The sequence below is a fragment of the Nonomuraea sp. CX421 genome (assembly GCF_059358955.1).
In genome coordinates, this window is record NZ_JCADBK010000005.1 from 334,889 (window position 1) to 389,743 (window position 54,855).

A 54,855-nucleotide genomic window follows, 5' to 3' on the forward strand; every position below is an offset into this window, starting at 1 on the left:
ACCGCCTACGCACTGTTACCAGTGCTCGCAGGAGCATGGCTGCTGCGCCGACGAGACGCGTAAAGCCCGAACCGAAATCGGTCAGGCCGGCCCATGTCCAGGGCCGCCGCGTACAGTCGGCCTGAGACCGGGCCACCGCGTACAACCAGCCCAAAATCAGGGCCGCGACGTACAGTCGGCCAGGTCGCCGAGGGCACGGAGATTTCTCGACGGATCGAGATGATCCACCGGTCGGTACGGCAGGCGGAGAGGCCTGCCGTACCGGATGAAGCCTCAGACCTCGAGCACCACAGGGATGATCATCGGCCGACGGCGGTAGGTGTCACTCACCCAGCGCCCGACCGTGCGGCGGACCGCCCGCCGGATCTCCTGCGTGTCCATCACGCCGTCCGCGGCCTTCTCCTCGAGAGCCTTCTGGATCTGCGGTATGAATTGCTCGAACTGGGCCGGATCGATGCCGGAGCCACGCGCGTGGATCTCGGGCCCGCCCATGAGCTTGCCGGTGTTCGAGTCGACCACGACGACTACCGAGATGAAGCCCTCGTCGCCGAGGATCCGGCGGTCCTTCAGGGAGGTGTCGGTGATCTCACCGACCGAGGAGCCGTCGACGTACACGTATCCGGCGTGGACGGCGCCGACGATCCTTGCCCGGCCGTCGACCAGGTCCACCACGACGCCGTCTTCGGCGATCACGATGTGGTCGTCGGGCACCCCGGTGAGCGCGGCGAGTTTGGCGTGGGCCCGGAGGTGCCGCCATTCGCCGTGCACGGGCATGAAGTTGGACGGGCGGGTCAGATTGAGCACGTAAAGCAGCTCGCCCGCAGCCGCGTGCCCGGAGACGTGCACCTTGGCGTTGCCCTTGTGCACGACACGGGCGCCCCAGCGGGTGAGCCCGTTGATCACCTTGTTGACCGCGGTCTCGTTGCCCGGCACCAGTGACGAGGCCAGCAGCACGGTGTCGCCCTGGGCAACGCGGATGGGATGGTCGCGGTTGGCCATCCTGGACAGTGCCGCCATCGGCTCGCCCTGGGACCCGGTGCAGACGAGCACCACGTCCTCCGGCGGCCACTCCTCGATGTCACGGGAGTCGACGATCAGCTCCGGCGGCACCTTGAGGTAGCCGAGGTCACGGGCCACACCCATGTTGCGCACCATCGAGCGGCCGACCAGGGCGACCTTGCGGCCGTGCTTGGCAGCGGCGTCCATCACCTGCTGGATGCGGTGCACGTGTGAGGCGAAGCTGGCCACGATGACCCGCTGCTCGGAGGTGCGGATCACCTCGTCGATGACCGGGCCGATCTCACGCTCGCTGGTGACGAATCCCGGCACTTCGGCATTGGTCGAGTCGGACATCAGCAGGTCGACGCCCTCGGTGCCGAGCCTGGCGAACCCGCCCAGGTCGGTGAGGCGGCCGTCGCTCGGCAACTGGTCCATCCGGAAGTCGCCGGTGTGCAGCACGATGCCGGCCGGCGTTCGGATCGCCACCGCCAGCGCGTCGGGAATCGAGTGGTTGACCGCGAGGAACTCACAGTCGAACGGCCCGAACCTGTGCCGCTCTCCCTCGACCACTTCGGTCTTGGTCGGCTGGATGCGGTGTTCGGTGAGCTTGGCCTCGATGAGGGCAAGCGTCAGCTTGGACCCGATGAGCGGGATGTCGCGCCGCTCGCGCAGAAGGTAAGGGACTGCCCCGATGTGGTCCTCGTGGGCGTGCGTGAGCACCAGGGCCTCGACGTCGTCGAGCCGATCCCTGATGTATTCGAAGTCGGGCAGGATCAGGTCGATGCCCGGCTGGTCGGGCTCGGGGAACAGCACCCCGCAGTCGACGATCAGCAGTCGGCCGCCGTATTCGAAGACGGCCATGTTTCTGCCGATCTCGCCCAGTCCACCCAGCGCGACGATGCGCAGGCCGCCGTCAGGCAGGGCCGGTGGGGGGCCGAGATCAGGATGTGGATGGCTCATGCCGGGCCCCTGTGGTCAAATCGTGTTCTCAAAACTTCTGGTTCCTCCCCGTTTCTATGCGTCTGTCAACTTCACTCCGCCGGCTACCAGGCAGACCCGTAGCTCGGCGATTTGCTTCTCCGTCGCGGCGACCAGCGGCGGCCGCACCGGCCCCACGGGCACTCCCACCATGCCCAGCGCGGCCTTGGCCATGATCGCGCCACCGGCGCTCATCATGATCCCATCGACCACGGGCGCCAGTTGCCGGTGCACAGCCAGGGCCTGCGCCACGTCGCCGTTGCGGTAGAGGTCGATCATGTGGGCCAGCTGACCTCCGACGACGTGCCCGACGACGCTGACGAAGCCGGCCGCGCCCACGGACAGCCAGGGCAGGTTGAGCAGGTCGTCACCTGAGTAGAAGGCGAGATCGGTCGCGGTCATCACCTGGGTGCCGGCGAACAGGTCGCCCTTGGCGTCCTTCACGGCCACAATGCGCTCGTGCTGCGCCAGCCGAATCAGGGTCTCGGACGCGATCGGAACGCCACTGCGCCCCGGAATGTCATAGAGCATCACCGGCAGCTCCGTGGCGTCGGCCACTGCGGTGAAGTGCCGATAGAGCCCCTCCTGCGGGGGCTTGTTGTAGTAAGGCGTCACCACGAGCAGGCCATGCGCACCGGCACGGGCCGCGGCCCTGGCCAGCTCGACACTGTGATGGGTGTCGTTGGTGCCCACCCCGGCCACCACCGTGGCGCGGTCTCCGACCGCCTCGACCACGGCACGCAGAATGCGCTCTTTCTCGCCATCGGAGGTAGTGGGCGACTCTCCGGTCGTCCCGCTCACGATCAGGCCATCGTTGCGCTGCTCGTCCACCAGATAGACGGCGAGGCGGCGTACGGCCTCGTAGTCGACGGCACCGTCCGCGGTGAACGGCGTGACCATAGCGGTCAGCATGCGTCCGAAGGGTGCGTCCGTGGTTCCAGTTGGCGATGCCATAGTGCGAACGCTACCTGGATTCCCGAACCCGGTGGACGCCGCCACCCCGCTTCGCCAGCGCGGGAGCCCCTTTCGCCGTATTTTGACGGCCTTCGGGGGATGGCCACGTAATGGAAGAGGCCGCCGATATGTGCTCGGGGGTACACACATCGACGACCTCTACCGAACAATCGGCCCCTCTTACATCGGCGTTACAGGGTTCGGCCGATAATTTTCCACTGCCGCAAAGTTGGGGCTCCAAGGGTCATCGATGACGGTCGGTTACCTGCCGAATACGGCAACATGGGGCAACGCCTCACCCGAACCCCCAGGGATGGACTAGTGGCCACCTCAGATCCGGTCTACCTGCGTGTCGTCGAGGACATCCGGCGACAGATCAACGACGGCACCCTTCTCCCCGGCGCGCCCATCCCCTCGCGGGCGCAGCTCACCCGTAAATACCAGGTCGGCGAGACCGCCGCCCGCCACGCCTTGCGCGTTCTGGCGGCCGAGGGCCTCATCATCGGCCGCGTGGGATCAGGCCATTACGTCAGACAGCACCCAGACCCGACACCTTTGCACCGATGGCGGTTCCTCGACCATTCTGCCCCGTTCGCGGCCGATCTGCAGGCGCAGGGCAGACGGGTGACCTGGGACTGGCACAGCGAACCCGCCGAGGCGGGCCCCGACCTCGCCCGGCGACTCCGGCTCGACCCCTCGAGCACGGTGACCAGGACTCACTACGTCTTCCGCGGCGAGGGCAAACCCCTCCAGCTCGCCACCTCGTACGAACCGCTGGAGTTCGCCGCCCATGCCGAGGAGGAGCGCCGGAGCCTGGTCGCCCGGTTGTACACCCATGGCATCAAGGTCACCGAGATCGTCGAGAGCGTGCGCACCCGGGTCCCCCGCCCCGACGAGATCGACGCGCTCGACCTGCCGGCGGGAGTGCACGTTCTGCACGTCGAGCGCACCCACTGGGCGGGCGACCGGCCGGTGGAGACGAGCGACATCGTGATCCCGGGCGACCGCTTCCGGGTCATGTACAGCATGCCCTTGTCAGCTTCCCGGCCGTGAACGACCGAGCTCGCAGCTCCTCGCCGTGCATGGGGCGCACGGTTCGGGCCGCGTCGGCAGCGTGACTCACCGCCCCTCCGCGCGAGGCGATGTTACGGGCCGCATTGACATCGGCGTGCTCAGCGAAGCCGCACGACGTACAGCGAAAGGTTTCCTGTGCTCACCTGCTGGGTCGGCTGGGGCCGACAGACCCATGTTCTTCAGCTCACCGTAGGTGCAGCCGCAGATCGTCATTACGGAACACCTTCGTCTCCCGCGTGATGCGGGAGACCAGGTTCGCGGCGTCATCGCACAGGCGCAGCGTGTCCGCGAGCGCCGCCTCCCGCGCGGGCTCGGGAAACAGCCGGGCCCTCACAACGAATTCACGCTGTGAAGCTCGCCGCGGATCTTTACCCAACGTGCGGCGCCGTAGGCGATTCCTCCCGGGCCCGAAGACCCGGGGTTCCTCGCATCACGTCACTGAAGCAGAGGCGCCGTCACGCGACGAGGCCGCCGAGGTTGTCGGTGCGCGTTGATACAACCGTGGTGGAGGTTGCCGATGCGAGTGAAGGACCTGCCCACCCGGGAGCGGCCACGCGAGCGGCTCATGACGAACGGGGCGACGGCTCTCGCCGACCGTGAGTTGCTCGCCGTGCTGCTCGGCTCGGGGTTTCGCGGGTCGAGCGCGATGGACCTGGCCGCCCAGGTGATCGAGCACTGCGGCGATCTCGACGGCCTGTCCCGCTCGGAGCCCCACCGACTGCTCGCCGTCCCCGGCGTCGGTCCCGCCAAAGCCGCACGCGTGGCGGCGGCCTTCCATCTCGTACGGCGAGCGCAGGCGGAGCCCGAGCGCGACAGGGTCGCCAGCACCTCCGACCTGGCCACGATCGCGGCTCCCCTGCTGCGAGGCCACTCGCGCGAACGCCTGGTCGTGGTGGTCTGCGACACGCGCGGCGCGGTGCTCAGGCGCACGGTGCTCACCGAGGGTGGGGCAGATCACACGACGGTGCCGGTCCGCGAGATCATCACCGCGGTGCTCACCTCGGGCGGCGCGGCGTTCGGCCTCGCCCACAACCACCCCAGCGGCTCTCTCGACCCGAGCGACGACGACCTGACCGCCACGATGCGCGTCGCGGAGGCGGCCGACACGGTGGGCCTGCGCTTCCTCGATCACCTGATCGTGACCGACATGTCCTGGCGACGCATCCCAACCTGGTCCGATGCCCTCACCGGCGACCAAAAACCATGATCCCGTCGATAGCGCCGAACGATCGGCTCATCTGTCGACGCCGTGCCATCCTGTTCCCGCGGGGCGGCCGTCACTGGAGGTCGCGGTTCGCACTGCCGCACGGACGTGGTCTCGCTGCCTCGAGGCCGGGGCCACGTCCTCGATATCGACTCGCCCGCCTGGGCATGGCGCGGATCCTCTCGGACGGATGGCTCCCCCGCCGGCTACATGCGGCTTGCAGGACGCACGCGGCGCGGCGGGGGACGACTCCATCGTGATCGTCGCGACCAAACGATCCGACAGAGCGACCACCCCTTCTCCGGCCCTGGGGAGCACTGTCAGGGCCCGCGAAGGACACTCCGGCCGCCTCTGCGGCAGTGAGGCGGCCGGAGTCCATGGCACCCCGCAGACGTCAGGGAGCGTGAGTGATGCGTCTGCGAGGTGCGTTCCGGCGTGCCCAGATGGCACACCGGAGCGGTCGTCCCTCGCGGGCACGCCGAAATCCGTTTCGCTCTCGCCCGAAAGGATTCCGTACGGCCCGCGAGGGACTCTCCAGCGGGTCCGTGCGACCGGATGACCCGCTGGAGGGTCGGGCTCCTCACGAAGACTCGCGAGGACGTCGGGCCCGGCAGGTGCGGTGCTGTGGGATGACACCTGCCGGGGAAACGGACAAGCTCGGGCAGTCGCCTGTCCTGGTGAACGAACCGCGGCGCGGACGGCGGTTCGCTGATCGTGGCTTCGCGAGCACCCTCCATCCTCGTCGGCGAAGCCACGCCGGCCCGGCCCCGTCTCGGCGGATGACTGTTGGGCCGGGAGCCTTCAAAAGATCATTGGCGAGCGGGTGCCGAGCTCTCACCGCGCTCTCCCTTCCAGCAGCCGCCGCCACAGGATGTCCGCCTCTGCGGCGATCGCCCACGGAGACTCCTCCACCACCATCCGCCCGCCCTTCCTGCTCGTCCTCCGGATGAACCTCAGCCCGCCCGCCTGGCACAGCTCGTAGAAAACGGCCTGGCAGTCACACGTGTGGTCCCGCACCCTCACCCGAGCACTCCTCGGCCGCTCAGGCTCCCAATCGACGAGCGTCGGAACACCGACGGGCTCTGCCAGATGACGGCTATGAAACTCCTCCCGCTCCGAGCACACCTGGACACTATAGCTCTGGCGTATCTATAGGTCTAGTCCGTATCCATACACTCTAGTGAGCGTCTGCTTTGAGCGGTCATGTACGCTTTCGTCTATAATCCGAGCGTGCTTGACCGTGACGGGCCCATACCTATCTACAAGCAGGTCGCTGATCTGATCCGCGAGCAGATCGAACGCGGTGACCTCAGAGCGGGCGACCCCGTGCCGAGCGAGGCCAAGCTTGAGAGGGACTACGAGATCGCGCGCACCACCGCCAGACGCGTGGCTCGCGAGCTACGAGAGCAGGGCATGGCCTACACCATCCAAGGTGAGGGCACATTCGTCGGGCAGCCTGGCGCGCCACGTGCCCCTCGGAAAGTCCCGATGTACCAGAAGATCGCTGAGGAGATCGCCGAGCGAATCCAGCGCGGCGAGATCGCGCCGAACAGAGCGATCCCCGGCGAGAAGGTCATGATGCGGGAGTACGGCGTCGCCAAGGTCACGGCGCGACAGGCGGTGGCCCACCTCAGAGAAGAGGGCTGGGTGTTCACCGTCCCCTACCGGGGCACCTACGTGACCACGCCAGACAAGTGGCCCACCGGCAAGGGTTCCTAACACTCCCCCCATGTCTGGGCACCCGTATACCCTGGGCTCATGCTCGACCCCGAGGACGACACCCACCTCTATCGCCAGATCAGCGAGATCATCCGCTCCCGAATCGTCCAAGAGCTCTCGCCTGGCGATCCCGTGGCGAGTGAGGCGCAGATCCAGCAGGAGGTCGGCGTGGCCCGCACCACCGCGCGCAGGGCGATCCGCGTGCTACGCGACGAAGGGCTTATCCACACCGTTCAGGGCGAGGGGACCTTTGTGGGCGCTCTCGACCAAGTGCCGCGAACCTCCCGAAAAGTTCCGCTACCAGCACATCGCGGGCGACGTGAGCGAGCAGATCAAGGCCGGAGAGTTCCGTCCTCGCCGTCCCATCCCCGGGGAGGCAGCGATGGTGCAGCATTACGACGTCGCACGCGAGACGGTGCGACGCGCGCTGGCACTGCTACGAGAGCAAGGATGGATCTACACCGTGCCGCAGCGAGGCAGTTATGTCTCACCAGAGGAGCGCTGGCCTACGGACTGACCAGGCGATACCAGAGGCAGACGACCGTGGACGAGTCGTCGACCTGACAGCCCTCGGCCACCCAGAAGCGCCGGTGCACCTCGCGCCAGTGCTCGATCGAGCGATACCCCTCGCCCTCCGCCAGCGCGAACTCCCAGGGCACCTCGGCGAACGGCACCAGCCGGATGCCGACGACCTCTACCACGGCCACGCGGGCCCCCGAGTCGTCCACCACCGCCAGCCGCTCGCCGATGTGCTCCAGCGCCTCGTTCTCCGCGTGATAGTCGAGCTCCAGCAGCCCCGCCGTGGCCTGCTTGGCACCTGACAGGGTCAGGTCGGTGAGCTCCCTGCGCAGCTCACCTGGAGTGCCCAGCTCCATCACGCGGAGTCCGGCCATACGTCCCCACATGACGCGGATCGTACGTCAGAAGACCGGGATGATCTCCTCCGGATCGATGAAGTCGACCGGCACCCCTTCGAGGTCCAGCTCGGGGATCGCCGGGAAGTCGATGCCCCATCGCTCGACGATCGCGCGGACGTGCGCCATGGCGACCCGCCAGTTCTCCGCCTGCTCGTCGTACGACAGCACCCCCAGCCCGGCGTCGCGGGCGTGGTCCATGAGGACGCGGTGGTTGGCCAGGAAGTACGGCGGGAGCTCCCAGAAGCCCTCCGGCGGCTCCCAGAGGATCATCGACAGGAACACGAACCCGGCGCGGAGCTGGCGGGTGATGAGCGAGCGGGTGTCGTCGGTGAGGCCGGGCCACTCGTTCTCCAGGATGGTCATGCAGATCTGCAGGTGCCGGGACTCGTCGCGGCCGATGCGCTGGAACATCTCGTCGAACACCGGGTGGCGCGTGCCCGACGCCATCCCCCTGAACAGGGTGGACGCCGCCATCTCGCCCATCATGAAGCTGGTGAAGAGCACCGGCAGCGAGTACTTGCCCACGGCGGCGGTGTAGCCGGTCCAGTAGCGGCCGCCGTTGTGGTAAAGCCAGCCGATATTGTTGTGCGCCGCCTTCTCCAACTCGTCGGACGGGGTCCAGTCGAGGGGGCCGCCGGGCCAGAGCTTCGCGATGGTGCGCTGACAGCATTCCTCGTGGTTCATCTCGTCACGCGTGATGGAGAAGAAGCACTTCCTGACCGGGTCCTCCTCGTGTTTCTCGAACGCCTGGATGGTGGCACGGGCGAACACCGCCGGCCCCGAGGCGTCGAAGTTGGCCAGGACGGAGAACCAGTACATGATCCCGAGCCGCTGCTCGCGGGTGAAGTCGCCGGGATCGAGCGCGTCCCAGGGCAGGTCGGCCGGGTTCCAGAGTGTTCGCTTGGACTTCTCGTAGATCGCCGCGAGCTTGGCCGTCTCGACTCGCCACTCCATCGGGTAAATGTTCGGCTGGGGGATCTGCGGTGCGGGCCAGAAGCCCTCTTCCGGGATCGTGAGGTCAGCCATGTGACACCTCCACCCCCCATCCTGCGTGTCGGCGTCACGGCTTTCAAGTACGCGCGCGCTGGGTCGCGGCGACGCACACGAGGACGGCCACCGCCGCGGCCAGCGTCGCCGCCCCGAACCTCTCCCCCATCAGGAACCAGGCCCACACCAGGGTGAGCAGCGGCTGGACGAGCTGGGTCTGCCCGGCCCGGGCGATGCCCCCTCTGGCGAGTCCGGCGTACCAGGGAAAGAAGCCGAGGAACATCGAGACGAGCCCCACGTACGCGAACCCGGCCAGCGCCTCGGCCGACGGCTGGACGGGAGTGGTCAGGGCGAGCACGACGCCGCTGGGAACGGTGACCGGGAGGGACAGGACGAGGGCACGGGAGATGACCTGCCAGCCGGGGGTGTCGCGGGACAGCTTGCCGCCTTCCGTGTAGCCGACGGCGGCCGACAGCAGGGCGCCGACGAGGAGGAGGTCGGCCCAGGCGGCGGTTCCCTGGTCGCGGGTGAAGGTGAAGGCCGTGATCGCGAGGGCGCCGGCCGTACAGGCGATCCAGAACAGCGGCCGAGGACGCTCGCCGGCGCTCAGGACGGCGTAGGCGGCGGTGGCGGCGGGCAGCAGGCCGATGACGACAGCGGAGTGGGCGGTGGTGGCACCGAGGTCGAACGCGAGGCCGCTGAACACCGGGAAGCCGAAGACCACGCCGAGGGAGATCAGCGCGTAGGAGCGCCACTCGCGGCGCGGCGGCAGGAGAGGGACGTTCGCGGCTTTCAGGCAGATCAGGGCGACCACGCCGGCGACGGCGGCCCGGCCGAGGGCGACCAGCCAGGGGTCGAAGCCGCGCATGGCGTAAACCGTGGCCGGAAAGGAGCCGGAGAAGGCCAGCACGCCCAGGAGGGCCAGCGCGGTGCCCTGCCGGGCGGTCCTGCGCGAGGACCGGGCGGACGCGGATGGGACCGCTATCTCCCCAGCAACGATAGCGCTATTCTGTTCTCTCATGAACAACGATAGCAGTATCGCTCAGATCGCCGCGATGCTGCGCGAGGAGGTCTCCCGGCTGCGTCCGGGAGACCGGCTGCCGTCCAGCCGGGAGATCATGCGGCGGCACAACGTGAGCCCCGTGACGGTGTCCAGGGCCATCGGCCGGCTGGCCGCCGAGGGCAGGGTGGTGACCCGGCCCGGCAGCGGCGCCTTCGCGACGCACCGGCCGGAGCGGCCCGCCGACACCGCCGACTTCTCCTGGCAGACCGTCGCCCTGGGCGACCGCGTGGTCGACGACTCGGCCATCGCGGGGTTGCTCGACCGGCCGCCCGAGGGCGTGGTGCCGCTGACCGGCGGCTACCCCCATGCGGGGCTGCGGCCGGACAAACAGCTCGCCGCCGCCGCGGCGCGGGCCGTGCGCAGGCCCGACGCGTGGGCGATGCCCCCGCTGACGGGCCTGACGGAGCTGCGCAGGTGGTTCGCGGCGCAGGCCGGAGGCGACGTGACCGTGGCCGACGCGCTGATCGTCAGCGGTGGGCAGGCCGGGCTCACCCACGCCTTCCGGGCGCTGGCGGCGCCGGGCACGCAGGTGCTGGTGGAGACACCGACCTATCCGGGAGCGCAGTCCTCGGCGCGGGCTGCCGGGCTGCGCACGACGGCCGTGCCCATGGACACAGAGGGCGTGCGGCCCGACCTGCTCGCCGAGGCCTTCGCCGTGACGGGCGCGCGGGTCTTCTACTCCCAGCCCACCCTGCACAACCCGACGGGCACCACGATGCCGCGTGAGCGCCGCGAGCAGGTGCTCCAGGTGGCCCGGGCGGCGGGCGCGTTCGTGATCGAGGATGACTTCGCCCGGTTCCTGACCGAGCAGGCGCCTCCGCCGATGGTCTCGATGGACCCCGACGGCACCGTCGTGCACATCTCCTCGCTCACCAAGGTGCTCTCACCGAGCATGCGGGTGGCGGCCGTGATCGCGCGCGGTCCGGCCGCGCACCGGCTGCGGGCCGGCCAGCTGGTGGAGTCGTTCTTCGTGGCCCGGCCGCTGCAGGAGACGGCGCTGGAGTTCGTCGGCTCGCCCGCGTGGCGGCGGCATCTGGCGACGATGCACGCCGAGATCGCCACCCGTCGCGACGCGCTCGCCGCCGAGCTGGCCGCGCGGCTCCCGTCCGCCGAGCTGCACCTGCTGCCGAGGGGCGGCATGCACCTGTGGGTACGCCTGCCGCCGGAGACCGACGAACGGGCGCTGGTCGAGGCCGCGCAGCGCAACGGCGTGCTGGTCAGCCCCGGCAGGATCTACTACCCGTCGGAGCCGCCCGGCCCGCGCATCCGGGTCACCCACATCGCCGCCGCGCACCTGGCGGAGCTGGCCGAAGGCGTGCGACGGCTGGCTCAGGCGCTGGCCGACACCTCGTAAGCGGCCGGCTCAGGCGCTGGCGAACACCTCGTAGTGGTCGACTGTCAGCTCGCGGTCGACCAGGTACGCCTCGTCCTCCGGATAGAAGACTGCCTTGCCGGGGTCCTCCCCGGCGAAGGCCCTGACCGCGTCCCACGACTCCCAGAGCGAGATCAGGAAGAACTCCGCCCGGTCGCCGGCGTCACGCCTGGTGAACTGGACGCCCTTGTTGCCGGGAGTGGCGGTGTAGCCGGGGAATCCGGTGCTCATCAGGTAGGACTCGTAGGCTTCGGCATCGGCCGCGTGGGTCCAGCCACGCCAGGTGCGAACGATCATAGGGACCATCATGCTGCAACCTGCTATTGCCGTACAGTGGTGACATGCTGGCGCCTGCGGAGCTCGTGCGTGACTTTCTCAACACCGTCGATCTCGAAGCAGGCACGGAGGAGCTGACGTCTCCCGCGGAGCTGGCGGTCTGGCTTCGCGAGCACCACCTCATCGGGCCGCTCGACCGGGCGGGCGACGACGATCTGGCCACCGCGGTCGCGCTCCGCGAGGGACTGCGGGCCGTGCTCAGGCGGGAGCCGGCCGAGCTCCCGCTGCTGCCGCTCAGGGTGTCGGTCGGTGAGCGGCCGGAGCTCGTCGCGGTGGAGGGCGGTGTCGCGGGCGGTCTGGCCCGCATCTCCGCCGCGGTCACCGACGGGTCCTGGGAGCGGCTGAAGGTGTGTGCCGAGCACGGCTGCCAGTGGGCGTTCGTCGACGTGTCGAAGAATCGATCTCGTTCGTGGTGTTCTATGCGGGTCTGCGGTAACCGCACCAAAACACGCGCTTACCGGGCTAGGAAGCAGGGTTCGCGTCGTCCCCAAGGTTCAAACACCGATACGGTGTAACTCGTGCCTTGTGGCATGACGGCAGGCGAAGGAGCGGGCCGAGATGGCAGACGTAGGCGTCCGGGCGGCCCGGCGCGAGGATGTGCTCCAGGTGGCGAATGTTCAGATTCGTGCCTGGCGCTACGGCTATCGGGATTTCCTTCCCGAGGGTCCACTTGAGCAGATGACCGGTCCCGCGGCCGAGAAGATGTGGCTGCGCCAGTGGGACGAGGCGATCGTCGCTCCACCCACGTCCAGGCATCGGGTGCTGGTCGCGGTGGAGACCATCCTCGACACCGAGGGCTTCCCCGCGCTCGGGGCGGGCGGCAGCGCCGCCCTCGCCACTCCGCGCGGCGGCGAGCGCGTGGTCGGCCTGGCCTCCCACGCTCCCGCCGAGGATCCCGACCTCGATCCGACCGTGGTGGCCGAGATGCTGACGCTGCTGGTCGACCCCGACTTCGTACGCCGCGGCCACGGCAGCCGGCTGCTCAACGCGACCGTCGACCACCTGCGTGACGACGGCTACCGGCAGATCGTCACCTGGGTGTTCGCCGACAACTACGCGGTGCTGGGTTTCCTGGAGTCGGCGGGCTGGGGCGAGGACATGGCCGAGCGCGTGCTCGACATGGGCCGCCCGATCCGCATGGTCAGGCTCACCACCGACATCAGCTAGAGGACATCCCGACATGGCAACCACCGGCCAGTGGGTCGCCGGCGCGCGCCCCCGCACGCTGCCCAACGCCGTCGTGCCCGTCATGGTCGGCACCGGCGTGGCCATCGGAGAGCAGGGCTTCGTCTGGTGGCGGGCACTCCTCGCGCTGCTCGTCGCGCTGCTGCTGCAGATCGGCGTCAACTACGCCAACGACTACAGCGACGGCATCCGCGGCACCGACGACCAGCGCGTGGGCCCGATGCGACTGGTCGGCTCGCGGGCCGCCACGCCGCGCCAGGTGCTGACCGCCGCACTCGGCTGCTTCGCCGCCGCGGCCGTGCTCGGGCTGGTCCTGGTGGTCGTCACCCGTGGCTGGTGGATCCTGCTGGTGGGCGCCGCCGCGATCGCCGCCGCCTGGTTCTACACCGGCGGCAGCAGCCCCTACGGCTACCGCGCCCTGGGTGAGGCGTCGGTCTTCGTGTTCTTCGGCGTGGTGCCCGTGGTCGGCACCGCGTACGTCCAGACCGAGCAGCTATCCTGGACCGCGCTGGTGGCGTCGATCCCGGTCGGGCTGCTGTCGTGCTCGATGCTCGTGGTCAACAACCTGCGCGACGTGAGCACCGACAGACCGGCCGGCAAGCGGACCCTGGCTGTGGTGCTGGGCGCCCCCCGCACCCGCACCCTCTACGCGGCCTGCCTGATCGTGCCGTTGGCGATCGCGCTGGGGATGATCCCGGTCGCGCCGCTCGCCGCGCTCGCCGTGCTGGCGGCCCCCCTGGCAGTCCCTCCCGTCCGGGCCGTGCTGCGCGGCGCCGAGGGGCCCGTCCTGATCGGCGCGCTCCAGCAGACCGGCCGGCTCCAGATGGTGTACGGCCTGCTCTTCGCGATCGGCCTGGCCATCGCCCTGTAGGCCCCCGTCAACCGCGCATCACCACGCGGGGCGCCACCTCGATGCCCAGCTCACGTTCGTACTCGACCAGGGCCCGCAGCTCCGGGCCCCACGCGGCCTCGGGCAGCGCGGTGAAGCCGTGGCGTTCGTACCAGGGGGCGTTCCACGGCACGTCCCGGAAGGTGGTCAGCGTCACCGCCGGCGCGCCGGCGGCCAGCGCGTGCTCCCGCACCGCTGTGATCAGCCTCCCGCCGATGCCCTGCCGCATGCACGAGGGATGTACGGCCAGCTGTTCCAGATGGAGGTTGCCGTCGACCCAGCCCACCAGCGCGAACCCGGCGGGCGGCTCCCCCTCGACCAGCACCGAGCCGGGATCGGCCACCTCCTCGATCTGGGTGGTCCCCGGCGGGAACTCGATGCCCACCTGCTGGAAGAGCCCGTCGGCGGCCAGCTCGACGGAGATCAGACCGGACAGTTCGCTGGATTCGGCCCACCGCACCATGGCGACACGGTCTCATGTCCGGGCGGATCCGGTCACTGTATTAATGTGAAGATCGTGGCTCGGCTGTGCGGAGCCGAGACCCCCTCCCCACTTCGTGCCCACCGCCTGCCACCAGGCCGTGGGCACGTCGTGTTCAGAGGTCGAGCAGAGGCTCCAGGCCGAGGGTGAGGCCGGGCAGCTCGTGTACCCGCCGGATGCCGAGCAGCACGCCGGGGGTGAACGCCGCGCGGCTCATCGTGTCGTGCCTGATCGTGAGGGTCTCGCCGTCACCGCCGAGCAGCACCTCCTGGTGCGCGATGAGGCCCGACAGGCGTACGGCGTGCACGTGCACCCCGTCGACGTCGGCGCCGCGCGCTCCGTCGAGCTCGGTGCTGGTGGCGTCGGGCATGGCGCCCAGCCCGGCCTTGGCCCGCGCCTCGGCGACCAGCTCCGCGGTGCGGCGGGCGGTGCCGGACGGGGCGTCGGCCTTGTTGGGGTGGTGCAGCTCGATGATCTCAACCGACTCGAAGTGCCGGGCCGCCTGCTGCGCGAAGTGCATCATGAGCACGGCCGCGATGCCGAAGTTGGGGGCGATCAGGGCGCTGGTGCCGGGCGAGGCGGCCAGCCAGCCGCGCACGGTGTCGAGCCGCTCAGCGTCGAACCCGGTGGTGCCGACCACCGGCCGGATGCCGTGCTCGATGGCCCACCGCAGGTTGTCCATGACCACGTCGGGATGGGTGAAGTCGACCACCACCTCGGCCCCTTCGAGGCCCTCGATGGCGTCGTCCTTGTCGAGCGCGGCCACCAGCTCCATGTCGGGAGCCGCCTCGACCGCCTTGCACACCTCGACGCCCACACGGCCCCGGGCACCGAGCACGCCTACCTTGATCACAGGGTCAACCCTATACGGCCACCCGGACGCGGGCCCACCCGAGGGCCCGCGTGCGGGCGTACGTCAGCGGATGGCGTCGGAGAAGTCCCGGTCGCCATAAGGGCCGATCACGGCCAGCGTGAGCGGCCGGCTCAGGATGTCTCCGGCCACCTCGGCGATCTCGTCCGGGGTGACGCCCTCGATGCGCCCGAGCACCTCGTCGATGGACATCAGCTCGTCGTAGACCAGCTCGTTCTTGCCGATCCGCGACATGCGCGAGCCGGTGTCCTCCAGGCCGAGGACGAGCCCGCCGCGCATCTGGCCCTTGCCGCGCATGATCTCGTCGGCGCTCAGCCCGTCGGCCACCACCCTGGCCACCTCGTCACGGCAGATCTTGAGCACGTCGTCGATCTTCGACGGCAGACAGCCGACGTAGATGCCGAACTGCCCGGTGTCGGCGTAGCCCGAGGTGTAGCTGTAGGCGGAGTAGGCCAGACCGCGCTTCTCGCGGATCTCCTGGAAGAGCCTGGACGACATGCCGCCGCCGAGCGCCGCGTTGAGCACGCCGAGCGCGAAGCGGCGGTCGTCGGTGCGGGCCAGGCCGGTCGTGCCGAGCACCAGGTTGGCCTGCTCGGTCGGCCGGTCGAGGACCATGGCTCGGGACCGGGTCTCGGCGCCCGGGCCGCTCGTGCGTGGCGGATCGAACTCCGGCGGACCGTCAAGGGCGCCCGCCCGCTCGTAGGCGCGGGTGACGAGCTCGACGACCTCCTCATGGCGGATGTTGCCCGCCACCGAGACGACCGTACGGCGTGGCTCGTAGTGACGCCGGTAGTACTCGGCGATCCGGTCGCGGTCGAGAGAGTTGATCGATTCGACCGTGCCCAGGATGGGCCGCCCGATCGGCGAGTCGCCGTAGAGGGCCGCCGCGAACTGCTCGTGCACCACGTCGGACGGGTCGTCGTCGTGCATGGCGATCTCTTCGAGGATCACCCCGCGCTCGGACTCGACGTCGTCGGGGGTCACCAGCGAGCTGGTCACCACGTCGGCGAGGACGTCGACCGCGACCGGCAGGTCCTCGTCGAGCACCCGCGCGTAGTAGCAGGTGTATTCCTTGGCGGTGAACGCGTTGATCTCGCCGCCGATGCCCTCGATGGACGCCGAGATCTCCATGGCGTCACGCGTGGGCGTGCCCTTGAACAGCAGGTGTTCGAGGAAGTGGGTGGCTCCCGTGTGCTCGGGGGCCTCGTCACGCGAGCCGATGCCGACCCACATGCCGACCGCGACGCTTCGCACGGTCGGCATGGTCTCGGTCACCACGCGCAGCCCACCGGGGAGGACGGTGCGCCTGACCACCCCGGCCCCATCGCGGCCGGGGTGCAACGTCACGGTGATCACGAGTTGCGGTCGTCGCCGTCGTTACGGGGAGCGCGAACGCGGGTGCGGGTGCGGCGGGGCCGCTCCTCACGAGGCTTGTCGTCGGCCTGCGCGGCCTCGCCCTCGTCGGCGCCGGACTCGCCCTTGGCCTCCTTCTCGGCGGCCTCCTTCTCGATGACCTCGACCGGCACGAGCGAGAGCTTGCCCCGCTGGTCGATCTCGGCGATCTCGACCTGGATCTTCTCGCCGACGCTCATCACGTCCTCGACGTTCTCGATGCGCTTGCCGCCGTGCAGCTTGCGGATCTGGGAGACGTGCAGCAGGCCGTCCTTGCCGGGCATCAGCGAGACGAACGCGCCGAACGCCGCGATCTTGACGACCGTGCCCAGGTAGCGCTCGCCGACCTCCGGCATGTGCGGGTTGGCGATGCCGTTGATCGCGGACCGCGCGGCCTCGGCCGACGGGCCGTCGGTGGCGCCGATGTAGATCGTGCCGTCGTCCTCGATGGTGATCTCGGCGCCCGTGTCGTCCTGGATCTGGTTGATCATCTTGCCCTTCGGGCCGATGACTTCGCCGATCTTGTCGACCGGAACCTTGATCGTGATGATCCGCGGCGCGGTCGGGTTCATCTCCGCCGGAGAGTCGATCGCCTCCTGCATCACGTCGAGGATCGCCAGGCGGGCGCCCTTGGCCTGCTTCAGCGCGCTCGCCAGCACCGAGGCGGGAATGCCGTCGAGCTTGGTGTCGAGCTGGAGCGCGGTGATGACGTCCTTGGTGCCGGCGACCTTGAAGTCCATGTCGCCCATGGCGTCCTCGGCGCCGAGGATGTCGGTCAGCGTGACGTAGTTGTCGCCGTCGCCGATCAGGCCCATCGCGATGCCCGCGACCATGGCCCGCAGCGGCACACCGGCGTCGAGCAGCGCCATCGTGGAGGCGCAGACCGAGCCCATCGAGGTCGAGCCGTTGGAGCCGAGGGCCTCGGAGACCTGCCGGATCGCGTAGGGGAACTCCTCACGCGAGGGCAGGACCGGGATCAGCGCCCGCTCGGCGAGCGCGCCGTGGCCGATCTCGCGGCGCTTGGGCGAGCCCACCCGGCCGGTCTCACCCGTGGAATAGGGCGGGAAGTTGTAGTTGTGCATGTAGCGCTTCGTGCGCTCGGGGTTGAGCGTGTCGACGTTCTGCTCCATGCGCAGCATGTTGAGCGTCGTGATGCCCATGATCTGGGTCTCGCCACGCTCGAACAGCGCCGAGCCGTGCACCCGCGGGACCACGTGGACCTCGGCGGACAGCGCGCGGATGTCCTTGGTGCCGCGGCCGTCGATGCGCAGGCCCTCCTTGACGACCCGCTCGCGCATGAGGTTCTTCATCACTGAGCGGAACGCGGCGGAGACCTCCTTCTCGCGGCCCTCGAACTCGGGCAGCAGCTTCTCCGCGGCCAGCGCCTTGACCTTGTCGAGCTCGGCCTCGCGCTCCTGCTTGGCGCCAATGGTCAGGGCGGCGGCCAGCTCGGTCTTCACCGCGGCCTCGACCGCGTTGTAGACGTCGTCCTGGTAGTCGAGGAACACGGGGTACTCGGCCGTCTCCTTGGCCGCCACCTGCGCGATGCGGGCCTGCGCCTCGCACAGCACCTTGATGAACGGCTTGGCGGCCTCAAGACCCTGCGCGACGGTCTCCTCGGTGGGCGCGACGGCGCCGTCGGCGACCAGCTTGAGCGTGTCCTTGGTGGACTCGGCCTCGACCATCATGATCGCGACGTCGCCGTCACCGAGCACCCGCCCGGCCACGACCATGTCGAACGTCGCGCGGGCCAGCTCGGTGTGGGTCGGGAAGCCCACCCACTGGCCGTCGATCAGCGCGACGCGTACGCCACCGATCGGACCGGAGAACGGCAGCCCGGCCAGCTGGGTCGACAGCGAGGCGGCGTTGATCGCGACCACGTCGTAGAGGTGGTCGGGGTTGAGCGCCATCACGGTGGCGACGACCTGCACCTCGTTGCGCAGGCCCTTGACGAACGACGGGCGCAGCGGCCGGTCGATCAGCCGGCAGGTGAGGATGGCGTCCTCGGACGGACGGCCCTCACGCCGGAAGAACGAGCCGGGGATGCGGCCCGCCGCGTACATGCGCTCCTCGACGTCGACCGTCAGCGGGAAGAAGTCGAGGTTCTCCTTGGGCGACTTGGACGCGGTCGTCGCGGACAGCACCATCGTGTCGCCGTCAAGGTAGGCGACGGCGGAACCCGCCGCCTGACGGGCGAGACGGCCGGTCTCGAATCGGATCGTTCGCGTGCCGAACGTGCCGTTGTCTATGACGGCTTCGGCGGTGTGGACACCCTCCACGGGGGACCTCCTTGGTCGGTCGGTCTCCCGCGCCCTTCTTCTCACCGGCACCCTCGTTAGGTGCAGCGCCGGTCTTCGATCGAAGCGCCCGGTCCTGATGACCGGAAGCCACTACCGAGGACCGGCCCGCATGCGTCGCGGGTCGCATGGTGCTTGTGCGGACGCGGGGGCTGTAAGTGTCTCGGATCTTCAGTTGTACGCCAGGCGCGCGGTGGCATGCCTCCCGACGCGCCGGGCTGATAGCCGAAGGGAGCGACGCGGACGCCGCTCCCTCCTCATGCTATCGGCGCAGGCCGAGCCGCTCGATGAGCGAACGGTAGCGCGCGATGTCGACCTTCTGCAGGTACTTCAGCAGGCGGCGCCGGCGCCCGACGAGCAGGAGCAGACCACGACGGCTGTGGTGGTCGTGCTTGTGCGTCTTCAGGTGCTCGGTGAGCTCGCTGATGCGCTTGCTGAGGAGCGCGATCTGCACCTCGGGCGAACCGGTGTCGCCGTCGGCCGTCGCATACTCGGCGATGATGGACTTCTTGGCAGCGGTGTCGAGGGACACGGCTCTCCTTCAAATATACGGACACGCGCGGATGAACATGAATTGCGAACGACCGTGCGTGCCTACAGTCGCCGCAGCGAAGCCCTTCGGGCAGCGCTCTACGCCGCCGTCACAGAGCCGACATGCAAGGTTACCACTCCGAGTCGGGTGCTCGCGTATCGTCACGCGCCACGGACTCGGCGGTCAGGCGGCGGGTCTCGGCGACGTCGGCGTGGATCTGGGTGACGAGCGCCTCGATGGAGTCGAACCTGGTGTTGCCGCGCAGCCTCGCGGCGAAGTCGACCGCCACGTGCACGCCGTACAGCTCCAGGTCGTCGCGGTCGAGCGCGTACGCCTCGACGGTGCGCGGCACGCCCTCGAACGTCGGGTTGGTGCCGACCGAGATGGCCGCGGGCCAGCGCTCTCCCTCGTAGAGGGTGGGCAGGTTGGCGACCGGCACGCATTCGAGCCACCCCGCGTAGACCCCGTCGGCGGGGATGGCGCTGTGCGGCGGGGTCTCGACGTTGGCGGTGGGGAAGCCGAGCTGGCGGCCACGCTGGTAACCGCGCACCACCACGCCCTCCACCCGATGCGGACGGCCCAGCCCGGCGGCGGCGCCCTCGACGTCGCCCGCCGCGAGCCGCTCGCGGATCCGGCTGCTGGAGATCGCGTCGAGCAACGGGACGGCCTCGACGGTGAAGTCGTACTTGTCGCCCAGCGCGCGCAGGGCCTCGACGTCGCCGGCCGCCCGGTGGCCGAACGTGAAGTCCTCCCCCACCACGACGACGGCCGCGCGCAGGCGGTCGGCCAGCACGGTCCGCACGAACTCACCGGGGCTCATCCGCGACAGCTCCAGCGTGAACTCCAGCACGCAGACGTCGTCCACCCCCAGCCCGGCCAGCAGCTCGGTGCGGCGACCGGGCGTGCTGAGGCGGGGCGGCTGCATGCCGGGCCGCACCACCTCGTCGGGATGCGGCTCGAACGTGACGGCCACGCCGCGCAGCCCCTTCTCCTGGGCGATGCCCACGGCCCGCTCGACCACCCGCCGGTGCCCCCGGTGGACCCCGTCGAACATGCCGATCGCGACGACGGCCCTCTCCGAATCCAGCACTCCCGGCCCCATTCGCTCGTGGCAGATCAATCCCCACCAGCCTGCCATGCTGGTCGGTCTTCGTTCCAATCGAGGGCGGTACGATCGGTCGCACCATGCCTCGATACGCCCTTCTGATCCTGCCTGCCTTCAACCGGGTCTACGGCGCCAGCGCCGTCCGGCTGACCCGCGCCGAGCTGACCGTCTTCGGCGGCGCGCTGGAAGGCGAGCTGTCGGGGATCGAGGAGACCATCCTCGGTGGCGTACCTTATGTCACCTTCGAGGGGTCCTTGACCTCGCACGACCTCGACCTGCTGGCCAACCTGTCGTCGGTCTACGCGATCTTCGGCATGGAGGGCGACCTGCTGCGGCCGCTCACGATGCGGCCGCTCGACCGGCTGAGCAGCGACCTGATCACAATCCAGAAATACGCCGGCAAGACCAACGAGCACTTCACCAAGCTCCTGCTCAACGTCACCGTGCTGGCCTCCGGCTTCCCCCTCGACGGCAAGCTGTCGATCCTCGACCCGATGTGCGGCCGCGGCACCACGCTCAACCAGGCCCTCATGTACGGATACGACGCCTACGGTGTCGACGTCGACGGCAAGGACTTCGAGGCCTACTCCGGCTTCCTCAAGACCTGGCTGAAGAACAAACGGCTCAAGCACACCGCCGAGACCGTGCCCGTACGTCGTGAGCGGGCACTGGCCGGGCGGCGGCTCAACATCTCCTTCGGGCTGACGAAGGAGGCGTTCAAGGCGGGCGACGTGCAGCGCGTCTCGGTGGTCAACGCCGACACCCTGCGCGGGCGGGAGTTCTTCAAGCCACGTTCGTTCGACGTGATCGTCACCGACGCGCCCTATGGCGTACAGCATGGCAGCAAGAGCGGCGGCGGCGGGCTCTCGCGCAGCCCGCTCGAGCTGATCAGGCAGGCCGTGCCGGTCTGGGCCGAGCTGTTGCGGCCCGGCGGCGCGCTCGGCATCTCGTGGAACACCTACGGCGGCAGCCGCGACGACCTCGCCGAGATCCTCACGTCGGCCGGGCTCGACGTGGCCGGGCATCCCGACTTCGAGCACTGGGTGGACCAGGCGATCGTCCGTGACATCCTGGTGGCCCGCAAGCGGTGACCCGTCAGGTCACGAAGACCGCCAGCGGCTTGGCCAGCCGGCCCTGCTCCTCGACCAGCGCGAGCAGCTCCCCGTCCGGGCCGAACACGCCGATCGGCTCCTTGCCGAGCCCCGCGGCCGGCAGCCGGCCCCCATGCCGGACGATCACGGCCTCCTCGACCGTCACGTCGCGCCGTGTGAACGCCGCCGCGACGGCCTCGCCGATGGGCAGGATCGCGCACTCGGCGGCCAACTCGTCGAGGGTGCGCGCCAGGGACAGGTCGTAGGGGCCGACCCGGGTGCGGCGCAGCGCCGTCAGGTGACCGCCGACGCCCAGCCCGGCGCCCAGATCGCGGGCCAGCGACCGGATGTAGGTGCCGCTGGAGCAGGTGACGACCGCGTCGACGTCGACGACGTCGCCGTCCGTCCGGATGTCGAGCACCTCGAAGCCGCGCACGGTGACCGGACGGGCGGCCAGCTCGACGTCCTCACCCGCGCGGGCCCGCTTGTAGGCCCGCTCGCCGTTGACCTTGATCGCGCTGACCTGCGGGGGGATCTGCATGATCTCGCCGGTGAGCGCGGCGACGCCCTTGTGGATCTCGGCCGGCGTCACGCGCGCCGCCGATGCCGTCACGGTGACCTCACCCTCGGCGTCGTCGGTGTTGGTGGTCACGCCCAGCCGCATCGTGGCGGAGTAGACCTTCTCCGTCAGCGCCAGGTGACCGAGCAGGCGGGTCGCCTTCTCCACGCCGATCACCAGCACACCTGTGGCCATCGGGTCGAGCGTGCCCGCGTGGCCCACCCGCCGGGTGCCCGCGAGACGCCGGATGCGGGCCACCACATCGTGGGAGGTCCAGCCGGCCGGCTTGTCAACGATGATCAGACCGCTCTCGGCCATCAGACCTTCCCCAGCAGACGGCGGAATGCGCCGATGGTGTCGTCAACGCTCTCGTGCGAGGTGAACCCGGCCGCGTTGCGGTGACCGCCGCCACCCATCGCCGCGCAGAGCGCGCCCACATCGGCCGTGCCCTTGGACCGGGTCGAGACCTGCCAGGCGCCCTCGTCGTCCTCTTTCAGCACCACGGCCACCTCGGCCTCGTCGGTGCGCCGTACGATGTCGATGATGCCTTCGACCTCGGAGTAGGGCAGGCCGTAGGCCGCTCGGTCGACCCGGGTGACGTAGGTCCAGACCAGCCCGTCACAGAGCTCCACCCGGTCGAGCGCGGCGGCGAGCACCTTGAGATAGCCGAACGGCGAGCGGTCCCACAGCTCGCGGGCGATCTCGTCGGTGCGCAGACCGGTGGCGACCAGCCGGGCGGCCATCTCGTGGGCCGCGGGCGTGGTCGAGGAGTGCCTGAACGATCCGGTGTCGGTCACCAGCCCGGCGTACAGGCAGGTGGCGATGTCGCGGTCAAGCGTGCCCCCGAGCCGGTGGATGAGCTGCTCGGCGAGCATGGCCGTCGCCGCGGCGCCGGGATCGACGAGGCCGACCGTGCCGAAACCGGTGTTGGACCGATGATGGTCGACCACGATGACCTCGCGGGCGGCGGCGACGCTCGGCCCGATCAGGCCCAGCCGCTCGGCCGACGGGGAATCGAACGTCATCATCAGCTCGGGCGCGGCCGGATAGTCCTCCGGCGGGACCAGCATGTCCTGGCCCGGGAGGAACCGCAGCAGGCGCGGCACCGCGAAGTGCCGGTCGCCGAAGGACCCGACCACCCGCTTGCCCATCGACCTCAACGCGAAGCCGGTGGCCAGCATCGAGCCGAGCGCGTCACCGTCAGGTGACACGTGACAGGCCAGCGCGATCTCGTCGGCTCCCGCGATCAGGTCGAGCGCCCGCTCCCAGGTGGCCTCGGAGATCGGTGACACCGCGGCCCCCAGGCGGGGCGGGCGCTCAACGCGGTCGCGCACGTCCGGCGTCACGGTGCCGGATGTCCCGCCTGGTCGGCCTCGTCCTCGTCGGGCTTCCGGTCGAAGTCGGCCTCGTCCTCGTCGGGCTTCTTGTAGGGGTCGGCCTCGCCGGCGTAGGCGGCGCCCTCCGCCTTGCGGGCCACCTCCGCGTCCCGCGCCCTGGCCACGCTGATCAGATCGTGGAGCTGGCGGGCGCTGTCGGGCAGCGGGTCGTGAGTGAACGTCAGTGTCGGAGTGAAACGCACGCCGGTCTGCCTGCCCACCTCAGATCGGATGATGCCCTTGGCGCTTTCCAGAGCGGCGGCGCTGTCGGCGCGCTCGGCATCGGAGCCGAACACCGTGTAGAACACCGTGGCCTCACGCAGGTCTGCGGTGATGCGGGTGTCGGTGACGGTCACGAACCCCAGGCGAGGGTCCTTGATCCGGCGCTCCAGCATCTCGGCCACGATCTGCTGGATGCGATCGGCAAGCTTACGCGCTCGTGCTGCATCCACCATGTTCGCTCCCCCTCACGCACGACCGTGGTCGTGCCGTCGTTCAGTCATCGTCGTTGTAGAGCCGCTGCCTGGCGGACAGCAGCTCGATCTCAGGATGGAACGCCACCACCCGCTCGCAGGCGTCCAGCACCTCCTTGCAGTTACCCGCTGAGGCGGAGACCACCGCGATGCCGACCTCCGCTCTGCGATGCAGGTCGAGGTGGCCGGTTTCGGCTACGGCGACGGCGGGAAAGCGCCGGTGCAATTCGGCGACCAGAGGCCGCACGACCGAGCGCTTCTGCTTCAGCGAATGCACGTCGCCGAGCAGGATGTCCAGGGTTAGCGCACCCACATACATCGTTGGCAACCACCGCTTGTCCTGGTGTGTGAAGCGCACGCCGAGCCTGCTGCGGTGGTGACCAGACTCTGACGTACGAGAGGCGCCCGGCGGATGGTCCGCCGGGCGCCCGGCCGCACGGTTATGCGCGCGGCTTCTCCCGCATCTCGAACGTCTCGATCACGTCGTCGATCCGGAGATCGTTGTAACCGAGCCCGATGCCGCACTCGAAGCCCTCACGGACCTCGGTCGCGTCATCCTTGAAGCGCCGCAGCGAGGAGACCGTCAGGTTGTCGGCGACGACGACGCCGTCGCGGATCACCCTGGCCTTGCTGTTGCGGACGATCACACCGGAGCGGACCAGCGTACCGGCGACGTTGCCGATCTTCGGCACCTTGAAGACCTCGCGGACCTCCGCCGTGCCCATCTGGACCTCTTCGAACTCGGGCTTGAGCATGCCCTTGAGGGCCGCCTCGATCTCCTCGATCGCCTGGTAGATGACCGAGTAGTAGCGGATGTCGACACCCTCGCGCTCGGCCAGGTCGCGCGCCCGAGGCTCGGGGCGGACGTTGAAGCCGATGATGACCGCGTTGTCGTCGGCGACCGCCAGGTTGACGTCGTACTCGGTGATGGCGCCGACGGCGCGGTGCAGCACCCGAAGGTTGACCTCGTCGCCCACGTCAATCTTGAGCAGGGCGTCTTCCAGGGCTTCCACCGAGCCGGACACGTCACCCTTGATGATGAGCTTGAGCTCGTCGACGCGACCCTTCTCGAGGTCGCTGAACAGCTCCTCGAGGGTGCGGCGACGGCTCGACTTCGCCATGTCGGCGCTGCGCTTGCGCGCCGCGCGCTGCTGGGCGATCTGCCGGGCCATCCGGTCGTCGGTGACGACGATGAAGTTGTCACCGGCGCCGGGCACGGCCGTCAGGCCCATCACCTGAACGGGACGGGACGGCGTGGCCTCATCGACCGGCTCGCCGTTGTCGTCGAGCATCGCCCGGACGCGGCCGAAGGCCTCGCCACAGACGATGGAGTCGCCGACGCGGAGCGTGCCGCGCTGGACCAGGACGGTCGCGACGGGGCCGCGGCCCTTGTCGAGGTGGGCCTCGATCGCGATGCCCTGGGCGTCCATCGTCGGGTTGGCCCGCAGGTCAAGCTCGGCGTCGGCGGTCAGCACGATGGCCTCGAGGAGGTTCTCGATGCCGGTGCCGTTCTTGGCCGAGATGTCGACGAACAGCGTCGAGCCGCCGTACTCCTCGGCCACCAGGCCGTACTCGGTGAGCTGGGCCCTGACCTTGTTGGGGTCGGCGCCCTCCTTGTCGACCTTGTTGACCGCGACCACGATCGGCACGTCAGCCGCCTGGGCGTGGTTGAGGGCCTCGATCGTCTGAGGCTTCACGCCGTCGTCGGCCGCGACCACCAGCACGGCGATGTCGGTCGCCTTGGCACCACGGGCACGCATGGCGGTGAACGCCTCGTGACCCGGGGTGTCGATGAAGGTGACCTTGCGCTCTTCGCCCTCGTGCTCGGTGGCGACCTGGTAGGCGCCGATGTGCTGGGTGATGCCACCCGCCTCGCGCGCCGCCACGTTGGTCTTGCGGATGGCGTCGAGCAGCTTGGTCTTACCGTGGTCGACGTGACCCATGACGGTCACGACCGGCGGCCTCGCGGCCAGGTCGGCCTCGTCGCCCTCGTCCTCGCCGAACTCGATGTCGAAGGCCTCGAGAAGCTCGCGGTCCTCCTCCTCCGGGCTGACCACCTGGATGTTGTAGTCGAGCTCGGCGCCGAGCAGCTGCAGCGTCTCCTCGTTGACCGACTGCGTGGCGGTCACCATCTCGCCGAGGTGCAGCATGATCTGCACCAGCGCGGCGGGGTTGGCGCCGATCCGGTCGGCGAAGTCGGCCAGCGACGCACCGCGCGGAAGACGGATGGTCGCGCCGTTGCCACGGGCGACCTGCACACCGCCGATCGCCGGAGCCGACATGTTGTCGAACTCCTGGCGCCTCTGACGCTTGGACTTGCGGCCACGCGCGGGACGACCGCCGGGACGCCCGAAGGCACCCGCGGTGCCGCCGCCACGACCACGGCCACCGCCACCCGGACGACCGGCGAAACCGCCGCCGCCACCGGGACCACCGGTGCTCGTGCCGGGACGACCCGCACCGCCACCGGGACGACCGGCGAAACCGCCGCCGCCACCGGGACGACCGCCGCCACCACCCGGACGGCCACCGCCGCCACCACCACCGGGACGGCCACCGCCGCCACCGCCGCCAGGACGGCCACCGCCGCCACCGCCGGGACCGGAAGGCCGGCCCTGCGGCATCATCATCGGGTTGGGACGCGGACCACCGGGACGGGGACCACCCGCGCCGGGACCGGGACGCGGTCCGGCGGCGCCGGGCGGACCCGGACGCGGACCGGCCGTGCCCGGCCTGCCCTCGCCGCCGCCACGACCCTGCGGCGGGCGCGGGATGGCGCCGTCACGCGGCGGGCCGTCACGACGCTCGCGCTGGCCGGGGCCGCCGCCATCGCGACCGGCGCCGGGACGCGGCGGACGGGACTGGCCCATGCCGCTGGCGTTGGACGAGAAGGGGTTGTTGCCCGGACGCGGGCCACGGGGACCCGGCTTGGGACCGGGACCCGGACGGGGGCCACCACCGGTGGACGCACCCGGACGCGCGCCGCCGGAGGCACCGCCACCGGACGCCCCTGGACGGGCCGCGGGGCCGGGCTTGGGACCCGGACGAGCCGCGGGACCCGGACGCGGGCCGGGCGCGGGACGCGCGCCGCCGTCGGAACGCGGAGCGCTCTCGGGACGCGCGCCGCTGTCGAAACGGGCCTGCGGAGCCCCGGACGTGTCGCCACGAGCGGCCTCGGGCTGCTGCGCCGGGGGCTGCTGCTGGGGCATGGGGACCGGCGGGCGAGGCGTGCCGCTCGTCGCCGGGCCGGGACGCGGACCGGGCTTGGGACCCGGACGCGGAACCGTGGGGGTCGGCGCCTCGGCGGCGCCGTTGGCGGCCTGGCTGCTCGCCGGCCGTGGTGCAGCCTTCGGCGGCTGCGGTCTGGACGGCGAACCGCCGCCCCTTGAGGGCCCACCCTTGGATGCGCCCAGTGCTTCGGTGAGCCTGCGGACCACCGGCGCCTCGATGGTGGAGGACGCCGAACGGACGAACTCTCCCATCTCCTGGAGCTTGGCCATGACGACCTTGCTCTCTACGCCGAACTCCTTAGCGAGCTCGTATACCCGGACCTTCGCCACTGCACTCCCTTACTGGCCCGGGAGGCTGGCTGTGCCGTCCGGACCGTCGCTACCTTGACGTCTTCATCGCCGCGTGCTCATCAGGCGCTCATAGCAATCTGACTCCGCCCATCAACTCGGCGTCCTACATGACATTTCGTATTTCTCCTCTTCCAGGTGCGCCCGCACGCGCGAGACGTCAAGCGGCCCCGGCACGCGGAATGCGCGCGGAAACGCCCGGCGACGCTCGGCAAGCTCCAGACAACTCATGGTCGGATGCAGCGATGCACCCCGGCCAGGAAGCCGTCCTCGCAGGTCAGGGACCAGATGATCCTCGACCAGCACCAGGCGGAGCAGCTCGGACTTTGCCGTGCGGCCCCTGCAGCCCACACAGGTGCGCTGTGGAGCCGCGTGGCCACCATATTCCAGCTTACCGTGTTGACGCATCTACGGAACCGGCGGCATCCTCGGCCTGGGTGTCAGGGCGGATGTCAATCCGCCATCCGGTGAGCCTGGCCGCGAGCCGGGCATTCTGCCCTTCCTTGCCGATGGCCAGCGAAAGCTGGTAGTCGGGCACGGTCACCCTCGCCACCCGTCCGTCGAGGTCGAGGACCTCAACGTGGGAAACACGCGCGGGAGACAGGGCATTCCCGACGAACTCGCCCGGATCCTCGGACCAGTCGATGATGTCGATCTTCTCGCCGTGCAACTCGGTCATCACGTTGCGCACCCGGGAGCCCATCGGGCCGATGCAGGCGCCCTTGGCGTTGACGCCCTGCTTGCGGGACCTCACCGCGATCTTGGTACGGTGACCGGCCTCGCGGGCCACCGCGGCGATCTCCACGGTGCCGTCGGCGATCTCGGGCACCTCAAGGGCGAACAGCTTCTTCACCAGGCCGGGGTGGGTGCGCGACAGGGTGACCGAGGGACCCTTGTGGCCCTTCTTGACCTGCACCACGTAGACGCGGATGCGCTCGCCGTGCACGTAGTCCTCGCCGGGCACCTGCTCGTTGTGCGGCAGCACGGCCTCGATCTTGCCGAGGTCGACCAGCACCACGCGCGGGTCCTTGCCCTGCTGGATCACGCCGGAGACCAGCTCGCCCTCGCGGCTGGCGAACTCACCGAAGTTGATCTCGTCCTCGGCGTCGCGCAGCTGCTGCAGGATCACCTGCTTGGCGGTGGTCGCCGCGATCCGGCTGAAATTGCTGGGTGTGTCGTCGTACTCCCGGACGATCTCGCCGTCGTCGTCGAGCTCGGCCGCCCAGATCGTCACGTGCCCGCTGCCCCTGTCGAGCTCGGCCCGTGCCTTGGGCGCGGCACCGTCGGTGCGGAAGTAGGCGATCAGCAACGCGTCCTCGATCGCCTTGACGACCAGGTCGAAGGAGATGTCCTTCTCCCGCTCCAGGCTGCGCAGGACGCTCATGTCGATGTCCACGAGGCTTCCCCCTTAGCCTTCGTCGCCGTCGACGTCGGTGTCGTCGTCGATCCGGCGGAACTCCACCTGCACCCGTCCGCGGGTCAGGTCCTGATAGTCGAGCCGGCGATCGGCGCCGCCGATCTCGAGGTCTACGCCGCTCCCGTCGGCCGAGCGCACCCGGCCCTCCAGCACGGTGCCGTCTCTCAGCTCGGCCTTCACCAGCCGCTTGGCCGCGCGCCGCCAGTGGCGCGGCTCGGTCAGCGGGCGGTCGACGCCCGGCGAGGAGACCTCGAGCGTGTAGGCCGCGTCGCCCATCGCGTCGTCCTCGTCGAGGGCGGTGGAGACGGCCTGGCTCACGTCGGCGACGTCGTCGAGGCTCACCCCTCCGTCGCGATCGACGATCACGCGCAGCAGCCGGCGCTTGCCGGCCTGGGTGACCGTGACGTCCTCCAAGTCGAGGCCCTCCGCGCTGACGACGGGCTCGAGGAGCTTCATCAGGTGGTCGCGGGGTGATGCGCTGCCCATATCGACCTCCCCTATTGTCAAGTCTCAGCCGGGCGGACCTCGCCACTGGCTCTCCGCCGTGCGGGCGCTCAGCCAGCGACGACAGTTGACACCCTATCTGTACGAGGGCACGGATAGAGCGCCACTCGACGCGCGGGGAACGGCAAGCCCGGCCTGACAGCGAGCGGGGGCACGAGCCCTTACGATGCTAGCTGCGGTCCGTAGTCCTGGAGGTCCCTGCCCGTGCGCCCTTCTCTCTCCCGGCGAGCCGTGCTGGCGGGCGCAGCGGCCGCGGCGGCGCTGGCCGGATGCAGCACCACGACCGGCGCCCCGCCCACCTCACCGCCGCCGGAGCCTCCGGAGCGAGTGCTGGCCCGGAAGCTGATCGCCGAGAAGGAGGCGACCATCGCCCTCTACTCCACGCTGATCGCGGACGGCGGCGCCAGGCTGACCCCGTTCAGAGATCGTCACCAGGCCCACCTGGCCGAGCTGCGCAGGCGCTTCCCCGGTGTCCCCGCCGCCTCGGCCACTCCCTCGGCCACTCCCTCCGCCGCCCCTTCGGCCACGGCCGCTCCCAAGGTGACGCTGTCGCGGCTGCGGACCCTCGAACGCAGGGCGGCCGCCCTGCGCACCCGGCAGCTGACCGGGGTGCCGCCGGCCATGGCCCAGCTGGTGGCCAGCATCGGCGCCTGCGAGGCGGCCCACGCCGTCGCCCTGCCGAGGTCGCTGTGAGCGACGATCTCGACAAGCTGCGCAAGGCGCTGGCGGCCGAGCACGCGGCCGTCTTCGCCTACGGTCTGATCGGTGCCCGCACGTCGGGGTCGCTGCGGGCGCTGGCCACCCAGGCGTTCGACGCCCACCGGGCCCGCCGCGACCAGCTCCGCGCGCTCATCACGGGCCGGGGCGGGCAGCCGGTGGAGCCGGAGGCGTCCTACGCCCTGCCCGCGGTGCCCACGGGAGCGGCGGCCGCCGGACGGCTCGCGGCGCACGTGGAGGCGGGCATGACGGCCGCCTACCTGGAGCTGGCGGCCGGTGAGGACGCCGCCTTGCGGAAGTACGCGGCGCTGGCCATGCAGGAGTCGGTCACCCGGTCCTACTCGTTCCGGCCCACGATCGCCGCCTTTCCCGGTCTGCCCGAGGCGACCCCGCAGCCGTCCGGCACGACGCCGGGCGGCTGACCCGGGCCGGGGCGCCGGGCGGCTGACCCGGGCTGCGGCCCGCCAGGGCAGGGCCGGACATCGGACGGCCAGCCGGGGCCCGCCGACAGTGGACCCACCCGGCCGGGGCCGCGTGGGCGTCAGGACCGGGTGGCGGCGAGGACGAGGTCGGCGGCCTCGGCGAGCGGGATCTCCGACTTGTCGCCGGTGACCCGGTCGCGCAGCTCGACCACGCCCTGGGACAGGCCGCGGCCCACGACCACGATGGTCGGCAGCCCGAGCAGCTCGGCGTCCTTGAACTTGACCCCGGGCGACACCGCGGGCCGGTCGTCCACCAGCACGCGCAGGCCCCGGGACTCAAGCTCCGCGCCCAGCTCCAGCGCCGCCTCCACCTGGTGCTCCTTGCCGGTGCCGACGATGTGCACGTCGGCGGGGGCCACCTCGCGGGGCCACACCAGGCCGAGCGAGTCGTGCAGCTGCTCGGCGATGACGGCCACGGCTCGGGAGACGCCGATGCCGTAGGAGCCCATCGTGACGCGGATCGGCTTGCCGTCGGGGCCGAGGGCGTCGAGGCCGGCCGCGTCGGCGTACTTGCGGCCGAGCTGGAAGATGTGGCCGATCTCGATGCCGCGGTCGATGGACAGCGGCGACGCGCAGCGGGGGCAGGAGTCGCCCGCGCGCACCTCGGCGGCCTCGATCGTGCCGTCGGGAACAAAGTCGCGCCCCGCGACCACGTGGGCGGCGTGCTTGCCCGGCTGGTTGGCGCCGGTCACCCAGGAGCTGCCCGTGACCACGCGCGGGTCGACGAGGTAGCGGATGCCCAGGTCGCGCAGCACCTGCGGGCCGATGTAGCCGCGCACCAGGCCGGGGTGCCGGGCGAAGTCCTCGGCCTCGAAGATCGCGGGCTCCCCGGGGGCCAGTGCGGCCTCCAGACGCTTGAAGTCGACCTCGCGGTCGCCGGGGACGCCGATGACCAGGGTCTCGACCTTGTCGGAGCCAGGCGTGGAGATCTTGACGACGACGTTCTTCAGGGTGTCGGCGGCGGTGATGGACAGGCCGTGGTGCTCGTTGACGAACGAGACCAGCGTCTCGATGGTCGGCGTGTCAGGGGTGTCGAGGACCCGCTGCTCCTCCAAACCGTCGAGGGACACGGCGGCGGGGGGCGTCGTGGTGACGGCCTCGGCGTTGGCCGCGTAGCCGCACGAGCGGCAGGCGACGAAGGTGTCCTCACCCGTGGGGGTCGGCGCGAGGAACTCCTCGGAGGCCGAGCCGCCCATCGCGCCGGACGTGGCGAACACGATCTTGTAGTTGATGCCCAGCCGCTCGAAGGTCTTGATGTAGGTCTCGCGGTGCTGCTCGTAGGAGCGCTTGAGACCGTCGTCGTCGAGGTCGAAGGAGTAGGAGTCCTTCATGAGGAACTCCCGGCCGCGCAGGATGCCTGCGCGGGGCCTCGCCTCGTCGCGGTATTTGGTCTGGATCTGGTAGAGCGTGACCGGATAGTCCTTGTACGAGGAGTATTCGCTCTTGACCATGTCGGTGAAGAGCTCCTCGTGCGTGGGCCCGAGGAGGTAGTCGGCGCCCTTGCGGTCACGCAGCCGGAAGAGCGTGTCACCGTATTCGGTCCAGCGGCCGGTGGCCTCGTAGTATTCGCGGGGCAGCAGGGCGGGGAAGAGCACCTCCTGGCCGCCCATCCGGTCCATCTCCTCACGGACGACGCGGGCCACGTTCTCCAGCACCATCTTGCCCAGGGGCAGCCACGAGTAGATGCCGGGGGCCACCCGGCGGACATAGCCGGCGCGGACGAGGAGCTTGTGGCTCGGCACTTCCGCGTCTGCCGGGTCGTCCCGCAGGGTGCGAAGAAACAGCGACGACATGCGCAGCAACACGGCTACTCCTTGGTCGAGCCTGGATGTGAAGGACTACAGGCTATCGACTCGGGGCGGCAGGCCGCTCCGGTTAAACGAGGGGCGGAAACCAGCCCGACAGCGGACCGGCGAGCACGAAGGCGGCCAGGCCGGCCAGGGTGGTGGTGACGGCGAGCGCGCACACGCGTCCTCGGGCGCTCCTTCGCACGACGATCACCAGGATGACGGCCAAGGAGCCGATCACCAGGGCCGGGACGGGCCAGAACTCCCGCACCTCGCCGATGAAGCCCGGCGTGGCCCGGTCGACCACGTCGGTGAGCAGCACCGCTCCCACAAGGCCGGCGGCGAGGTCGCCCCAGCGGTCGCGCCTGCGCGTCAGGTAGGCGAGCAGCCCCAGACCGACCAGCAGAACGAGCGTCCAGTTGAGCCCGGCAGGGCTGTCACCGACCACGTCGAAGCCGAGATCACCTCGGAACACGCTCCCGCCCATGGCCGCGACCAGCATGGACACGGCGGCGAGGAAGGTGGTCAGCAGCGCCCAGCCGAACCCGGACGCGGTCGCCCCCACGACCAGGGTCAGCGCGAAATAGGCATAGGGATGGTAGATCTGTTCCACCCATCCAGGCCCCCTGCCGGACATGAGCATGCCGATCAGGCCGACGACCAGCCCTCCGAGGAAGGCCGCCAGCACATGACGCTCGATGCCGCGCTGCCGCCGGTCGAACTCGGCGAAGTCGGCATAGTCGATCGCGGTGTCGTTCATCTCCATTCCCTGGTCATCCCTGCCCCGGAAATGTCTTGGGACGACCACCCAAAGACTATGCAACCCTACAAAAAAGGCAAATTTCGGTTAACCCTTTTTGACCAAGCTATTGCTTGTTCAGCAGAGGAGTCCCGTCCTCGCCTGGAGCCTGGGCGGCTAACCGCCGAGGAGCTCCTCCCACGGGTGACGGGTGTTGGTGGCGCGGGTGGTGTCGAGCGCCTCGGCCAGCCTCCAGAACCCCGGCCGGGCTCGTACGCTCACCCTGCCCATCGGGTCGATGGCCCGCAGCACGAAGCGGACGCCCATCACGTGCAGGACGGCCGAGGAGGCTCCGCCGGGGGCGTCGGCCGTGACGAGGCCGGCCATCCGCTCGTCGAGCAGCGCCGCCACCTCGGAGGCGTAAGGGCCGTCGCGCCACTCGAGGTGCCAGCTCCGCTCGGAGCCTCGCCACCAGGTCAGGTCGCGGCAGGACTCGATGAACTCGGCCTCGGCGGCGAGCGCGGCCATCACCCGCCCGAACGCTTCGTACCTGCGGGAGCTCGTGGGCGAGAGGTCGTCGTCCCGGGCGCCCGGGAGGGGACCATCCTTCGGCCGCCGTAGCGCGTGCTTTCGCCTCACGAACACCCACTTTGATCGCGAGCGCGCCCTTCCCGCAAGAGTTTGGTCCCGCCAGTCTCGACGACCGGCCGCCCACCCGCCAACGGCGGACTCGACGGGCGGATCCTCCGCGCCGGGCCTCGGCATGCCGATTCAGCAGGTCCTGATATGTCATAAGAAAGGTCAAGTCAGGGTATGGATTCGTCGCTCGGGGCGTCCGGGGATACATCGAACACGCCGGCCCGTTACATCTGGTGTAACGCGGGCTCTCTGTTGCAGAATCGCCGGCTAAGGAGGCGACGTGACGTTGCGCGTGGCGGTCATCGGATCCGGCCCTGCCGGGATCTACACGGCCGAGGCACTGGTCAAGCAGTCCGCCGGGGCGGTCGAGGTCGACGTGATCGAGCGGCTACCCACCCCGTACGGGCTGGTCAGATATGGTGTCGCGCCCGATCACACGTCGATCAAGTCGATCGCCAACTACCTGCGCCGCGTCCTGGAGCTGCCCGAGGTCAGATTTCTCGGCGGGCTCACCCTCGGCGACGACGTCACGGTGGACGACCTGCTCGGCGCCTACGACGCCGTCGTCTACGCCACCGGCGCGATGGTCGACCGCAAGCTCGGCATCCCGGGCGAGGACCTTCCGGGCAGCGTGGCGGCCACCGACTTCGTCAACTGGTACTGCGGCCACCCCGACGTCGACTCCTCCAGGTTCGTCCTCGACAGCTCCGAGGTCGCGGTCATCGGTGTGGGCAACGTGGCCGTGGACGTGGTGCGGATCCTGGCCAAGACGGCCGCCGAGCTGAGCGCCACCGACGTGCCGCACGAGGTGCTCGAACGGCTGGAGGACAGCCAGGTCAAGGCCATCCACATGATCGGCCGCCGGGGCCCCGAGCACGCCAAGTTCACCCTGAAGGAGCTGCGCGAGCTCGGTGAGCTGGCCAACGCCGACGTGTGCGTGCGGCCCGACGAGGCCGTGGTTCTCGGCGGCGACTTCCCCCGGCAGATCCGCGGCAACATCGACGTCCTGCGCTCCTGGGCGGCCCGCGAGCCGGCCGGCCGGCCGCGCCGCCTCGACGTGCGCTTCTGGATGCGGCCCGTCGAGATCCTCGGCACCGACCGGGTGGAGGGCCTCCGGCTCGAACGCACCCGGCTGTCACCCGAGGGCCGCGTGGTGGGCACCGGCGAGTTCGAGACGCTCCCGGTCGGCATGGTGCTGCGCTCGGTCGGCTACCAGAGCGTCCCGCTGCCGGGCGTGCCGTTCTCGGCCGAGACGATGACGGTGCCCCACGAGGCGGGCCGGGTGCGCGAGCGCGAGTACGTCGCGGGCTGGCTCAAGCGGGGCCCCACCGGCGTGATCGGCACCAACAAGTCCGACGCGGCCGAGACCGTCCGCACCCTCCTGTCCGACCTGGCCGGTCGTGAGCCGGCGCGGACCACCGACATCGACACGCTGCTGGCTGAGCGCGGGCTGCGGCCGGTCAGCTACGAGGAGTGGCTGGCCATCGAGGCGGCCGAGGCCGAGCTGGCCAGGTCGCTGGGCCGGGGCGAGCGGGTCAAGCTGGCCGGCCTGGAGGCCATGCTGCGCGCCTACCGACCTGGGGAGTGATCCGCTTCCCGGCTAGGGTGCGGGACATGCGTGTCACCCTGGAAGACGTCCCCATCGCCGGGTTCGAGGAGACCTACCGGGTCCAGCGGGCCCGCTATCCGGGCGCCGGCCCCGACCGCCAGCCGGTGCACACCGTCTACGTGCCCGCCGACCGGTTCTCCGCCACCACGGTCGCCGACTGGGGCGGGCAGGCGCTGGCCCTGGTCTGCGAGCATCTGGCGGGTCCCGCCGAGCTGGCCGAGGTGTTCGGGGTGCCCGGCGACCTGGCGGCCGCCGTACACGAGCGGGTGCTGCGCAAACTCGGCCGCGAGCCGGTCGAGGACCTGCGGATCGACTTCGAGGACGGCTACGGCGTACGTCCCGGGCAGGAGGACGGCGACGCGGAGCGGGCGGCGGTCGCGGTGGCCGAGCTCTGGGCGGCGGGGACGTTGCCGCGCCGGTGGGGCCCGCGGGTCAAGTCGTTCGCCGACGGCGACCCGGCGCGGTCGGTGCGGACCCTCGACGGGTTCGTCACCACGGTGGCCGAGCGGGCGGGCGAGCTGCCTCCCGGGTTCACGGTGACGTTCCCCAAGGTGCTGATGGAGGGCTATCTCCGGCAGTTCGCGGGCGTCCTGGAGCGGCTGGAAGCCGCGCTGGGGGTGCGACTGCGGTTCGAGATGCAGGTGGAGGCGCCGCAGACGCTGGGGTTCCTGAGCGCGGAGCTGGCCGAGTCGCTCGGCGGCAGGCTGGCCGCGGCGCACTTCGGCGTGTTCGACTACACGGCGGCGATCGGCCTGCCGCCGCACGAGCAGCGGCTCGACCACCCGGCCTGTGACCACGCGCGGCACGTGATGCGTGTGGCGTTCGCGGACACCGGGGTCGAGCTGTCCGACGGGTCGCTGGCCGCCTCCCCCGCCTCCGGCGCGGCCGGCGACGTGCGGGCGCTGTGGCGCCGGCACGCCGAGCTCGTCAGGCACTCACTGGCGCACGGGTTCCATCAGGGGTGGGACATGCATCCCTCGCATCTGGTGAGCCGGTTCGCCACGGTCTACGCGTTCCATCTGGCGCGCTACGACTCCTACCGCGAGCGAGTGCGCGCCTGGGAGGAGCGGCGCGACGCCGGAGGAGGGGTCATGGACGAGCCCGCCACCGTCAGGACGATGGCCGCCGCCCTGCGGCGTGCCGACGCCGCCCTGGACGAGCCTCCGGCCAGGTGACGTCCGGTCCCGGGGGCGAGCGTCCGGCCGCGCGACGCTCAGTCGCGCTCGACCAGGTCGCGCCAGCGTCGGACGAGGCGCCACTCGACCGGGTCGGACCAGCCGGCCCGCACCGCGGAGCCGACGTGGAAGGCCCGGATGCCGAAGTCCAGCAGGGTCGGCACGTGCGCGGCCCGGAGCCCGCCGCCGGCCAGGATGATCGAGCCGTCGCCCGCGTCGGCGCGCCCTCTGAGCACGGACATGCCCTCGCCGACCCCGGTGGGTGAGCCCGAGGTGAGGACGGTCGCGAGGTTCGGGAGCAGGCGCACGGCGCGCCAGGACGCCTGGATGTCGGCCGCGTGATCGACGGCCCGGTGGAAGGTCCACGGCAGGGGCGACACGGCGTGGATGAGCGCCTCGGTGGCCGCCAGGTCGACGGCGCCCGCGCCGTCGAGGAAGCCGAAGACGAACCCGGCCGCGCCCGCCTGGGCGAGCGCCTTGGCGTCGCGGCTCAGCCGGCCGATCACGTCGGCGCCGGCCGTGAAGGAAGCGTCACAGCGGAGCATCACCATCTGGGGAAGCGGGCACTCCGCGGCGATCGCGGCGACCGTCTCCGGCGCGGGGGTGAGCCCGTCGGCGGCCATGTCGGCGACGACCTCCAGGCGGTCGGCGCCGCCCTGTTCGGCGGCCACGGCGTCGCGCACGTCGAGCGCGATCACCTCAAGGAGGGATCCGGTCATGCAGCAGAGGTTATAGGGTGCTCTGCACCATTTTGCATGAATGACGGCAGAAGATCCCGTCTCCACCTGGCGCCCGGTTCACCTCGGACGCGAGGGATGCCCGAAAGGTCAGACCGCGATCAGCTCAGGAACCGTGAGGTCACGGAAGGCCATGACGCCCACGTCCTCCGCGCGCCGCTGGAAGAGCGCGCCGGAGCTGCGGTGCGGGAGGTCGACCGTGCGCACGTGCCGGAAGCCGCGGCTGCGGTAGTAGTGCTGCAGCCCGGGGTTCGCCTTGGCGCAGTCGAGCCGCAGCCAGGGCCGCCCGGTCGCGTAGGCCCACGTCCCGGCCCAGTCGAGCAGCGCGTCACCGAGCCCGCTGCCGGACCACTGCCGCGCCACGGCCAGCTTGTGTACGTACAGAGCGGCGCCCGGGTCATCCGCCTGGGTCCAGAACTCGGGGTCGGCGTGCTCGTCGACGGCGATCGTCGCGACGGGCGGCGCGTCCTCGTCGGGGTCGAGGTAGCGGAGCTCGTCGTCCAGCAGGTACAGCACTCGTTCCTCGATCAGGGGCTCGATCCGCGCCGCGCTGAACCCGCCGCGCGGCCACTGCCGCACCCCCCGCGCGTGAAGCCACTCGGCGGTGTCGGCCAGCAGTCTCAGCACGCCCTTGAGGTCGGCCGGCTCGGCCTGGCGCAGGGCGAGCGGGTGCAGGAGGAGGGTGTTCGAGAGCATGATCCATCCCTTCGTCGCATGGTGCGATCAATTGATGACACAGAGTGACGGTCGTGTAGCGCACTGGATAGGCTTGGGTGACGGAAGGCAATATGAACGGATAAAACGGGTTTCAGGGGAGCGCGCACAACTCCCCTAGCCCTGCGAGGCCGGATTACTCGCGGCGGGCGGCCGGCGGGATCACCCCCAACCGAGCTCGATCAGCGGCGGTCGAGCTCGTACCTGATCAAGTGCTTGTCCGCGGGGAGCACCGACACCGCGACACGCACCGGCAAATCATCCCTGTCGTAGCCAACTCGGACATACACCACAACTGGGGTACCGAGTTCCAATTGAAGCCTCTCTGCTTCCTCTTGGTTGGGCATACGCGCTGAAATGTCGTCAATTACTCGCATTTGCTCGTGCCCGAGCTCCTCGAGCACCCGGTTCGCGCCGCGCGCGATGTCGCCTGGCCTGGCGATTTCCGAGTTGGCGACCAACTCGCGGGGAAAGTAGGAATCATTGGTGTTGTACGGCTGCCCGTCCACGAAGCGCAGGCGCCGGCGCACCACCGCGAGCTCACCGTCGGCCAGCTCCAGCCGGCTGGCGATCTCCTCGACGGGGGTGACGGTCAGCACCTCGATGAGCTGAGTCGGCTCCCGGCCCTCCTGCGAGACGGCGAAGGCGAAGGCCTCGCGTACCTCTCCCGTCGGCTGGGGCTCCAGCTCGCGTTGCGGATACATGAGCAGCGGACGGCGGTCACGGACCACTGTGCCGCGCCGTGGAGTGCGCGTCACGAGCCCCTCATTGACGAGCTCGCCCAGCGCCAGCCGGACGGTGTTGCGGCTCACCCCGTGGTCTTCCATGAGCTGCGCCTCGGTCGGCAACTGCGCTCCGGGACCGAGGACACCGGAGTAGATGGCTTTACGGAGTTCCGAAGCCACCTGCTGATACAGCACCGACCTTGCCACTTTCACCCCTTTTGTTCCAACAATTTAGACGATCTGGTTCTAGCAGGCCACAACCTCTTGACCGAACGGCTCCGACAGCCGCATCATCCATTCGTTGGTACAAATCCATCGAAAAGCCGGTGAGGAGGTGGAGGCCGTGCTGCCGGTCCGCGCGGGTATGCCATACCTGCCCTGGCATGACCCACACGATGCAACACGTTTACTGCGTTACGCGTCGCATCGCCAGGGGTTCAGCCACACCCACCAGAGCGAAGGTCATGGCACGTCCGTGCACTCCGCGCCGACCGAGCCGACCGTGTGGTGCGAAGACGGTCCGTTCGAGTCTCCTCACCCCCTCACCGACTCCGTGCGCGAACCAACGACCCAGGACTCCATCCCTCGCCGGAGTCCTGGAGTCACCGCGCATGGGGCAGGAAGCGCGCCCTGGCGGGTCCCCCACGCCCGCCAGGGCGCGCGATCCTTTCTCAGGCCCGGCCCGGCGGCCGGTCGGCCGGGCTTGAGCGCCCTCTTCCCGCCGGCGAGGTGGTCTCGGTGCCGGCGCGACACCCCCTGACCTGGTCGCCGAAAGGGTAGGCGGGGGCCGTCGGGCGGCTTACCGTCCAGGTATGCACACACGCTCCAGGTATCTGCTCGACGTGCTGATGACGGAGTTCGGCGATTCGATCAAGCGCGATCCCGCGGCTTTCCGGCGGAAATTCCGGAAGATGGCGGCCTCGCCGTTCGCGTTCTACCGGGGCAGCGCCTGCCTGTTCTACGCCGACCTGACCGACGCGTTCACGGACCGGTCCTACCTCGACCCGGCGACCAGCAGGGTGTGGATCCACGGCGATCTGCACGCGGAGAACTTCGGCACCTACATGAACGCCTCCGGTGTCCTGGTGTTCAACGTCAACGACTTCGACGAGGCGTACGTCGGGCCCTACACCTGGGACCTCAAGCGGTTCGCGGCGAGCGTGGCGCTGCTGGGGTACGCCAAGGCGCTGTCGGACGACGTGATCGGTGCGCTCGTGGCCGGGTTCGGCACCGCGTACCTGGCCGAGCTGACCGGGATCGCGCACGGCGGGGACGACGCGATCGGGTCGCTCACCATCGACACCACCAGCGGCGTGCTGCACCGGGTGCTGCAGACCGCCCGGCTGAGCACCCGGGTGGCGATGCTGGACGTGGAGACCGTGATCGACGCCTACGACCGGCGCTTCGCGATCATGGAGGGGCGTGAGCCCGTCGATCGGGCGACCCGCTCGGCCGTGCTGACGGCGTTCGACGACTACCTGACGACGCTGCCGGGGCAGGCCAACCCGGTCGAGCACGTCATCAAGGACGTGGCGCTGCGCAAGGGGGTGGGCATCGGGTCGGCCGGGCTGCCCTCGTACAACCTGCTGCTGGAGGGACGCTCGCAGGCGCTGGAGAACGACGTGATCCTCTACATGAAGCAGGCGCAGGTGCCGGCGGTGGCGCGGCACATCACGGACGAGAAGGTGTCTGGATATTTCCGGCATCAGGGGCATCGCACCGCCGAGTCCCAGCGGGCGTTGCAGGCCTACGCCGACCCGTGGCTCGGCTACACGATGCTCAACGGCGTCGGCCAGCTCGTGGCCGAGGTCTCGCCCTACTCCGCCGACCTCGACTGGGACGACGTCAACGAGCCCGACGAGCTCCAGTCGATCATGCGCGATCTCGGTCGGGCGGTGGCGCGCATGCACGCGGTGGCCGACGACGAATCGAGCCACGACCTGGTGGACTTCTCGACCGAGGAGTCGATCGTGGCGGTGGTGCGAGACGACAAGCCCGGCTTTATCGCGATGCTGGTGGATTTCGCGCATCGGTACGGGGCACAGGCCCGGGAAGACCATCGGACGTTCGTCGACCTGTTCCGCAACGGCCGCCTCCCCGGAGTGTGACGGCCGGCGCGTTCCGGCGTGGGAGGAGCCATCGTGAGGCATCTGGTCGGGTTACTCCTGGGCACGGAGCAGGACTGGCCGGCGGCGTTCGAGACCGTGTTGCGACGGCTCGGGCCGGTCAAGGGCGTGGGCGAGTTCGACGTGGAGCGCATCACGATCGAGCCGTTCGACCTGCGTGACTCCCCGCGTCACGATCTGGTGATCGACCGGCTGGCCTACTGGTACTACCACCCGCGCGAGTGGCTCAAGAAGATCGCCATGATGGACGACGTCTACCTGCTGAACAGCCCGTTCACCTTCCAGTCGATGGAGAAGCACGCCGCCTACTGCGCGATGATACGGCTCGGGCTCAAGGTCCCCGACACGGTGCTGGTGCCGTACAAAAATCCGCCCGACAACACGCGGTACGCCTACACGGCGGCCCGCTACAACCGCCCGTTCGACCTCGACGAGGTCGCCGACCGGATCGGCTACCCCCTCTTCATGAAGCCGTACGACGGCGGGGCGTGGCGGGGTGTGTCGCTGGTGCGGGACCGGGCCGAGCTGCACCGGGCCTACGACCAGAGCGGCGAGATGCTCATGCATCTGCAGAAGGCCGTCGAGGGGTACGACGTGTTCGCCCGGTCCCTGTCGATCGGGGCGGAGACGATGGTGATGAGGTTCCGGCCGGACGAGCCGATGCACGCCAGGTACGCGGTGGACCACGAGTTCCTGTCACCCGCCCTGGGCGAGGAGGTGGTCACCATCGGCCGGCTGGTGAACGCGTTCTTCCGGTGGGAGTTCAACTCGTGCGAGACGCTGGTCAAGGGCGCCGACGTGCACCCGATCGACTACGCCAACGCCTGCCCGGACGTGGCGCTGACCAGTCTGCACTACTACTTCCCGTGGGCGATCAAGGCGTTGGTGCGGTGGAGCGTGTTCTGCGTGGGCACCGGGCGCAGGCCCCGGCTCGATCTGGACACCCGCGAGTACTTCGCGGTGACCGGCTCGTACGAGGAGCGGCTCGCGGCCTACCGGCGGCTGGCCGACGCCTACTTCGAGACCGACCGCTACCACGACTTCTGCGAGAGCCGGCTGCGGCACCTCGACGAGATCGTGCTGGACTGGGTGGCCGGGCCCGACTTCGACCGGCTCCTGGTCGACACCGTGACGGCCACCTATCCCGCCGCCGAGCGGGATAGGTTCGTGGCGCACTTCCGCGGGCTGCTGGGTCTGTGGGTGAAGGATTCCGGCTAGCGACCGACCAGTCGGTATGGCATGCTCCAGAACATGACTCTGTTCTCGGTGGAAGGCAAGACCGTCGTCGTCACCGGTGGATCCCGGGGCATCGGACGCATGATCGCGGCCGGGTTCGTCGAGGCCGGCGCGACCGTCTACATCTCCGCGCGCAAGACGCCCGAGGTCGAGAAGACCGCCGCCGAGCTCGGCTGCGTCGGCGTGCCCGCCGACCTGTCCACGCCCGAGGGCGTGGCAGCGCTCGTCGCGGCGGTGGACGGCCCCCTGCACGTGCTGGTCAACAACGCGGGCGCCACCTGGGGCGCGCCGCTGGAGGAATATCCCGAGCACGCCTTCGACAAGCTCTGGAACATCAACGTCAAGGGCGTCTTCTACCTCACCCAGAAGTTCCTGCCGCAGCTGCGGGCCGCCGCGAGCGCGGACGACCCGGCGCGGGTGGTCAACGTGGGGTCCATCGACGGCATCAGGGTGCCGTCGATGGAGAACTACGCCTACTCGGCCGCCAAGTCGGGCGTGCACATGCTGACCCGGCATCTGGCCAGGCAGCTCGCGCCGGAGCACATCACGGTCAACGCGATCGCGCCCGGGCCGTTCCCGTCGAAGATGATGGCCTTCGCGCTGGACGACCCGGCGACCCGCGACCTCGTCTCGTCGAGCGTGCCCCTCGGCCGCATCGGCCGCCCCGACGACATGGCCGGGGCGGCGATCTTCCTCTCCTCGCGGGCCGGGGCCTACCTCACCGGCACGATCATCCCGGTGGACGGCGGCATCTCCTGCTGACGAACGTGGCCGACGCTCAGATCAGCTCGCGCAGCGCCCTCGCGAGGTTGGCCGGGGCGCTGGGCTCGTAGCGCAGGAACAGGTAGGGCTCGGTCAGCTCCACCTCGATCACCACGGGGCTGCCGTCGGGAAGCCGGACCAGGTCGATCCGCGCGTACAGAAGGGCTTGGGGGATGGCGGCAAGCACCTTCTCGGCGAGCTCGACCTGGTCCGGTGCTGGGGTGCGCGGCTCCGCCCTGACGTGGTCCGCGCCTGATCTCCCCGGTGACAGCATCGGAGTGCGCCGGACCGCGTGACTGAACCGGCGGTTGAAGTAGAGGAGCGAGGTCTCGCCCTCGGACTCGACCATGTCGAGGTAGGGCTGAACCATGGGGGTGCGGCAGCCGGCCTGGAGCAGGGCGGCGTGGGCCTCGGCCCTGGCCCGGTCGGTGGTCCTGATCGTGTCGCGGGCGCCCGCCGAGATCGCGGGCTTGACCACGTATTCGCGCCAGGCCGGCAGGCGCTCGGCCGACCAGTGGGTGGGCACGATCGGCACGCCCAGGTCGCGCAGGTAGGTCTTGTCGGTGTTGGACTCGAGGACCGAGGCCGGGTTGAGCAGCGGGACCCGGCTCTCCACCCGGCGCGCCCAGGCCAGGAAGTCGGACCGGCGATCGAGATAGTCCCAGACCGAACGCACCACCACGGCGTCGTACGCGCTCCAGTCGACCGTGGGGTCGTCCCAGCGCTCGGCACGGCCGTCGAGGCCCGCCTCCCGCCAGGCGGCCAGGGCCGGCTCACGCTCGTCATCATGGGCGTCACGGTCGTCGAATGTCACATATGCGCAGATAGCCATCCGGGTGATGCTAGCCGCGGCGCGAGTCGAGCCGTGCCGGGCCTGGCCCCTGCACCGGATCCGCGACCTGCCGACCACGTCAGCCCCTTCGCTCGCATCCACGACCGCCTTGACCATGAGTTGATCCACGCATCAAGGCCATGGCGATCCTATAGCCAGGCGTTGACCTTCGATCACAATACGTTACCAAAACATTGTTCGGTCGAGAGGTCGCTGACAGAGGATGTCAGCGGAACACCCCTAGGGTCGGGCGCGTGATCTACGAGCTACGCCAGTACACGTTGCGGCCCGGACGACGCGAGACCCTGATCGAGCTGTTCGAGAGGGAGTTCGTCGAGTCTCAGGAAGAAGCGGGCATGGGGGTGGTGGCCCAGTTCCGCGACCTGGATGCACCGGACATGTTCTCCTGGATACGGAAATTTCCGGATATGGAGGCTCGGCGGTTGGCCCTCGCCACCTTCTACGGCGGCCCAGTCTGGAAGGCGAACCGCGACGCGGCGAACGACACCATGATCGACTCTGACAACGTCCTGCTGCTGCGTCCCCCGGCCGGGGCCGCCGACCCGTTCCCGGCCGCCGACCGGCCGCCCATCGGCGCCACCGCCCTGCCGCCCGCACACTACGTGGCCACGATCTACCACGTCGGCGAGGGCTTCTCCGCCTTCTTCGCAAGCCACGTCCGCCCCGTGCTGGCCGAGGCCGGGGTGCCGCCGGTCGCCTGCCTGGAGAGCGAGCACGCGGCCAACACCTTCCCCGCCCTGCCGGTGCGCACCGGCGAGAATGTCTTTGTGTGGTTCGCCCGTTTCGACCGCCCCGAGGACGAGCGTGACGTGCCGCTGCCCATGCTGGAGGGCCGGCTGACCGCCGCGCCCCAGCGCCTGCGCCTCGCCCCCACGGCTCGCTCCGCTCTGCGCTGACCCCGGAGCGGGCGCCCTGGCCGGCGCTCGGACCCGGCCGCTCAGGGCTCGGACCCCGCGGATGCCTCCGGCCAGGGCTCGAACCCTGCTGACGCTCCCAGTCAGGGCTCAGATCACGTTGATGCCGCGGGCGGCGAGGATGGCGGCGGCCTGGGCGTGGTTGATCGTGGCGCCCGCGAGGGCCCGGACGCGGTCGTCGTCACAGTCGCCGAGGTCGGCGCCACGCAGGTCGGCCTTGGCGAAGACGGTCTTCAGCAGCCTGGCGCCACGCAGCCGGGAGTCGCTGAACGTGGCCCCGGTGAAGTCGCACCCCGCCAGGTCGGCGTCGTCGAAGCGGACGCCCTCGATGAGCTCGCCGCGCAGCGAGCAGCCGCCGAGGTTGGCCAGGGTCAGGTTGGAGCCGCTGACCCTGAAGCCGGTGCCCCGGGAGCCGGTGAGCGACGCGCCGATCAGCCGGCAGCCGGTGAAGGAGGCGTCGGTCAGCAGCGCCCCGCCGAAGTGCGCGGCGGACAGGTCGACGTCGGTGAACGTCACGTCGACGAGGTCGGCGTCGGCGAACCTGATCCCCGTCCCGCCGCCGCCCGAAAAGGAGGCGCCGTCGAGGTCCGCCTTGCGGAAGTCGGTCCGCTCCAGCACGCACGACTCGAAGCGCGCGCCGGCCAGCGAGGCGCCCCACAGGTCGGTCTCGGTGAGGTCGCAGGAGCGGAAGGTGTGGGTCTCGTCCGGCTCCAGCCGATCGGTCAGAGAGGTGTGGGAGAGGTCTTCACCGTCGAAGTTCACGGTGTCAGAGGCTACCGGTGATCACCTCCGCCGCGGCCTGGCCGCACACGGGGGCGGAGCCGTAGGTGGCGATGTGCACGGCGCCCAGGTCGGAGCGCTCGGGCAGGCCCATCTCGACCACCACGGCGTCCGGGCGGGCGCTGAGCAGGTGGCGCAGCGCCTCGGTCTGCCACCGGTGGCGGTGCGCGTCGCGGACCGCGATCGCCAGCGGGCGGCCGGTGGCCTCGCCGATCAGCCGCTCGATCTCGGCGCCCGTCGCCTGGCCCGCGGTGAGCCTGGCGACGCGGGTGCCGGGCAGCAGCCGCCGGAGCGGCTCCCCCACGCCCCACGGGGTGCGCCTGTCGATGGCCAGGTTCATCTCGGGGGCCAGCTCGATCACCTGCGCCGGGCCGGCGAACGGCAGCACGGCTGCCGTCGACCTGCGGGTGACCCTGATCGCCCGGCGGGCGGCGGCGAGCCCGAGACGGCCGTCCCGGGCGGCGACGCCGCCCGGGACGCCCGAGCCGCCCGAGGAGGTGGTCCAGGCGGCCAGCTCGCGGACCCTGCGAGCGGCGTCGGCCAGACGCTCCTCGGGCAGCAGCCCCTGGGTGACGGCGGCGGCGATCGCGTCGCGCACCTCGGCCGCGGTCGTCTCGCCGGCGCGCTCTCCGCCGACGCAGACGGCGTCGGCCCCGGCGGCGATGGCGCGGGCGGACGCGCCGCCGATGCCGTGACGGCCCGAGACCGCCGCCATCTCGATCCCGTCGGTGACGATCACGCCGTCGAAGCCGAGTTCCTCACGGAGCAGGCCGGTGAGCACCTTGGGGCTGAGCGTGGCGGGCAGTCCGGCATCGTACGCGGGCACCAGCAGGTGGCCGGTCATGATCGCTCTGACGCCTTCCCTGATCGCCTCCCGGAACGGGTGCAGCGCGTCCTCGATCCCGCCGGTGGAGACGACCGGGACGCCGTGGTGGGAGTCGACCGAGGTGTCGCCGTGGCCGGGAAAGTGCTTGGCGCAGGCGGCCACACCGGCCGACTGGAGGCCGCGGACGAAGGCCCTGGTGTGCCGGGCGACAAGCGCCGGGTCGGCGCCGAAGGCGCGCAGGCCGATGACGGGGTTGTCCGGATTGGAGTTCACGTCGGCGGAAGGGGCGAAGTCGATGGTGATCCCGGCCGCGGCGAGCTCGTCGCCCAGGTCCCTGGCGAGCGCCTCGGTCAGCGCCACGTCGTCCACGACGCCGAGGGCGTGGCCGCCGGGGCGGCTGCTGCCGGTGGCCACCTCCAGCCTGGTCACCTCGCCCGTCTCCTCGTCGGTGCCGATCAGGGCGCCGGGATTCTCCGCCCGGAGCGCGGCCGTCAGGTCCGCCACCTGGGCGGGGCCGGTGATGTTACGGGAGAACAGGACGACGCCGGCCAGCCCGTCGCCGAGCCGTCGGCGGAGCCAGTCGGGAGGCGTCGTCCCCTCGAAGCCAGGGAGGAGCACGGCGTCGGCCAAGCGAAGGAGGTCACCGCTCGTGGGCATGCCTCGCAATCTAATAGTAAAGTTTCCTATTTGCTAGGGCCCGGCCCCTCCAGCTCGCGCGCACCCGTTCAGCAAGCGCTTGGTAGAGCCCGGAACACCGGGTGAGCTGGAACACTTCGGTGAACAAGCGATTGTCCGAGGGCTCATAATGGGAACGTGACCACGCGAAAGAACTCCGGCTCCGCCACCACGAAGCGCCGGCGCGCGAGCTCCACGGGGCCGGCCTCCGAGCGGCGTGACCACCTCGTCAAGCTGGCCGCGGAGCTCTTCGCCCGCAAGGGTTTCCAGGCCACGACCGTGCGCAACATCGCCGACGAGGCCGGCATTCTGTCCGGAAGCCTCTACCACCACTTCGACTCCAAGGAGTCGATCGTGGACGAGGTGCTGTCGACCTTCCTCGATGATCTCATCGCGCGCTACCGCACCGCACTCGAGTCGGGCTCCGACCCGCGCACCGTGCTGTCGGAGATGGTACGCATCGGCTTCGGCACCCTTGAGCCCCACCGCGCCGCGATCACCGTGATGCAGAACGACTGGAACTACCTGCGGCAGTTCGAGCGGTTCAACTACCTGGTCAAGGCCGAGGACGAGGTCGAGCAGATGTGGGTCGCGCAGATCAAGGCGGGCCAGGCGGCCGGGCAGTTCCGGGCCGACGTCGACGCCAAGCTGACCTACCGGATGATCCGCGACACGATCTGGGTCGCGGTGCGCTGGTTCCGCCCAGGCGGGCGGCTCAACACGACCGGGCTGGCCGAGCACTACATCACCGTGCTCTTCGACGGCCTCGCCACCGGCGAGCGGACCAGCCAGCGGGCATGAGCCTCGGCGAAAAGGTACGGCTGGCACTGCGGGAGGCGGCGGAGCCCGGCAAGGCCGCCGCGATGCAGGCGTACATGAAGTCCCCGATGCCCTTTCTCGGTGTGCAGGCCGGGCCTCGGCGGGCCGCACTCAGGCGGGTCTTCGCCGGCCACCGCCTCGCCACCGCGCCCGAGTGGCGCCGGGCGGTGCTGGAGCTGTGGCGTGAGGCCGAATACCGCGAGGAGCGCTACGCGGCCGTCGAGCTGAGCGGCCACCGCCACTACCGCGAGTTCCAGACCCTCTACACGGTGCCGATGTACGAGGAGATGGTCGTCACGGGCGCCTGGTGGGACCTCGTCGACGAGCTGGCCACCCATCGGATCGGCGGGCTGCTGACCGCGTTCCCCGACTCCATGCGGCCGCTGCTGCTGGAGTGGGCGCACGACCGCGACCTGTGGAAGCGGCGCACCGCGATCCTGAGCCAGAACCGCTTCAAGGCCCGCACCGACACCGCGCTGCTCTACGCGTGCATCGAGCCCAGCCTGTCCGACAACGACTTCTTCGCCCGCAAGGCGATCGGCTGGGCGCTGCGCGAGTACGCCAAGACCGACCCGGGTGAGGTGGTCCGCTACGTGCGGGCCAAGGGCCTGTCGGGGCTGAGCCGGCGTGAGGCGCTGAAGAACGTGCCCGTCACCTAGTCCACAACGCCTCCTGCACGGCCTGTACGAGCGCCATCAGCTCAGGGGTGACACGCTCCCTCGACCAGGCCAGCGCGTAGGTGATGCGCAGGTCGCCCGCGTCGAACGGGACGAACCGGATGTCGTCGCGGCGTACGGCCCTGACCAGCAGCTGCGGGCTCGGCAGCAGCCCGGCGCCCGCTGCCACGAGGTCGAGCGCGGCGCCGAAGTCGTCGTCGGCGACCACGCGCGGGCGGCCGGGCAGCCCGGTCCAGGACCTGCCCGGCGTCAGCAGGACCTGTCCGGTCAGGTCGTCCGGCGCGACGCGGGCCCTGGCCCACAGCGGATGCCCGGCCGGGACGGCCAGGTGGTCGATCGTGATGTGGAACCTGGCCGCCGTGCCGAACGGCGCGGGCGCCGGGGTGGCCAGGATGGCCGCCGACACCTCTCCGCGCGTCAGGGCGGCCGAGGCGTCCCCTCGTCCGGCCGGGCGCAGCTCCACGCCGATGGCCGGGGCGCGACCGGCCAGCCGCCTGGCGATCCGCGCGGCGAGCGGGCCGATGAGCGGTGGATAAGCGAGATGAATGAGCGGCCGGGTCAGCCGGGCCGCCTCCGAGGAGAACTCGGCCGCCGCCTCCAGCAGCCGATCGGCGTACGACAGCAGGGTCCTGCCCTCGGCGGTGAGCCGCACCTGACGGGCGGTCCGCTCGAAAAGCCGGACGCCGATGGCCCGTTCGAGCCGGGAGACGGCCTGGCTGACGGCCGGTTGCGACATGCCCAGGTCGGCGGCGGCCCGCGAGAAGCTGAGCCGGGCGGCCACGCCGGCGAAGCACTGGATCTCCCTGAGCATAAGCGTCACGAATAGATGATGCCCGAGCTCGACGAGGCCGTGCAGGATGCCTCCGATCCACCGCCTATCGAGGGAGCAGCACGATGTCCCGTTCACCGTCCCCTTCACCGTCCCGTTTTCCGCGCTCCACCGTGCTCGGCTATCCGCGGATCGGCCCGCGCAGGGAGCTGAAACGGGCCCTGGAGGCCTACTGGGACGGCCGTGGCAGCCGCGCGGAGCTGGAGGCGGTAGGGGCCGCGATCCGCGAACGGACCTGGACCCGGCTCGCCGAGCTGGGGCTGGAGGGGCTGCCGTCCAACACGTTCTCGCTCTACGACCAGGTGCTGGACACGTCGGTGCTGCTCGGCGCGGTGCCGGAGCGCTATCGGGCGGCTGAGGACCCCTACTTCGCCATGGCCAGGGGCACCGACGGGCTGGCACCGCTGCGGATGACGAAGTGGTTCGACACCAACTACCACTACATCGTGCCGGAGGTCGGACCGGACACCGTGTTCGAGCTGGACGCCGCCAAGCCGCTCGCCGAGCTGCGGCAGGCCCGCGAGCTGGGGTTCGAGACGCGGCCGGTGGTCATCGGGCCCGTGACGTTCCTGCTGCTGGCCTCCGCGCTGGACCGCCTCGACGACGTGCTCCCCTGCTACGAGGAGCTGCTCGCCCTGCTGGCCGCCGAGGGCGTCACCTGGGTGCAGCTCGACGAGCCGGCGCTGGTCGCGGACCGGACGCCCGAGGAGCTGGCCGCCGTGCGGACCGCCTACGAGCGGCTCGGAGCGCGGAGCGCCCGGCCGGGACTGTTCGTCGCCTCCTACTTCGGCCACCTGGGCGAGGCGCTGCCGGTCCTCGCCGCCACCCCGGTGGAGGCGATCGGGATGGACCTGGTGCGCGGCGGTCTCGACGGGCTCGGGGCGCTGGCCGGCAAGACGGTCGTGGCGGGGGTCGTGTCCGGACGCGACGTGTGGCGGACGCCTCCGGAGCGGGCCGCCCGCCTGCTGTCGGCCGTGCGGGAGCAGGCCGGGCGGGTGGTGGTCAGCACCTCCTGCTCGCTGCTGCACGTGCCGTACGACGTGGAGGCCGAGCCGGACCTGGACTCCGGGCTGAAGGCGCGGCTGGCGTTCGCCGAGCAGAAGGTCGCCGAGGTGGTGGAGCTGGCGCGGTCCGGCTTCGAGGACGGGGAGCGGGTCGCGCGGCCCCGGCCGGACGCCGGAGCGCCGTCGGAGCCAGGAGTCACAAGCCGAGCGGAGCCACACGCCGAGCCGAACTCCGGGCCGCATTCCGGACCGCACCCCGGACCGAACCCCGGACCGAACTCCGGGCCGCATTCCGGGCCGGTCGTGGCCGGCGAGCGCGCGCCGTACACGGTGCGGGCCGCGGCGCAGGCCGCGCACCTGCGGCTGCCCCTGCTGCCGACCACCACCATCGGGTCGTTCCCGCAGACCGGCGAGCTGCGTGAGGCCCGCGCGGCCGCGGTGGCGGGCAGGCTGAGCGCCGCTGACTACGAACGGCGGGTGGAGGGCGAGATCGAGCGGGTCATCCGGGCGCAGGAGCGGCTCGGGCTCGACGTCCTCGTGCACGGCGAGCCGGAGCGCAACGACATGGTCCAGTACTTCGCGGAGCACCTCGACGGCTTCGCGGTCACCAGGAACGGCTGGGTCCAGTCGTACGGCTCGCGCTGCACCCGGCCGCCCATCCTGCACGGCGACGTGAGCCGTCCCGAGCCCATCACCGTGCGGTGGGCCCGCTACGCCCGCTCGCTCACGGACCGGCCGGTCAAGGGCATGCTCACCGGGCCGGTGACGATCGTCGCCTGGTCGTTCGCGCGGGACGACCTGCCGCTGCGTGACGTGGTGTTCCAGGTGGCCGACGCGGTGCGGGAGGAGGTGCGCGACCTGGAGGCGGCCGGTGTCCCGATCATCCAGGTGGACGAGCCCGCGCTGCGCGAGCTGCTGCCGTTGCGCGAGGCCGCGCGGGCCGGCTACCTGGAGTGGGCCGTGGCGGCCTACCGGCGGGCCACCTCCGGCGCGGGCGACCGCACCCAGATCCACACGCACCTGTGCTATTCCGACGCCGACCAGATCCTGGACGCCATCGACGGCCTCGACGCCGACGTCACCACGATCGAATCGGCCCGTTCGGGGGCCCGGCTGCTCGGCTCGGTCGGCACGTTCGAACGCGGGCTCGGTCCCGGTGTCTACGACATCCACTCGCCGCGGGTGCCCGGCGTCGACGAGGTCGAGCGGCTGCTGCGCGCGGCGCTGCGGACGCTGCCGGCCGAGCGGATCTGGGTCAACCCGGACTGCGGGCTGAAGACGCGGACGTACGAGCAGGTCGAGGCGGCGCTGGCCAACATGGCCACGGCCACACGGCGGCTGCGCGACGAACTCGCCGGCGCGGGCCGCTGAGCGGGCGGCACTCCGGCCGCACGAGTGCACGGGCGCGCCGGGGTGAGCCGGCGCGTCCAGGCCCGGCGAACCGGCCGGGCGAACGGGTTAGGCGAAGGTGGGCGCGAGGTGGGCCAGGGCCGCGTCGGCGTAGTGGCGCGGGCCCGTGCTGAGCCCGTAGGCGAGGTCCTCGATCAGGGCGCACCGGGCGTAGAACAGCACGCGGGCCCGGCCGGCGTCGTCGAGGCGGCCGTCGTAGTGCGACAGTGTCCGCTCGAACACCTCGGGGCCGAGGTCGCGGTAGATGAGGGCGAAGTCGTGGGCCGGGTCGGTCACCGCGGCGTCGGTCCAGTCGATGACGCCCGTCAGCTCGCCGCTCGCGGGGTCGGCCAGCAGGTGCTCGGCGCCCAGGTCGTTGTGGCAGAAGCGCGGCGACGTGGGCTCGGGCGGCGGCGCCGCGCCGAGGAAGCTCTCGATCAGCGGCCGGTGCCGCTCGGGGACGTGCGCCGCGACGTCGAGGTATTCGAGCTCGGCGTCGTGGAGCAGGGTCGGCGCGGGGTAGGCGTCGAGCGGCGCGAGGTCGAGCATCGTGCCCGGCTCGGCACCGTGCAGGGCGCTGAGAAAGCCGCCCAGCGGCTCGGCGAGCCGCGCGGGCTCGGCCACCGGATGCCGGTCGAGGGACCGGCCGGGCAGCTTGGCGTAGGCGATCACCGCCGCCTCGGGGTCGATGAACACCACCTCGGGCACCGGGAGCGTGGACAGCTCGGCGACGACGGCCAGCAACTCGGCCTCACGCCGGGTCGCCTCCGGGTCGGCCGCCCGGCCATGCCGGACGATGAGCTCGCCGTTGACCTCGTACACGACGTTGTCGAGGCCGCGACCGGACTCGGCAAGGCTGCGCACCTCGTAGTGGGGAAGATGGCGGGACAGCAGAGCGTGGATGTCGCCGATCACACCGGCAGCCTAGGCCCGCCCGGGCCGGGACGCGAACGCCCGGCCCAGGCGGCTACTTGAGGGCGCCGGCCGTCAGACCGGACTGGATCTGACGCTGGAAGACCGTGTAGACGACCAGCATGGGCAGGATCGCCAGGGTCAGCGCGGCGAACAGGGCGGCCCAGTCCTGGTCGTAGCCCGCGGCGGTCGAGATGTCGGCGATGCCCTGCGTGAGCACCCACTTGTCGCGCTCCTGCAGCAGCACCAGGGGTAGTTGGTACTGGTTCCACTGGCCCAGGATGTTGAAGATGGTGATGCTCACCATGCCGGGCCGGGCCATCGGCAGCATGATCTGGAAGAAGACCCGCGTGTGCGAGGCGCCGTCGACCAGGGCCGCCTCCGCCACCGCCTGCGGCAGCGTACGGAAGAACGCCGCCAGGAAGAACACCGTGAACGGCATCGAGTAGGCGATGTAGACCAGCACCAGCCCCGCGTGCGTGTTGAGCCCGATGAACGGCCCGACCAGCGGCACGTTGCCCATGTTCTGCACCACGAAGAACAGCGGCGTCAGCGCCAGGTAGACGGGGAAGGCCAGCCCCGACACGAACAGCAGGTAGACCGCCCGGTTGCCGCGGAACTCGTAGCGGGCCAGCACGTACGCCGCCATGGAGCCGAGCAGCATGGTGCCGAAGGTGCCGAACCCGACCACGACGACGCTGTTGAGCATGTACTGGCCGATGTGCGCCTGTTCCCAGGCTCGGGCGAAGTTGTCCCACTGGAGGGTCGCGGGCAGCGACCAGGCGTCGCCGAAGATCTCGTCCTCGCTCTTGACCGAGGCGAGGAACGTCCACAGGATCGGCACCACGGTCAGCACGGTCCACAGCAGCAGCGCCAGGTGCGACAGCGCCGCCATCGGCCCGAGCCGCCGCCTGCGCTCGCGCCGGGCCAGCCGGCGGGAGTTGGCGACCGTCCAGGAGGTCGTCGTCGTCATCTCTCGTACGTCATCTCTAGTACTCGATTCGTTCGCGGCGGGACAGGCGCAGCGAGAGGATCGTGAAGCCGATGGTGAAGAAGAACATCACCACGCCCAGTGCCGAGGCGTAGCCGAAGCGGAAGTAGTGGAAGGCGTTGCGGTAGATCTCGGCGGCCATGACCGTGGTGGAGAAGTCGGGGCCGCCGTGCTGGTCGGTCATCACCCACACGATCGCGAACACGTCCAGCGCCAGGATGCCGAGATAGACCCACGCCACCTGGATCGTGTCCCAGAGCAGCGGCAGCGTGACGCGGACGAACATGCTCACCCGCCCCGCCCCGTCGATCTGCGCCGCCTCGAACATGTCGCGCGGGATGGAGGCGAGCCCGGCGGAGAACAGCACCACGTAGAAGCCGACCGCCTGCCAGAGCATGACGCCGAGCACCGACCAGAACGCCACGTCCGGATCGGACAGGAAGCCCACCGGCCTGGCGCCGAGCGCCATCAGCGGACCGTTGAGCATGCCGCTGCCGTCGGGCCTGAACACCTGCTGGAACAGCACCGCGACCACCGCCACGGCCAGCACGTGCGGGAAGAAGAACACCACCCGGTAGAACTTCGACCCGGCGACGCCGCCCACGCCCCGCCCGTTGCCCACGTTCAGGAGGAAGGCGAAGAACAGGGCGATGACGATCGTCAGCAGCGGCAGCAGCACGAGCAGCGCCAGGTTGTGCGTGACCGCCTTCCAGAAGATCCCGTCAGAGAACAGCCGGACGAAGTTGTCCAGCCCGACGAACTCCGGCGTGGCGGACACGCCCCGCCAGTCGGTCATGGCGATGTAGAACGCCTGGACGTACGGCGAGATGACGTAGACCAGGTAGAGCGTCACCGGAGCCGCCAGGAAGGCGAAGAGGAACAGACTCCGGCGGTGGGCGTTGTACATCAGCGCCTGAACTTCTTGATCGAGGAGTCGTTCTTGATCTCGTCGGCCTTCTTCTGCAGGCGTTCGAGGTACTTGTCCGGGGTGAGCCCGCCGCTCATCAACTGGCCGGTGGCGGCCATCGCCTCGTCCTTGAGCTGCGCGTACCACGTCTGCCAGCGGTAGGTGACGGTGTTGGCGCCCGCCTCGGTCATCGCCTTGGAGGCGCTGGCGGCGCCGGGTGAGAGCTGTCTGCCCTCGCCCGCGCCCTTGACCACCGAGACGGTCCTGACCAGCTCGCTGAAGTCGCCGGCCGCCTTCTTCGACAGCATGGCCCGGAGGTACTCCATGCCGGCCCTCGGGTTGGCGCCCTTGGACGGGACGATGAAGTTCTCGCCGGGCGTGGTGTGCAGCGTGCCGTACGGCAGCTTGTCGGAGCCGGTGACGTCGGGCAGCGGGAACATCCCGTACTCGAAGTCGTCGGGGGTGGTGGTCTTCTGCT

General features: G+C 70.4%; 57 protein-coding genes and 2 pseudogenes (2 of these 59 only partly in view). 22 read left to right on the forward strand and 37 right to left on the reverse strand.

Going from position 1 to position 54,855, the window contains the following annotated elements; genetic code table 11:
• Window positions 1-63, forward strand: partial view of an ABC transporter permease gene (locus AC5L3X_RS12940; protein ID WP_494857179.1) — the final stretch only. Its footprint begins 714 nt before the window's first position; the window shows 63 of its 777 coding nt (coding positions 715-777); its start codon lies beyond the left edge, outside the window; its stop codon occupies window positions 61-63.
• Between the two features lie 210 nt (window positions 64-273).
• On the opposite strand, the gene AC5L3X_RS12945 is transcribed toward AC5L3X_RS12940, so the two are convergent.
• Entirely contained in the window at window positions 274-1,959 is a 1,686-nt protein-coding gene (locus AC5L3X_RS12945) for a ribonuclease J (RefSeq protein ID WP_189127187.1), read from the reverse strand.
• Window positions 1,960-2,013: 54 nt separating this feature from the next.
• Entirely contained in the window at window positions 2,014-2,931 is a 918-nt protein-coding gene (dapA, locus tag AC5L3X_RS12950; protein WP_494857180.1) for a 4-hydroxy-tetrahydrodipicolinate synthase, read from the reverse strand.
• Between the two features lie 321 nt (window positions 2,932-3,252).
• Between dapA and AC5L3X_RS12955 the strand changes: the two genes are divergently transcribed.
• Window positions 3,253-3,984, forward strand: a complete 732-nt coding sequence (locus tag AC5L3X_RS12955) for a GntR family transcriptional regulator (protein WP_494857181.1) — start codon at window positions 3,253-3,255, stop codon at window positions 3,982-3,984.
• Here AC5L3X_RS12955 and AC5L3X_RS12960 read toward each other — a convergent pair.
• A pseudogene (locus AC5L3X_RS12960) lies at window positions 3,947-4,132 on the reverse strand (zinc ribbon domain-containing protein); the annotation flags it as partial. The gene AC5L3X_RS12955 and the pseudogene AC5L3X_RS12960 sit on opposite strands and share 38 nt — an antisense overlap.
• Before the next feature lie 57 nt (window positions 4,133-4,189).
• Entirely contained in the window at window positions 4,190-4,339 is a 150-nt protein-coding gene (locus AC5L3X_RS12965) for a hypothetical protein (RefSeq protein WP_494857182.1), read from the reverse strand.
• A 183-nt stretch (window positions 4,340-4,522) separates the two neighbouring features.
• Between AC5L3X_RS12965 and AC5L3X_RS12970 the strand changes: the two genes are divergently transcribed.
• Window positions 4,523-5,212, forward strand: a complete 690-nt coding sequence (locus tag AC5L3X_RS12970; protein WP_494857183.1) for a JAB domain-containing protein — start codon at window positions 4,523-4,525, stop codon at window positions 5,210-5,212.
• A gap of 831 nt (window positions 5,213-6,043) precedes the next feature.
• Here the strand turns inward: AC5L3X_RS12970 and AC5L3X_RS12975 are convergent.
• The gene (locus AC5L3X_RS12975; protein WP_494857184.1) at window positions 6,044-6,232 is read right to left on the reverse strand and encodes a hypothetical protein; all 189 of its coding nucleotides are present in this window, start codon (window positions 6,230-6,232) and stop codon (window positions 6,044-6,046) included.
• A gap of 207 nt (window positions 6,233-6,439) precedes the next feature.
• Between AC5L3X_RS12975 and AC5L3X_RS12980 the strand changes: the two genes are divergently transcribed.
• The 3 genes and pseudogenes from AC5L3X_RS12980 to AC5L3X_RS12990 all read left to right on the forward strand — a co-directional run bounded on the left by AC5L3X_RS12980 (window position 6,440) and on the right by AC5L3X_RS12990 (window position 7,445).
• Window positions 6,440-6,928, forward strand: a complete 489-nt coding sequence (locus tag AC5L3X_RS12980; protein WP_494857185.1) for a GntR family transcriptional regulator — start codon at window positions 6,440-6,442, stop codon at window positions 6,926-6,928.
• 39 nt (window positions 6,929-6,967) lie between these two features.
• A pseudogene (locus tag AC5L3X_RS12985) lies at window positions 6,968-7,123 on the forward strand (GntR family transcriptional regulator); the annotation flags it as partial.
• 124 nt (window positions 7,124-7,247) lie between these two features.
• Window positions 7,248-7,445 carry a winged helix-turn-helix domain-containing protein gene (locus tag AC5L3X_RS12990; protein WP_494857186.1) on the forward strand — a complete coding sequence of 66 codons (198 nt, stop codon included), beginning with the start codon at window positions 7,248-7,250 and terminating at the stop codon, window positions 7,443-7,445.
• Here AC5L3X_RS12990 and AC5L3X_RS12995 read toward each other — a convergent pair.
• From AC5L3X_RS12995 to AC5L3X_RS13005, 3 genes are read right to left on the reverse strand one after another with little or no spacing between them, the layout of a single operon-like run.
• Window positions 7,435-7,833, reverse strand: a complete 399-nt coding sequence (locus AC5L3X_RS12995; RefSeq protein WP_494857187.1) for an ASCH domain-containing protein — start codon at window positions 7,831-7,833, stop codon at window positions 7,435-7,437. The genes AC5L3X_RS12990 and AC5L3X_RS12995 overlap by 11 nt on opposite strands.
• Before the next feature lie 15 nt (window positions 7,834-7,848).
• Complete coding sequence (locus AC5L3X_RS13000; RefSeq protein ID WP_494857188.1) at window positions 7,849-8,871, reverse strand: hypothetical protein; 1,023 nt, start codon at window positions 8,869-8,871, stop codon at window positions 7,849-7,851.
• 43 nt (window positions 8,872-8,914) lie between these two features.
• Window positions 8,915-9,853 (reverse strand): DMT family transporter, encoded by a 939-nt coding sequence (locus AC5L3X_RS13005; protein WP_494857189.1) that lies wholly within the window; start codon window positions 9,851-9,853, stop codon window positions 8,915-8,917.
• On the opposite strand from AC5L3X_RS13005, the gene AC5L3X_RS13010 reads away from it, so the two are divergent.
• Window positions 9,852-11,249 (forward strand): aminotransferase-like domain-containing protein, encoded by a 1,398-nt coding sequence (locus AC5L3X_RS13010; protein WP_494857190.1) that lies wholly within the window; start codon window positions 9,852-9,854, stop codon window positions 11,247-11,249. The two genes, AC5L3X_RS13005 and AC5L3X_RS13010, sit on opposite strands and share 2 nt — an antisense overlap.
• Window positions 11,250-11,258: 9 nt before the next feature.
• Here the strand turns inward: AC5L3X_RS13010 and AC5L3X_RS13015 are convergent, their stop codons facing one another.
• Complete coding sequence (locus AC5L3X_RS13015; protein ID WP_189127176.1) at window positions 11,259-11,564, reverse strand: hypothetical protein; 306 nt, start codon at window positions 11,562-11,564, stop codon at window positions 11,259-11,261.
• A 44-nt stretch (window positions 11,565-11,608) separates the two neighbouring features.
• Between AC5L3X_RS13015 and AC5L3X_RS13020 the strand changes: the two genes are divergently transcribed.
• The 3 genes from AC5L3X_RS13020 to AC5L3X_RS13030 are packed head-to-tail and all read left to right on the forward strand — an operon-like array spanning window position 11,609 to window position 13,659.
• Window positions 11,609-12,118 carry a CGNR zinc finger domain-containing protein gene (locus AC5L3X_RS13020; protein ID WP_494857191.1) on the forward strand — a complete coding sequence of 170 codons (510 nt, stop codon included), beginning with the start codon at window positions 11,609-11,611 and terminating at the stop codon, window positions 12,116-12,118.
• A 43-nt stretch (window positions 12,119-12,161) separates the two neighbouring features.
• Window positions 12,162-12,770, forward strand: a complete 609-nt coding sequence (locus AC5L3X_RS13025; protein WP_189127174.1) for a GNAT family N-acetyltransferase — start codon at window positions 12,162-12,164, stop codon at window positions 12,768-12,770.
• A 13-nt stretch (window positions 12,771-12,783) separates the two neighbouring features.
• Window positions 12,784-13,659: a 1,4-dihydroxy-2-naphthoate polyprenyltransferase gene (locus AC5L3X_RS13030; protein WP_189127173.1), complete on the forward strand. Its 876-nt coding sequence runs from the start codon at window positions 12,784-12,786 to the stop codon at window positions 13,657-13,659.
• A 7-nt stretch (window positions 13,660-13,666) separates the two neighbouring features.
• Here AC5L3X_RS13030 and AC5L3X_RS13035 read toward each other — a convergent pair whose 3' ends face one another.
• The 6 genes from AC5L3X_RS13035 to AC5L3X_RS13060 all read right to left on the reverse strand — a co-directional run bounded on the left by AC5L3X_RS13035 (window position 13,667) and on the right by AC5L3X_RS13060 (window position 20,352).
• Window positions 13,667-14,140: a GNAT family N-acetyltransferase gene (locus tag AC5L3X_RS13035; protein ID WP_494857192.1), complete on the reverse strand. Its 474-nt coding sequence runs from the start codon at window positions 14,138-14,140 to the stop codon at window positions 13,667-13,669.
• 133 nt (window positions 14,141-14,273) lie between these two features.
• Complete coding sequence (gene dapB / locus AC5L3X_RS13040; RefSeq protein ID WP_189127171.1) at window positions 14,274-15,011, reverse strand: 4-hydroxy-tetrahydrodipicolinate reductase; 738 nt, start codon at window positions 15,009-15,011, stop codon at window positions 14,274-14,276.
• Window positions 15,012-15,074: 63 nt separating this feature from the next.
• Window positions 15,075-16,382, reverse strand: a complete 1,308-nt coding sequence (locus tag AC5L3X_RS13045) for a M16 family metallopeptidase (protein WP_189127204.1) — start codon at window positions 16,380-16,382, stop codon at window positions 15,075-15,077.
• Complete coding sequence (locus tag AC5L3X_RS13050; RefSeq protein ID WP_494857193.1) at window positions 16,382-18,700, reverse strand: polyribonucleotide nucleotidyltransferase; 2,319 nt, start codon at window positions 18,698-18,700, stop codon at window positions 16,382-16,384. The genes AC5L3X_RS13045 and AC5L3X_RS13050 overlap by 1 nt, the downstream gene beginning before the upstream one ends.
• A gap of 280 nt (window positions 18,701-18,980) precedes the next feature.
• Window positions 18,981-19,250 carry a 30S ribosomal protein S15 gene (rpsO, locus tag AC5L3X_RS13055; RefSeq protein WP_189127169.1) on the reverse strand — a complete coding sequence of 90 codons (270 nt, stop codon included), beginning with the start codon at window positions 19,248-19,250 and terminating at the stop codon, window positions 18,981-18,983.
• A gap of 130 nt (window positions 19,251-19,380) precedes the next feature.
• A complete protein-coding gene (locus AC5L3X_RS13060) occupies window positions 19,381-20,352 on the reverse strand; it encodes a bifunctional riboflavin kinase/FAD synthetase (protein ID WP_494857240.1) in 972 nt (323 codons plus the stop codon).
• 83 nt (window positions 20,353-20,435) lie between these two features.
• Here AC5L3X_RS13060 and AC5L3X_RS13065 point away from each other — a divergent pair, with 83 nt between their 5' ends.
• Window positions 20,436-21,446, forward strand: coding sequence for a TRM11 family SAM-dependent methyltransferase (locus AC5L3X_RS13065; RefSeq protein WP_494857194.1), 1,011 nt, complete (start codon window positions 20,436-20,438; stop codon window positions 21,444-21,446).
• Between the two features lie 4 nt (window positions 21,447-21,450).
• Here the strand turns inward: AC5L3X_RS13065 and truB are convergent, their stop codons facing one another.
• From truB to rimP, 8 genes are all read right to left on the reverse strand, one after another.
• A complete protein-coding gene (truB, locus tag AC5L3X_RS13070) occupies window positions 21,451-22,323 on the reverse strand; it encodes a tRNA pseudouridine(55) synthase TruB (RefSeq protein WP_189127167.1) in 873 nt (290 codons plus the stop codon).
• Window positions 22,323-23,339, reverse strand: a complete 1,017-nt coding sequence (locus AC5L3X_RS13075; RefSeq protein WP_494857195.1) for a DHH family phosphoesterase — start codon at window positions 23,337-23,339, stop codon at window positions 22,323-22,325. Before AC5L3X_RS13075 ends, truB begins: the two co-directional genes overlap by 1 nt.
• A gap of 8 nt (window positions 23,340-23,347) precedes the next feature.
• Window positions 23,348-23,836, reverse strand: a complete 489-nt coding sequence (rbfA, locus tag AC5L3X_RS13080) for a 30S ribosome-binding factor RbfA (RefSeq protein WP_494857196.1) — start codon at window positions 23,834-23,836, stop codon at window positions 23,348-23,350.
• 40 nt (window positions 23,837-23,876) lie between these two features.
• Window positions 23,877-24,173 (reverse strand): DUF503 domain-containing protein, encoded by a 297-nt coding sequence (locus AC5L3X_RS13085; protein WP_189127202.1) that lies wholly within the window; start codon window positions 24,171-24,173, stop codon window positions 23,877-23,879.
• 121 nt (window positions 24,174-24,294) lie between these two features.
• Window positions 24,295-27,414, reverse strand: a complete 3,120-nt coding sequence (infB, locus tag AC5L3X_RS13090; protein ID WP_494857197.1) for a translation initiation factor IF-2 — start codon at window positions 27,412-27,414, stop codon at window positions 24,295-24,297.
• A 111-nt stretch (window positions 27,415-27,525) separates the two neighbouring features.
• On the reverse strand, window positions 27,526-27,840 hold the full coding sequence (locus tag AC5L3X_RS13095) for a YlxR family protein (RefSeq protein ID WP_189127163.1): 315 nt from the start codon (window positions 27,838-27,840) through the stop codon (window positions 27,526-27,528).
• Window positions 27,824-28,828 carry a transcription termination factor NusA gene (nusA, locus tag AC5L3X_RS13100; protein ID WP_189127162.1) on the reverse strand — a complete coding sequence of 335 codons (1,005 nt, stop codon included), beginning with the start codon at window positions 28,826-28,828 and terminating at the stop codon, window positions 27,824-27,826. Before nusA ends, AC5L3X_RS13095 begins: the two co-directional genes overlap by 17 nt.
• Before the next feature lie 12 nt (window positions 28,829-28,840).
• Window positions 28,841-29,335 carry a ribosome maturation factor RimP gene (gene rimP, locus AC5L3X_RS13105; protein WP_494857198.1) on the reverse strand — a complete coding sequence of 165 codons (495 nt, stop codon included), beginning with the start codon at window positions 29,333-29,335 and terminating at the stop codon, window positions 28,841-28,843.
• Between the two features lie 222 nt (window positions 29,336-29,557).
• On the opposite strand from rimP, the gene AC5L3X_RS13110 reads away from it, so the two are divergent.
• On the forward strand, window positions 29,558-30,046 hold the full coding sequence (locus AC5L3X_RS13110; RefSeq protein WP_494857199.1) for a twin-arginine translocation signal domain-containing protein: 489 nt from the start codon (window positions 29,558-29,560) through the stop codon (window positions 30,044-30,046).
• Complete coding sequence (locus tag AC5L3X_RS13115) at window positions 30,043-30,492, forward strand: ferritin-like domain-containing protein (protein WP_494857200.1); 450 nt, start codon at window positions 30,043-30,045, stop codon at window positions 30,490-30,492. Before AC5L3X_RS13110 ends, AC5L3X_RS13115 begins: the two co-directional genes overlap by 4 nt.
• Before the next feature lie 119 nt (window positions 30,493-30,611).
• On the opposite strand, the gene AC5L3X_RS13120 is transcribed toward AC5L3X_RS13115, so the two are convergent.
• From AC5L3X_RS13120 to AC5L3X_RS13130, 3 genes are all read right to left on the reverse strand, one after another.
• Window positions 30,612-32,357, reverse strand: coding sequence for a proline--tRNA ligase (locus AC5L3X_RS13120; RefSeq protein WP_494857201.1), 1,746 nt, complete (start codon window positions 32,355-32,357; stop codon window positions 30,612-30,614).
• 70 nt (window positions 32,358-32,427) lie between these two features.
• A complete protein-coding gene (locus AC5L3X_RS13125) occupies window positions 32,428-33,099 on the reverse strand; it encodes a hypothetical protein (protein ID WP_494857202.1) in 672 nt (223 codons plus the stop codon).
• Window positions 33,100-33,255: 156 nt separating this feature from the next.
• Window positions 33,256-33,717, reverse strand: coding sequence for a hypothetical protein (locus tag AC5L3X_RS13130; RefSeq protein ID WP_494857203.1), 462 nt, complete (start codon window positions 33,715-33,717; stop codon window positions 33,256-33,258).
• Window positions 33,718-33,997: 280 nt separating this feature from the next.
• On the opposite strand from AC5L3X_RS13130, the gene AC5L3X_RS13135 reads away from it, so the two are divergent.
• Complete coding sequence (locus AC5L3X_RS13135) at window positions 33,998-35,305, forward strand: FAD-dependent oxidoreductase (RefSeq protein ID WP_494857204.1); 1,308 nt, start codon at window positions 33,998-34,000, stop codon at window positions 35,303-35,305.
• A 26-nt stretch (window positions 35,306-35,331) separates the two neighbouring features.
• A complete protein-coding gene (locus AC5L3X_RS13140) occupies window positions 35,332-36,501 on the forward strand; it encodes a DUF6986 family protein (protein ID WP_494857205.1) in 1,170 nt (389 codons plus the stop codon).
• Between the two features lie 38 nt (window positions 36,502-36,539).
• Here AC5L3X_RS13140 and AC5L3X_RS13145 read toward each other — a convergent pair whose 3' ends face one another.
• From AC5L3X_RS13145 to AC5L3X_RS13155, 3 genes are all read right to left on the reverse strand, one after another.
• Complete coding sequence (locus AC5L3X_RS13145) at window positions 36,540-37,220, reverse strand: copper homeostasis protein CutC (RefSeq protein WP_494857206.1); 681 nt, start codon at window positions 37,218-37,220, stop codon at window positions 36,540-36,542.
• 108 nt (window positions 37,221-37,328) lie between these two features.
• Entirely contained in the window at window positions 37,329-37,934 is a 606-nt protein-coding gene (locus tag AC5L3X_RS13150) for a GNAT family N-acetyltransferase (RefSeq protein WP_189127154.1), read from the reverse strand.
• 200 nt (window positions 37,935-38,134) lie between these two features.
• Window positions 38,135-38,884 carry a GntR family transcriptional regulator gene (locus AC5L3X_RS13155; RefSeq protein WP_494857207.1) on the reverse strand — a complete coding sequence of 250 codons (750 nt, stop codon included), beginning with the start codon at window positions 38,882-38,884 and terminating at the stop codon, window positions 38,135-38,137.
• A gap of 605 nt (window positions 38,885-39,489) precedes the next feature.
• Between AC5L3X_RS13155 and AC5L3X_RS13160 the strand changes: the two genes are divergently transcribed.
• From AC5L3X_RS13160 to AC5L3X_RS13170, 3 genes are read left to right on the forward strand one after another with little or no spacing between them, the layout of a single operon-like run.
• Window positions 39,490-40,785, forward strand: coding sequence for a DUF2252 domain-containing protein (locus AC5L3X_RS13160; protein ID WP_494857208.1), 1,296 nt, complete (start codon window positions 39,490-39,492; stop codon window positions 40,783-40,785).
• Between the two features lie 33 nt (window positions 40,786-40,818).
• Window positions 40,819-42,021, forward strand: coding sequence for an ATP-grasp domain-containing protein (locus AC5L3X_RS13165; protein ID WP_494857209.1), 1,203 nt, complete (start codon window positions 40,819-40,821; stop codon window positions 42,019-42,021).
• A 33-nt stretch (window positions 42,022-42,054) separates the two neighbouring features.
• Window positions 42,055-42,801, forward strand: a complete 747-nt coding sequence (locus AC5L3X_RS13170; protein WP_189127151.1) for an SDR family oxidoreductase — start codon at window positions 42,055-42,057, stop codon at window positions 42,799-42,801.
• A gap of 16 nt (window positions 42,802-42,817) precedes the next feature.
• On the opposite strand, the gene AC5L3X_RS13175 is transcribed toward AC5L3X_RS13170, so the two are convergent.
• Window positions 42,818-43,633: an ATP-grasp domain-containing protein gene (locus tag AC5L3X_RS13175; RefSeq protein ID WP_494857210.1), complete on the reverse strand. Its 816-nt coding sequence runs from the start codon at window positions 43,631-43,633 to the stop codon at window positions 42,818-42,820.
• Window positions 43,634-43,887: 254 nt separating this feature from the next.
• On the opposite strand from AC5L3X_RS13175, the gene AC5L3X_RS13180 reads away from it, so the two are divergent.
• Entirely contained in the window at window positions 43,888-44,550 is a 663-nt protein-coding gene (locus AC5L3X_RS13180) for an NIPSNAP family protein (protein ID WP_494857211.1), read from the forward strand.
• A gap of 108 nt (window positions 44,551-44,658) precedes the next feature.
• On the opposite strand, the gene AC5L3X_RS13185 is transcribed toward AC5L3X_RS13180, so the two are convergent.
• Complete coding sequence (locus tag AC5L3X_RS13185) at window positions 44,659-45,330, reverse strand: pentapeptide repeat-containing protein (protein ID WP_494857212.1); 672 nt, start codon at window positions 45,328-45,330, stop codon at window positions 44,659-44,661.
• A gap of 4 nt (window positions 45,331-45,334) precedes the next feature.
• Entirely contained in the window at window positions 45,335-46,831 is a 1,497-nt protein-coding gene (locus AC5L3X_RS13190; RefSeq protein WP_494857214.1) for a glycoside hydrolase family 3 protein, read from the reverse strand.
• Window positions 46,832-46,987: 156 nt separating this feature from the next.
• On the opposite strand from AC5L3X_RS13190, the gene AC5L3X_RS13195 reads away from it, so the two are divergent.
• Both AC5L3X_RS13195 and AC5L3X_RS13200 read left to right on the forward strand, forming a co-directional pair.
• The gene (locus tag AC5L3X_RS13195; RefSeq protein WP_358462531.1) at window positions 46,988-47,650 is read left to right on the forward strand and encodes a TetR/AcrR family transcriptional regulator; all 663 of its coding nucleotides are present in this window, start codon (window positions 46,988-46,990) and stop codon (window positions 47,648-47,650) included.
• On the forward strand, window positions 47,647-48,327 hold the full coding sequence (locus AC5L3X_RS13200) for a DNA alkylation repair protein (RefSeq protein WP_494857215.1): 681 nt from the start codon (window positions 47,647-47,649) through the stop codon (window positions 48,325-48,327). Before AC5L3X_RS13195 ends, AC5L3X_RS13200 begins: the two co-directional genes overlap by 4 nt.
• Here AC5L3X_RS13200 and AC5L3X_RS13205 read toward each other — a convergent pair.
• A complete protein-coding gene (locus tag AC5L3X_RS13205; RefSeq protein WP_494857241.1) occupies window positions 48,320-49,156 on the reverse strand; it encodes a LysR family transcriptional regulator in 837 nt (278 codons plus the stop codon). The genes AC5L3X_RS13200 and AC5L3X_RS13205 overlap by 8 nt on opposite strands.
• A gap of 83 nt (window positions 49,157-49,239) precedes the next feature.
• On the opposite strand from AC5L3X_RS13205, the gene metE reads away from it, so the two are divergent.
• Window positions 49,240-51,549, forward strand: a complete 2,310-nt coding sequence (gene metE, locus AC5L3X_RS13210) for a 5-methyltetrahydropteroyltriglutamate--homocysteine S-methyltransferase (RefSeq protein ID WP_494857216.1) — start codon at window positions 49,240-49,242, stop codon at window positions 51,547-51,549.
• A gap of 87 nt (window positions 51,550-51,636) precedes the next feature.
• On the opposite strand, the gene AC5L3X_RS13215 is transcribed toward metE, so the two are convergent.
• The 4 genes in view from AC5L3X_RS13215 to ngcE are tightly spaced (at most 52 nt apart) and all read right to left on the reverse strand, a layout consistent with a single transcriptional unit that may run on beyond the window.
• Entirely contained in the window at window positions 51,637-52,482 is an 846-nt protein-coding gene (locus tag AC5L3X_RS13215) for a phosphotransferase family protein (RefSeq protein WP_494857217.1), read from the reverse strand.
• 52 nt (window positions 52,483-52,534) lie between these two features.
• On the reverse strand, window positions 52,535-53,452 hold the full coding sequence (locus tag AC5L3X_RS13220) for a carbohydrate ABC transporter permease (protein ID WP_494857218.1): 918 nt from the start codon (window positions 53,450-53,452) through the stop codon (window positions 52,535-52,537).
• 16 nt (window positions 53,453-53,468) lie between these two features.
• Window positions 53,469-54,377, reverse strand: a complete 909-nt coding sequence (locus AC5L3X_RS13225; RefSeq protein ID WP_189127141.1) for a carbohydrate ABC transporter permease — start codon at window positions 54,375-54,377, stop codon at window positions 53,469-53,471.
• Window positions 54,377-54,855, reverse strand: partial view of an N-acetylglucosamine/diacetylchitobiose ABC transporter substrate-binding protein gene (gene ngcE, locus AC5L3X_RS13230; protein ID WP_494857219.1) — the end only. The gene runs 931 nt beyond the window's last position; 479 of the gene's 1,410 nt are visible here — the last part of the coding sequence; the start codon falls outside the window, past its right edge; it ends in the stop codon at window positions 54,377-54,379. Before ngcE ends, AC5L3X_RS13225 begins: the two co-directional genes overlap by 1 nt.

Bases quoted from the DNA above. Each gene is read 5' to 3' on its own strand.
- AC5L3X_RS12945 (WP_189127187.1), bottom strand. From the start codon at position 1,959: ATGAGCCATCCACATCCTGATCTCGGCCCCCCACCGGCCCTGCCTGAC.
- dapA (WP_494857180.1), bottom strand. From the start codon at position 2,931: ATGGCATCGCCAACTGGAACCACGGACGCACCCTTCGGACGCATGCTG.
- AC5L3X_RS12970 (WP_494857183.1), top strand. From the start codon at position 4,523: ATGCGAGTGAAGGACCTGCCCACCCGGGAGCGGCCACGCGAGCGGCTC.
- AC5L3X_RS12995 (WP_494857187.1), bottom strand. From the start codon at position 7,833: ATGTGGGGACGTATGGCCGGACTCCGCGTGATGGAGCTGGGCACTCCA.
- AC5L3X_RS13000 (WP_494857188.1), bottom strand. From the start codon at position 8,871: ATGGCTGACCTCACGATCCCGGAAGAGGGCTTCTGGCCCGCACCGCAG.
- AC5L3X_RS13010 (WP_494857190.1), top strand. From the start codon at position 9,852: ATGAACAACGATAGCAGTATCGCTCAGATCGCCGCGATGCTGCGCGAG.
- AC5L3X_RS13005 (WP_494857189.1), bottom strand. From the start codon at position 9,853: ATGAGAGAACAGAATAGCGCTATCGTTGCTGGGGAGATAGCGGTCCCA.
- AC5L3X_RS13015 (WP_189127176.1), bottom strand. From the start codon at position 11,564: ATGATCGTTCGCACCTGGCGTGGCTGGACCCACGCGGCCGATGCCGAA.
- AC5L3X_RS13020 (WP_494857191.1), top strand. From the start codon at position 11,609: ATGCTGGCGCCTGCGGAGCTCGTGCGTGACTTTCTCAACACCGTCGAT.
- AC5L3X_RS13025 (WP_189127174.1), top strand. From the start codon at position 12,162: ATGGCAGACGTAGGCGTCCGGGCGGCCCGGCGCGAGGATGTGCTCCAG.
- AC5L3X_RS13030 (WP_189127173.1), top strand. From the start codon at position 12,784: ATGGCAACCACCGGCCAGTGGGTCGCCGGCGCGCGCCCCCGCACGCTG.
- AC5L3X_RS13035 (WP_494857192.1), bottom strand. From the start codon at position 14,140: ATGGTGCGGTGGGCCGAATCCAGCGAACTGTCCGGTCTGATCTCCGTC.
- AC5L3X_RS13060 (WP_494857240.1), bottom strand. From the start codon at position 20,352: ATGGGGCCGGGAGTGCTGGATTCGGAGAGGGCCGTCGTCGCGATCGGC.
- AC5L3X_RS13065 (WP_494857194.1), top strand. From the start codon at position 20,436: ATGCCTCGATACGCCCTTCTGATCCTGCCTGCCTTCAACCGGGTCTAC.
- truB (WP_189127167.1), bottom strand. From the start codon at position 22,323: ATGGCCGAGAGCGGTCTGATCATCGTTGACAAGCCGGCCGGCTGGACC.
- rbfA (WP_494857196.1), bottom strand. From the start codon at position 23,836: ATGGTGGATGCAGCACGAGCGCGTAAGCTTGCCGATCGCATCCAGCAG.
- AC5L3X_RS13085 (WP_189127202.1), bottom strand. From the start codon at position 24,173: ATGTATGTGGGTGCGCTAACCCTGGACATCCTGCTCGGCGACGTGCAT.
- AC5L3X_RS13095 (WP_189127163.1), bottom strand. From the start codon at position 27,840: ATGCGTCAACACGGTAAGCTGGAATATGGTGGCCACGCGGCTCCACAG.
- rimP (WP_494857198.1), bottom strand. From the start codon at position 29,335: ATGGGCAGCGCATCACCCCGCGACCACCTGATGAAGCTCCTCGAGCCC.
- AC5L3X_RS13125 (WP_494857202.1), bottom strand. From the start codon at position 33,099: ATGAACGACACCGCGATCGACTATGCCGACTTCGCCGAGTTCGACCGG.
- AC5L3X_RS13140 (WP_494857205.1), top strand. From the start codon at position 35,332: ATGCGTGTCACCCTGGAAGACGTCCCCATCGCCGGGTTCGAGGAGACC.
- AC5L3X_RS13145 (WP_494857206.1), bottom strand. From the start codon at position 37,220: ATGACCGGATCCCTCCTTGAGGTGATCGCGCTCGACGTGCGCGACGCC.
- AC5L3X_RS13150 (WP_189127154.1), bottom strand. From the start codon at position 37,934: ATGCTCTCGAACACCCTCCTCCTGCACCCGCTCGCCCTGCGCCAGGCC.
- AC5L3X_RS13160 (WP_494857208.1), top strand. From the start codon at position 39,490: ATGCACACACGCTCCAGGTATCTGCTCGACGTGCTGATGACGGAGTTC.
- AC5L3X_RS13170 (WP_189127151.1), top strand. From the start codon at position 42,055: ATGACTCTGTTCTCGGTGGAAGGCAAGACCGTCGTCGTCACCGGTGGA.
- AC5L3X_RS13175 (WP_494857210.1), bottom strand. From the start codon at position 43,633: ATGGCTATCTGCGCATATGTGACATTCGACGACCGTGACGCCCATGAT.
- AC5L3X_RS13190 (WP_494857214.1), bottom strand. From the start codon at position 46,831: ATGCCCACGAGCGGTGACCTCCTTCGCTTGGCCGACGCCGTGCTCCTC.
- AC5L3X_RS13200 (WP_494857215.1), top strand. From the start codon at position 47,647: ATGAGCCTCGGCGAAAAGGTACGGCTGGCACTGCGGGAGGCGGCGGAG.
- AC5L3X_RS13205 (WP_494857241.1), bottom strand. From the start codon at position 49,156: ATGCTCAGGGAGATCCAGTGCTTCGCCGGCGTGGCCGCCCGGCTCAGC.
- metE (WP_494857216.1), top strand. From the start codon at position 49,240: ATGTCCCGTTCACCGTCCCCTTCACCGTCCCGTTTTCCGCGCTCCACC.
- AC5L3X_RS13220 (WP_494857218.1), bottom strand. From the start codon at position 53,452: ATGACGACGACGACCTCCTGGACGGTCGCCAACTCCCGCCGGCTGGCC.
- AC5L3X_RS13225 (WP_189127141.1), bottom strand. From the start codon at position 54,377: ATGTACAACGCCCACCGCCGGAGTCTGTTCCTCTTCGCCTTCCTGGCG.